The sequence below is a fragment of the Paraburkholderia sp. BL25I1N1 genome (genome assembly GCF_003002025.1).
GTDB lineage: Bacteria > Pseudomonadota > Gammaproteobacteria > Burkholderiales > Burkholderiaceae > Paraburkholderia.
The window spans coordinates 1-49,069 of record NZ_PVZB01000041.1; the positions used below are offsets into that span (position 1 = coordinate 1).

Here is a 49,069-nt window from a genome sequence, read left to right on the forward strand (position 1 = left end):
AAGGGCCCGCCGGCGCGTCGCGCATCAAGCGCCCACACTTATCGGCTGTTAATTTTTAAAGATCGATTACGCATTCACCACCGAACCCGCACCGCAGGTCGTCAACATCACAACCACCCGGCACCGCTTCGTTCTGCGTCGCTGCATCAGCAGCAGAGAAACGAGATTATGAAGGCTCTTTTTCGTTTCGTCAACAACATTTTTTCGCTTTCGCTTAAAACCCTGTTGACGCTACGGCCGCTGGTTTCTGCCGCAGCCCTCGTTCTGCAACGAGGAGGCGAATCTTAGGTGAACTTCGGCCATATAACAAGGGTTTGACCGAAATCTTTTTTTGGCGGCTCATTTGTGGGTTGAATTCACCACCGCGTCGATCGGAACCACGTCGGCCATCGCGGCATAGCCCGCGTCGCTTGGATGGATGTGATCGCCACTGTCGAAGTTGCGCCGCAGACGATCCGGCTGCGCCGGATCACGCAGCGCGGCGTCGAAGTCCACCACGCCGTCGAAGGCATGGCTCGTCCGAATCCACTGGTTGACGGCGAGCCGCATGCTTTCTCTCTGCGGCGGAAGCGACGCCGGCGTCAGCGTCGCACCGAACAGCTTCACGCCGGCGTGCCGGGCTGCGGTGATCAGCCGCTGGTATCCGGCAATCAGATCGGCGGCCGTCACCGACGTGTGCGGAAAATCGCAATCGAGACCATTACGCGGCGGCATGGCCGCGAAGTTGATGTCATTGATGCCGATCAGCAGAATCGCCGTCTTGACGCCCGGGCGCCCGAGCACGTCGTGCTCGAAGCGCGTCGCGAGCGCGTCGCCGTAGCAAGGGGAGTCGCTCAGCAGACGGTTGCCGCTGATCCCCAGATTGACAATCGCGGTCGACCGGTCGCCGCTAGCGGCAAACCGGCGCGCCAACGCATCCGGCCAGCGGCGATTCTGGTTCAGGCTGGAGCGCATGCCGTCTGTGATCGAATCGCCGATCGCGGCAACGGCGGCCGATGCAGGCGCCGCGTCCACCGACAACCCGGTTACCCAAACATATTGTGTGAATCGGCCGCGAAACGCTTCCGCGGAGGCATCCGCCGTGTGATTACCCGGTGCCGAAACGTAGTTCACCTGGTTCGACACACGATGCCAAGCCACGATATGCTGCTCAGCCCCCATAAATGCGCTGACGGCATAGGGCGCACCTTCGGCGATATCGATCGCGACCGGGTCACTGTCCAACTCGCCACCCGGCGGAATCGAGACCGCACTCTTGCCGCTGAACGTCACGCGCGCCTCACCATTACCAGCCGCCGCGCCACCCGCAGAACGCGCGATCCGCAGGTCTTCGATGACGAGCGGCGTTTTGCCATACCGATTGCTGAGATGAACCCGCGCGGACTTTCCGGACAGCGTCGGATAAACGATCTGACGCACAGTGCGCCCGGCTACTTCCGGTGCGCGATACAGTGGCGGCAGGTCCGCCCGCTGAGGAATAGGTTGCAGCGCAGTCGCCCATGCGGTGACCCAATGTGCCGGGGCGTCGGCTGCGAAAACGGTCTGGGAAACGGCAAATTGGGCAAACAGCGCCGCGCTGCATGCGGCGGCCAGGGTGCGAATGGTCATTCGGGTGGTCGGTTCAAGGCGAAACGTGCATTGTGCCCGATCGCTCCAGCCGTCGCGGGTCTCCGCGACGGCATTCGCGCGCGGCCGACTCAGGCCGTCTGCGCTCCGGCCATCTTCAACGCGAGCGCTTCGGCCACTTCGATACCGTCGATGGCAGCCGAGTAGATCCCGCCGGCGTAGCCCGCTCCTTCGCCGGCCGGATACAGGCCTTCGACGTTCATGCTCTGATAGTCGTCCCGCCGCCGCACCCGAATCGGCGACGACGTTCTCGTCTCGACGCCTGTCAGCACGGCGTCGTGCATCGCGAACCCGGCGATCTTCTTGTCCATCTCCGGCAAGGCTTCGCGAATGGCCTCGATCACATAGTCGGGGAGCGCCGTGCTGAGATCGGTCGGATGCACGCCGGGCTTGTAGGACGGCACCACCGAACCCAGCGACGTGGACGGCCGGCCGGCGATAAAGTCGCCGACCAGCTGGCCCGGCGCCATATAGTTGCCGCCACCCAGCTCGAAAGCCCGTTCTTCCCATTTGCGCTGAAAAGCGATTCCGGCGAGCGGGCCGCCCGGATAGTCGTCCGGCGTGATGCCAACCACGATCCCCGCGTTGGCATTCCGCTCCGCCCGCGAATACTGGCTCATGCCGTTGGTCACCACGCGGCCCGGTTCGGAGGTCGCCGCCACCACGGTGCCGCCCGGGCACATGCAGAAACTGTAGACGGCGCGCCCGTTGCTGCAGTGATGCACCACCTTATAGTCGGCGGCACCAAGCTGCTTGTGACCGGCAAACTTGCCGAAACGGCTGCGGTCGATCAAACCCTGCGGATGTTCAATGCGGAAACCGAGTGAAAACGGCTTCGCCTCAATGTAGACGCCGCGGTCGTTCAGCATCTGGAAGGTGTCGCGCGCGCTATGCCCGACCGCCAGCACCACATGCTCGCAGCGCAGCGTCTCGCCGGTCGACAGCTTCAGCGCCCGCACCTTGCCCTGATCGATCTCGATATCGTCGACGCGGGTTTCGAAACGCACCTCGCCGCCCAGCTCGTGGATGGTCGCGCGCATTTTTTCAACCATGCTCACCAGCCGGAACGTGCCGATATGCGGCCGGCTCAGAAACAGAATGTCTTCCGGCGCGCCAGCCCTCACGAATTCGTCGAGCACCTTGCGGCCGTAATGCTTCGGATCCTTGATCTGGCTGTACAGCTTGCCGTCCGAGAAAGTGCCCGCGCCGCCTTCGCCGAACTGCACATTCGATTCGGGATTGAGCACCGACTTACGCCACAAGCCGAAGGTATCCTTGGTGCGCTCGCGCACGGCCTTGCCGCGCTCGAGGATGATTGGCCGGAAACCCATTTGCGCCAGAATCAACCCGGCAAACAGGCCGCACGGCCCCATGCCGATCACGACCGGGCGCAGCGCGGTCATCTGCGCCGGCGCTTGGGCGACGAACCGGTAGGCCATATCTGGCGTCACGCCGCAATGTGGCACGTCGGCGAGCCGCTTGAGCGCCGCCGCTTCATCCGTCACCTCGGCATCGACGATGTAGGTGAGCTTGATGTCGGCGCGCTTGCGCGCATCGTGCGCGCGACGAAACACGGTGTATCGGATGAGCCCGTCCGCGGCCACGCCGAGTTCCGCGAGGCGCGCACGCACGGCGGCTTCGAGGGCGCTCTCGGGATGATCGAGCGGGAGTTTGATTTCGCTTAAACGTAACATGAGTACCGGGGGATGCAGGAAGGCCGCAAATCGCGGCCAATTCGCAATTTTATAGGTTTAGTGTGGGGGCGGGGCGCCGGCGCAGACGAAACGCCTTGCTAACGAATCTCTTCCCTGCCCATCGGCCCGATCGACTCATCTCAAAAAATTTATTAACCGACCGGTCGGTTGGCTTATACTGTGCGCACACAGACAACTTCCGCAGAGAGCGTCCCCATGTACACGCAATCCCTGGATATTCCCGGCAATGTCGCCCCGCTAGACGTGGGCGCAGACTCGTCCGAGCAGATGCGGTTCGACGCAGTCATGGCCGCCGACGGCAAGATCGAAGCTCAGGACTGGATGCCTGAGGCCTACCGCAAGACGCTAGTTCGGCAAATCTCGCAGCACGCGCATTCGGAAATCGTCGGCATGCTGCCGGAAGGCAATTGGATCACGCGCGCGCCCAGCCTGAAGCGCAAGGCGATTCTGCTTGCCAAAGTGCAGGACGAGGCCGGCCACGGCCTCTATCTATATAGCGCGGCGGAAACGCTCGGTGTGTCGCGCGATCAGCTGATCGCCGCGCTGCACTCGGGCAAAGCCAAATATTCGAGCATTTTCAATTACCCGACACCCACATGGGCGGACGTCGGCGTGATCGGCTGGCTGGTGGACGGCGCGGCGATCATGAACCAGATTCCGCTGTGCCGTTGCACGTATGGCCCGTACGCGCGCGCCATGATCCGCATCTGCAAGGAAGAGTCGTTCCACCAACGGCAGGGTTTCGACGCCCTCATGTCGATGATGGCCGGCACCGAAGCACAGCGCGAACTGGTCCAGCAGGCGGTGAACCGCTGGTGGTGGCCGGTGCTGATGATGTTCGGCCCGAGCGACAAGGATTCGATCCACAGCAACCAGTCGTCGAAATGGGGCATCAAGCGCATTTCGAACGACGATCTGCGTCAGAAATTCGTCGACGCCACCGTCGACCAGGCCAAGGTGCTCGGCGTCACGCTGCCCGATCCGGACCTGAAATGGAACGAAGCGCGCGGCCATCACGACTACGGCGACATCGACTGGGAAGAATTTTGGCGCGTGGTGAATGGCGACGGCCCGTGCAACCGCGAGCGTCTCGCCACCCGCGTCAAAGCCCACGACGACGGCGCCTGGGTCCGCGAAGCCGCCCTCGCCCACGCCGAAAAACAGCGCCAGCGCGCTCAACAGCACGCCGCTTAAAGCGCGCCGCATGCCGGACACAGAATCAGGAGATCTGCAATGAACAAGGAATGGCCGATTTGGGAAGTCTTCGTGCGCAGCAAGCAGGGACTCGACCACAAACACTGCGGCAGCCTGCACGCCGCCGACGCGCCGATGGCGCTGCGCATGGCGCGCGACGTCTACACGCGCCGCCAGGAAGGCGTGAGCATCTGGGTGGTGCCGTCGTCGGCGATTACGGCGTCCGCGCCGGAAGACAAGGCGGAGCTGTTCGAACCGGCGGGCGACAAGATCTACCGCCACCCGACGTTCTACACGCTCCCCGACGAAGTCAACCACATGTAAGCGCGGCCATGACCATCACGCCCCAACATCTTCAGTACGTGCTGCGCCTCGCGGATACCGCGCTGATCCTCGGTCAGCGCAATACCGAATGGTGCGGCCACGGCCCGATCCTCGAAGAGGACATCGCGCTGTCGAACATGAGCCTCGACCTGATCGGCCAGGCGCGGTTGCTTTACACACACGCGGCGTCGCTCGAACAGCAGCTTACCGGCAAAAACCGCACGGAAGACGACTATGCATACTTTCGCGCCGAGCGCGAGTTTGCCAACTACACGCTCGCCGAGTTGCCGCATGTCGGCCCGCTGTCGGCCACCGCGAAAACCGAAAAGGATTACGCGGTCACGATCGTGCGCAACTTCCTCTACTCGACGCTGATGGCGCATCTCTGGACGGCGCTTACGGCGTCCACCGACGAGCAACTGGCGGCGATCGCATCGAAGTCGATCAAGGAAACCAGCTATCACGTGCACCACGCACGCGAGTGGCTGATCCGTTTCGGCGACGGCACCGAGGAATCGCATCGCCGCGCGCAAGCCGCGCTGGACTATCTGGTGCCGTACACGCGGGAGTTCTTTAGCACGGACGCCGTCGAGGAAGGCATTGCGGCAGCCGGCATCGGCCCGCTGACGTCGGACCTCGAAGCAGCGTGGCTCGACGACGTGCGCGCCACGCTCGACGAAGCCACCTTGACACTGCCCGAACCGGTCAAGCACATCACGACCGGCAAGCACGGCGAGCATTCCGAGCACATGGGTTTCGTGCTGGCCGAAATGCAGAGCCTCGCGCGTCAGCATCCCGGCGCCACCTGGTAATCCAACGATGACGACTTCGACGGCCCTCCGCACGACCGACATGACCGACGCCACACTTGAACGCGCATGGGCCGTGCTCGAAACGGTGCCCGATCCGGAGATTCCGGTGGTGTCGATTCGCGAACTCGGCATTTTGCGCGACGTGCGGCGCGCCGCCGACGGCACGCTCGAAGTCGTGATCACGCCGACCTACTCCGGTTGCCCGGCCATGTCGCAGATCGCCGAGGACGTCGCGCATGCGCTCGACGTGGCGGAACTCAAGCCTTATCGGATCGCCACGGTGCTCGCGCCGGCCTGGACGACCGACTGGATGACCGCCGAGGCGCGCGAAAAATTGCGCGCCTACGGCATCGCGCCGCCCACGGGCAATTGCGGTTCGCCCGTGCCCGTGCAGGAAAAAGTGATGCGCTTCGTGCCCCGCGCACTGCCCGCGCCGTCGTGCCCGCGTTGCGGCTCGGCGCACACCGAGCGGCTCGCACAATTTGGCTCGACCGCCTGCAAAGCCTTGTACCGCTGCCTCGACTGCCGCGAGCCCTTCGACTACTTCAAACCATACTGATATGGCCACTCCGCAATTTCACCCGCTGCGTATCCGCGAAGTACGACCCGAAACCGCCGATTCGGTTTCGGTCGCCTTCGAAGTCCCCGCCGAACTGCGCGACCACTATCGCTTCACGCAAGGCCAGTTCGTCACGCTGAAGACGCATATCGACGGTGAGGAAACGCGCCGTTCGTATTCGATCTGCGTCGGCGTCACCGATTACGACCGCGACGGCGAACTGCGCATCGGCATCAAGCGCGTACGCGGCGGGCGTTTCTCGAACTTTGCCTTCGATACGCTGCAGCCCGGCCACACGATCGACGTAATGACACCAGACGGGCGCTTCTTCACCCATCTGAACGCCGACCAGGGTCAGCAATATCTGGCGTTCTCAGGCGGTTCCGGCATCACGCCGGTGCTGGCCATCATCAAGACGACGCTCGAAGTCGAACCGCGCAGCACCTTCACGCTCGTGTACGGCAACCGTAGCGTCGATCAGATCATGTTCGCGGAAGAGCTCGAGGATCTGAAGAACCGCTTCATGAACCGCTTCGTCCTCTATCACGTGCTGTCCGACGATCTGCAGGACGTCGAGCTATTCAACGGCGTGCTCGATCAGGATAAGTGCGCGGCCTTCATCGAGAATCTGCTGCCGGCCGAGGCGATCGACGAAGCCTTCATTTGCGGCCCCGCTCCGATGATGGACGCCGCCGAAGCCGCGCTGAAAGCCGCCGGCGTGCCATCGGAAAAGGTGCACGTGGAGCGCTTCGGTTCGCCGCTGCCGCAAGCGGGCGTGCCGCCGGTCGAAATCACCGAAGACACGCCTGCTGCCGATCTGGAAATTGTACTCGACGGAAAGCGCCGCAAGCTGCGCCTGCCGTATCAGGGCGTGAGCGTGCTCGACGTCGGCCTGCGCGCCGGTCTCGCGCTGCCATATGCGTGCAAGGGCGGCGTCTGCTGCACCTGCCGCGCGAAGGTGCTGGAAGGCGAAGTGAAGATGGAAAAGAACTACACGCTCGAAGAACACGAAATCCGCGACGGTTTCGTGCTGACGTGCCAATGTCATCCGATCAGCGACCGCGTGGTGGTGAGCTACGACGAACGTTGAGCCGAATGCGGCGGACAAACCTGCTGCACGTCCGCCGCGCTTTGAGCAGGTCCGCGATCCGCTTACACTAGGGGCCGCTCGCGACCGGACACCTGTTCCGGTCGATGAGCGGCCCCTAGTGTTGTTAACCGCCCCACACCACTGCCGATGAGCACGATTCACCTCACCAATGGCGATGTCGCCGCCGAGTCACTGCGCACCGCGTTGCGGGATGCGGGCCGCGACGAGCGCGTGCACGCACTGCGCGACGATCTCGCGGTCGGCCCGCTGCGCGGCGTCGACGACGCGCCCGACGTGCGCGCGGACTTCTGGGATCGCGTGAGTGCCGACACGAAGCGCGATTTCCTTCGGGAATTCCGTGAGCAGGCCGCGGCGCTGGAGAATATCGCGCGCGGCGAAGCGAATCTGGTGGTCTGGCACGGCGAAAGCGCATCGGATCAATTGATGCTGCGCCGCGTCTGCTACCACTTGCGCAACAACCCGCAGCGCCTGAACGAAGTGCGTCTGTCGATTCGCGATCTCACCGATCCGGGCGCGTGGGCGCATAGCCGCAAAGACCGCGCGACGTCGGTCGGCATGTTTGCGCCGCCCGTGCTGCAATCCCGTCTGGCGGACGCCGCGCCGATCTCGGTACTGCGCATCAGCCGGCTCGCGCTCGAATGGCAGGAAGTCAAACACGCGAACGGCGAAACGCGGCGCTGGCGCGACAATACGTTCACGAGCGGCAGCTTCGCGGAGCTGGACGCGCTGATTTTCGAGCACGTCACTGAAGACTGGCAGCCCGCCGCGCGCGTCGCCGCCGAATTGATGACGGCCGAACTCGGTTTCCTGGTGAGCGACAGCATTGCGCTGTGGCGCTTCCGGGAACTGGCCGCAACCCGGCGCATCAAGCTGCGCGGCGACGCGAGCGGCTGGCGCACGCTCGAATTGTGCGCAGCGTTCGCACCCTGTCCACACTAATAGAACAGACGACTATGGCCCGCACCCGAGCGCCCGACCACGAAACTCAGCGCGAGCAGATTCTTGAACTCGCCGCGGCGAAGTTCGCCCAGACCAGCTATCCCAGCACCTCGATGGCCGACCTCGCCGCCGCGAGCGGCACTTCGAAAGCGCGCCTCTACCACTACTACGCGAGCAAGGAAGCGATCCTGTTCGATCTGCTGGACCGCTATACCAAGCGGCTCATGCTGATCATCGCGGAAGTGGAAGGCGCGAGTCAGCGGCGCGGCTTGTCGGAGCGGGAAACCTTCGCCGAGCTGATCCGGGCATTTCTGTCGGAGTATGAGACGTCGCATAGCCGGCACGTCGCGCTGTTGAACGACGTGAAGTATCTGGTCGATACCCAGCGCGAAGTGATTCTGAATCGCCAGCGTGACGTGGTGGCGGCTTTTGCGCGGCAGTTGGCGCGCGCCTATCCGGAGCGCGCCACGCGCGACAACCAGACCGCGCTCACCATGATGGTGTTCGGCATGATCAACTGGACCTTCACCTGGCTGAAGCCGGACGGCCGGCTGGGCTACCGTGAGTTCGCCGAACAGGTGGTCGGCATGGTTGACCACGGCTTGAGTTCAAATCAGGCCTGATTCCGCACTGCAGCAATATGCAGACGAAATAACGTGCCGGTGTGATCGATGTGCGACATCGTGTCACGAACGCTCGTATCATTTATTTACTCTTTAAAATCAAAAGCATAAAAATAGGGCGCAAACTTTTTAGGCACTCCCTTCAAATATTGATACGGGTTTTCCCTAGTGCGCAGTGTGTATCTCCGCTAAAATTGCTTTTGCGGTGCACCACGCCGCTCGACCAAAAGGAGAACCCGACCATGAACTTGACTACACCCCGCGCTGCTGAGCCGATCGTTGCGCATGATCGTTTGATGCAGCCAGCCGGTCGTGCGCCTGCTCTGGTCCGCGAACTCACCGCAGTCGACCGCGAACGCCTGCTTACCCACTTCCTCGCGCTCGACGAAGACGACCGGCTCCTGCGCTTCGGCCAGATCGTGCCGGACCACGTCATCGAAAACTATGTTCGTGCGATCGACTTCAAGCGCGACACCGTCTTCGGCGTCTTCAACAATCAATTGGAGTTGACCGGCGTCGGCCACCTGGCTTATCTGCCGGCCGAAGGCGACAAGCGCACGGCCGAGTTCGGCGTGTCCGTGCTGGAAAGCGTCCGCGGCCAAGGCATCGGCTCGAAGCTGTTCGAGCGCGCCGCCATTCGCAGCCGCAATACGCACGTCGGCATGCTGTACATGCACTGCCTGTCGCGCAATTCGACCATGATGCATATCGCGAAGAAGGCAGGCATGAAGATCGAATATGCCTACGGTGAGGCAGACGCGTACCTCACGCTGTCGCCGGCGGATCAATCGAGCATCATCACGGAAATGCTGCAGGAACAGGCTGCCGTGTTCGACTACGCGCTCAAGCGGCAAGCGTGTCGCACGTCGAAGCTGTTCGAGTCGTTCATGCCGACGGCTGTCGCAGCCTGAGAACACCAAGCTTCAGCAAGAACAGAGGGCGGCCACGTGGCCGCCCTTTTTGTTTGCACTCGCCCGCCGCCTACCTCACAAGATCGGCAGCGCGGTCGTCTCCTTAAACTTTTCCAGCGAGAAGCTCGATTTCACGTCGATTACCGACGGATGGTGCAGCAAGTGGTCCTGCACGAAGCGTGAAAAGTGCGCCATGTCCTTCACCTGGACGCGCAGCAGATAATCCATGTCGCCGGTCATTGCGTGACATGCCACCACTTCAGGCCACGTCTGCACCGCCGCGCGAAACAGATCCGCATGAGTGGCGTCGCCGCGCGAACTGAGCGCCGGACCGCCGCGCTTTTCCAGTCGCACATTCACATAGGCAAGCAAATCGAGCCCGAGCTGCTGTGCGTCGAGCAGCGCCACATAGCCTCGTATCACGCCGCTTTCTTCCAGCCGGCGGATACGCCGAAGACACGGACTGGGCGAAAGATTGATGCGCTCGGCGATCTCCTGATTCGACAGCCGGCCATTCTCCTGAAGAATCGCCAGAATTCGCCTGTCGATGGCGTCTATCTCTGTATTGGCCATTTTCTGCCGTCCATTCGAACTGTTGAGCTAGAAACTAGCGTCAGCGTATCGACGCACGATTAAGTTCGCAAGTTTTCGCCGCAGACAGGCCTTTACACTTGCGTCATTCAGTCGCGCAATGGCTCATTCGGCTCGCGCTCATCAGGAGACAGACAATGCAAGTTTCAACCTGGGAAAACCCGCTCGGCACCGACGGCTTCGAGTTCATCGAATACACCGCGCCGGATCCGAAGGCGCTCGGCAAGCTCTTCGAGCAGATGGGCTTCACCGCCGTTGCGCGGCATCGCCATAAAGATGTGACGCTGTATCGCCAAGGGGACATCAACTTCATCGTCAACGGCGAGCCGGATTCGTTCGCGCAACGCTTCACGCGCTTGCACGGCCCTTCGATCTGCGCGATTGCTTTCCGGGTTCAGGACGCCGCCAAGGCGTACAAGCAAGCAGTGGAAAAAGGCGCCTGGGGCTTCGACAACAAGACCGGCCCGATGGAACTGAACATTCCGGCGATCAAAGGCATTGGCGACTCGCTGATCTACTTCGTCGACCGCTGGCGCGGCAAGAACGGCGCAGAACCGAACAGCATCGGCAACATCGACATTTACGACGTGGACTTCGAACCCATTGCGGGCGCGAACCCGAACCCGGTCGGCCACGGCCTGACCTACATCGACCACCTGACACATAACGTGCATCGCGGCCGCATGCAGGAATGGGCGGAGTTCTACGAGCGTCTGTTCAACTTCCGCGAAGTGCGTTATTTCGACATCGAAGGCAAGGTGACGGGCGTGAAGTCGAAGGCGATGACCTCGCCGTGCGGCAAGATACGCATCCCGATCAACGAAGAAGGTTCGGAAACCGCCGGCCAGATTCAGGAATATCTCGACGCGTATCACGGCGAAGGCATTCAGCACATTGCCCTCGGCAGCAACGACATTTACCGCACGGTGGACGGCTTGCGCGCATCGAACATCTCGCTGCTCGACACGATCGACACGTATTACGAGCTGGTCGATCGCCGCGTGCCGAATCATGGCGAGCCGCTCGACGAGTTGCGCAAGCGCAAGATCCTGATCGACGGCGCGCCCGAAGATCTGCTGCTGCAGATTTTCACCGAAAATCAGATCGGCCCGATCTTCTTCGAGATCATTCAACGCAAGGGGAATCAGGGTTTCGGCGAGGGCAACTTCAAGGCACTCTTCGAATCGATCGAACTGGATCAGATTCGCCGTGGTGTGGTGCAAGACAAAGTCTGACAGCGTGCGCCGCTTTACTAGAGCGGATGCGTGATGCGTAGACCCAAATGAAAAGGGCGAAGATCTCACGATCTTCGCCCTTTTCGTTGGCGCCGTTGTCTCAAGCAAAACCTTTATGGCTTGACGCAACAACGGCGGGTTACTCAACCGACACACCGCATGCGCGGCGTATCACGAATTCTTGTCTTCCCCGTCGGACTCGATGGATCGCGTGACGCTGCTCATGGCAATACGTGCGGGCGCGACCTGCGCCGTACGGGTTACCGCGTTCGACAGCGCCCCTGCACTGCCCGAATTCGAGCGCACCGGCGCGCTCATGGCAAAAAATGCTGCCGAAACCATCAGGAAGGTCTGGATGTTTCTCGTGTTCATGCGTACTCCTTTTCTGACTGCCCTGTTGTCGTGAAGCTCCACCGAATGCGGAGCGTTGCGCGGACATTGCTCACAGGTGGGGGTTAGACAGGCATTTCGCGCACGGTTCCGCAGATTTGTAGTTTTTACAGCTTGTTACAGGCAGTCGCGAGAGCGGTGCGCGAGCGAACAGCGAGCCCGCGCGCCGACACTCGCGACAAAAGCGGAAGCCTCGTTCCTCCTAGGCTGCGGCGGGTTTTCACCAGTGCTACCATCACTTAAAACACGTCAATATGACGGCCCCGGCCCTACGCATTCACAAGATGCCGCGGCCCAAAAAAGTTTTGGTGATCCCAAACTGGTTGGAGGAGTACACATAATGAACGCCCCGCTAGACGCAGGTCAGCGAGCCTCGCTCGAAGCCGCGCTATCTTCCGTCACGCTCGACGACAAATACACCCTCGAACGCGGCCGCGCGTATATGAGCGGCATCCAGGCGCTGGTGCGTCTGCCGATGCTGCAGCAGGAACGCGACCGGGCCGCCGGGCTCAACACCGCCGGCTTCATCTCCGGTTACCGTGGATCGCCACTCGGCGGACTTGACCAATCCCTGTGGAAGGCGAAACAGCATCTCGCCGCGCATCAGGTCGTGTTCCAGCCAGGCGTCAACGAAGACCTCGCGGCCACCGCCGTTTGGGGTTCACAGCAGGTCAATCTGTACCCGAGCGCCAAATACGACGGCGTGTTCTCGATGTGGTACGGCAAAGGCCCAGGCGTCGACCGTTCCGGCGACGTCTTCAAGCACGGCAACTCGGCCGGCTCGGCGCGCAACGGCGGCGTTCTCGTCCTTGCCGGCGACGACCACGCCGCAAAATCGTCCACGCTCGCGCACCAGTCCGAACACATTTTCAAGGCGTGCGGCCTGCCGGTTCTGTTCCCGTCGAACGTGCAGGAATATCTCGACTTCGGCCTGCACGGCTGGGCAATGAGCCGCTATTCCGGTCTGTGGGTCGCGATGAAATGCGTGACCGACGTGGTCGAGTCGTCGGCCTCGGTCGACATCGACCCGCATCGCACGAAGATCATCCTGCCGGAAGACTTCGCGATGCCCGAGGGCGGCTTGAATATCCGCTGGCCGGATCCGCCGCTCGTGCAGGAAGCGCGTCTGCTCGACTACAAGTGGTATGCGGCGCTCGCCTACGTGCGGGCCAACAAACTGGACCGCGTCGAAATCGATTCGCCGCATGCGCGCTTCGGCATCATGACCGGCGGCAAGGCGTATCTCGACGTGCGTCAGGCGCTGACCGACCTCGGCCTCGACGACGAGACCTGTTCGCGCATCGGCATCCGTCTGTACAAGGTCGGCTGCGTGTGGCCGCTCGAAGCGCAAGGCGCGCAGGCGTTCGCGCGCGGCCTCGACGAAATTCTGGTGGTCGAAGAAAAGCGCCAGATTCTCGAATACGCTATCAAGGAAGAACTGTACAACTGGCCCGATGCGCAGCGTCCGCGCGTGTTCGGCAAGTTCGACGAGAAAGACGGTGCGGGCGGCGAATGGTCGGTGCCGATGGGCAACTGGCTGCTGCCGGCGCACTACGAACTCTCGCCGGCAATCATCGCCAAGGCGATCGCCACGCGGCTCGACAAATTCGACCTGCCGTCGGACGTGCGCGCTCGCATCGCCACGCGTATCGCGGTGATCGAAGCCAAGGAAAAAGCGCTGGCGCGCCCGCGCGTCGAAGCCGAACGCAAGCCGTGGTTCTGCTCGGGCTGCCCGCACAACACGTCGACCAACGTGCCGGAAGGCTCGCGCGCGATGGCCGGCATCGGCTGTCATTACATGACGGTCTGGATGGACCGCAGCACCAGCACGTTCAGCCAGATGGGCGGCGAAGGCGTGGCGTGGATCGGCCAGGCGCCTTTCACCAACGACAAGCACGTGTTCGCCAATCTCGGCGACGGCACTTACTTCCACTCCGGCCTGCTGGCGATTCGTGCGGCGATCGCCTCGAAGGCCAACATCACCTACAAGATTCTCTATAACGACGCGGTCGCCATGACCGGCGGCCAGCCGGTCGACGGCGTGCTGACCGTGCCGCAGATCACGCACCAACTCGCCGCCGAAGGCGCGACGAAAATCGTGATCGTCACCGACGAGCCGGAGAAGTACTCGGCGAACGTCGGCCTCGCGCCGGGCATCGACATCCATCACCGCGACAAGCTCGACGAAGTACAGCGCCAACTGCGCGAAGTGTCCGGCACGACGATCCTGATCTACGACCAGACTTGCGCGACGGAGAAACGCCGCCGCAGGAAACGCGGCACGTATCCGGACCCGGCACGCCGCGTCGTGATCAACGAGGCCGTGTGCGAGGGCTGCGGCGATTGCTCGGTGAAGTCGAATTGCCTGTCGGTGGAGCCGCTCGATACCGAGTACGGCACGAAGCGCCAGATCAATCAGTCCACCTGCAACAAGGACTTCTCGTGCGTGAACGGTTTCTGCCCGAGCTTCGTCTCAGTTGAAGGCGGTCAGTTGCGCAAGCCGAAGGCCGCTTCCGGTGTCGCGGGCGACGCGATGCCGCCGGTGCCGGAACCCGAATTGCCGTCCATGGAGCGGCCGTACGGCGTGCTGGTGACGGGCGTCGGCGGCACGGGTGTCGTGACGATCGGCGCGCTGCTCGGCATGGCCGCGCATCTGGAGAACAAGGGCGTCACCGTGCTCGATGTCACCGGGCTCGCGCAGAAAGGCGGCGCCGTGATGAGCCACGTGCAGATCGCGAAGAATCCGGCCGACATCCACGCGACCCGTATCGCCATGGGCGAAGCGAGTCTCGTGATCGGCTGCGATGCGATCGTCACGGCCAGCGACGAATGCGTGTCGCGCATGCAGGCCGGCCGCACGCGCGTCGTGTTGAACAGCGCGCATACGCCGACCGCCGAACTCATCAAGAACCCGAACTGGCGCTTCCCGGGCAGCAGCACGGAAGCCGACGTGCGCGCCGCCGCCGGTGACGACAGTGTCGATACGGTCGACGCGAATCACTTCGCGGTCGCGCTGCTCGGCGACGCGATCTATACCAACCCGTTCGTGCTCGGCTACGCATGGCAACGCGGCTGGGTGCCGCTCACGTATCAGTCGCTGATGCGCGCTATCGAGTTGAACAACGTGCAGGTCGAGAAGAACCGCGCGGCGTTCGAATGGGGTCGCCGTGCCGCGCACGATCTGGCCGGCGTGCGCAAGCTCGCGCAATCGCAAGGACGTGGTGCGGCAGCGGAAACGACGAGCAGCAAGATCATCTCGCTGCACACGCCGAAGGCACTCGACACGCTGATCGACAAACGCGCTGAGTATCTAACCGCGTGGCAGAACAGCGCGTATGCCGACCGTTATCGCGCGCTGGTGTCGCAAGTGCGTGCAGCCGAGTCGGCGCTCGATTCGATCGACGGCCAATTGCCGTTGACCGAAGCAGTCGCGAAGAACCTGCACAAGCTCATGGCCTACAAGGACGAGTACGAAGTCGCGCGTTTGTACAGCGATCCGGCGTTCATCGAAAAGTTGAAGGCGAATTTCGAAGGCGACTGGAAGCTGCACATTCACCTCGCGCCGCCGACGTTCTCGAAGAAAGACGCCAAGGGTCATCTGGTGAAGAAGAAGTACGGCCCGTGGGTTTTCAGCGCGATGCACGTGCTGGCCCGCTTCAAGTTCCTGCGCGGCACCGCGCTTGATGTGTTCGGCAAGACGGAAGAGCGTCGTACCGAACGTGCGTTGATCGGCGAGTATGAGACGCTGGTGCGAGAACTGATCGCAGGCCTGACCACGCAGAAGCGCGAATTGGCCATCGAACTGGCGAATCTGCCGGACGGCATCCGCGGCTATGGTCACGTGAAGGAAAACAACCTGAAGGGCGTGCGCGTCAAATGGAACGAGTTGCTGGCGCGGTGGCGTTCACCTGAGGCTGGCACGACGCAACACGCGGCGTGATCAGAATGGCTTGACCGACTCGCTGGTCTGAAAACAGAAAGGCGGCTGTCCTCGCGGACAGTCGCTTTTTTTATGTGCTGTGCTGTGAAACGCGACGCGTCACGCTGGTGCAACGACAGCGCCAATAAAAAAGCCACGGACGCGACATCCGTGGCTTTCTCGCAGATTCGTCGCGCACACCTCGACGAGAGGCGCCGCTCCGATTCTCAAAGCATCCGCATTACTTCGCGTTCACCGCCTTGCGTGCGTTGGCCGAAGCCACTGCCGTCATATTGATGATCCGGCGCACGGTCGCCGCCGGCGTCAGGATGTGCACCGGCTTTTCCGCGCCCAGCAGGAACGGACCGACCGTCACGCCTTCGCCGCCGATCATCTTCAGCAGGTTGTACGTGATGTTCGCCGCTTCCACATTCGGCATGATCAACAGGTTGGCTTCGCCGGTCAGCGTCGTGCCCGGGAACGCAGCCTTGCGCACCGCTTCCGACAGTGCCGCATCGCCATGCATTTCACCGTCGATCTCGAGCGAGGGCGCACGTTCGGTAATCAGCTTGCGAGCCGCCGCCATGCGTTGCGACGACGACGACGGTGCGCTGCCGAAGTTCGAGTTCGACAGCAGCGCCACCTTCGGCGTGATACCGAACTTCTCCATCTCACCCGCGGCCAGCATCGTCATATCGGCGAGTTGCTCGGCGGTCGGCGTTTCGTTCACGTACGTATCGCAGATGAACAGATTGCGGCCCGGCAGCATCAGCAGATTCATCGCGGCGAAGTTCTGCACGTTGTCCGCCTTGCCCAGCACTTGCTCGATGAACTTCAGATGCGCGTGGTATTGGCCGATCATGCCGCAGATCATGCCGTCCGCTTCGCCAAGGCGCACGAGGATCGCGCCGATCAGCGTGTTGAACTTGCGCATCGCGGCCTTCGCCACGTCCGGCGTCACGCCTTCGCGCGCGCCAAGTTCGTGATAAGCCTGCCAGGATTTCTGATAGCGCGGATCGTCTTCCGGGTCGACGATTTCGAAGTCGTCGCCGCACTTGAGCTTCGAGCCCATCTTCTTCAGACGCATCTCGATCACCGACGGACGGCCGACCAGAATCGGCTTGGCGATCTTTTCCAGCAGCACGAATTGCGCGGCGCGCAGCACGCGCTCGTCTTCACCTTCGGCGAACACGATACGCGCCGGTTCCGACTTGGCGGCCGCGAACACCGGGCGCATCACCATGCCCGTGCGATACACCGTCGTGCCGAGTTCTTCGCGATACGCGTCCATGTCCTTGATCGGACGAGTCGCTACGCCCGAATCCATCGCCGCTTGCGCGACGGCCGGCGCGATCTTGATGATCAGGCGCGGGTCGAACGGCTTCGGAATCAGGTACTCCGGGCCGAATTCCAGCGAGTGGCCTTCGTATGCCTTCGCGACTTCATCGCCCTGATCGGTTTCTTCGGCCAGTTCGGCGATCGCGCGCACGCAGGCGAGCTTCATTTCTTCCGTGATCGTGGTGGCGCCGACATCCAGCGCGCCGCGGAAGATGAACGGGAAGCACAACACGTTGTTGACCTGGTTCGGATAGTCCGAACGGCCGGTCGCGATGATGCAGTCCGGGCGAACCTTCTTGGCGTCTTCCGGACGGATTTCCGGTTCCGGATTGGCCAGCGCCAGAATGAGCGGTTGCGTGCCCATTTCGGCGACCATCTCCGGCTTCAGCACACCGGCGCTCGAGCAGCCGAGGAACACATCGGCGCCGCGAATCGCGTCGGCCAGCGTGCGCGCCTCGGTGTTCGCCGCGTAACGTTCCTTCGAGGGATCGAGGTTGCCGCGGCCTTCGTAGATCACGCCCTTGGAGTCGGTGACGAGAACGTTCTTCTTCGACAGGCCCAGGTTCACCAGCAGGTCCAGACACGCAATCGCGGCCGCACCCGCACCCGAACACACCAGCTTCACTTCGTCGAGCTTCTTGCCCACCACCTTCAGGCCGTTCAGGATCGCCGCCGAAGCGATGATCGCGGTGCCGTGCTGATCGTCGTGGAAGACCGGAATCTTCATACGCTCACGCAGCTTCTTCTCGATGTAGAAGCATTCGGGCGCCTTGATGTCTTCGAGGTTGATGCCGCCGAGCGTGGGCTCCAGCATCGCGATGGCTTCGACCAGCTTGTCCGGATCGGACTCGGCGAGTTCGATGTCGAACACGTCGATGCCCGCGAACTTCTTGAAGAGACAGCCCTTGCCTTCCATCACCGGCTTCGCGGCGAGCGGGCCGATGTTGCCGAGGCCGAGCACGGCCGTGCCATTCGTGATCACGCCGACCAGGTTGCCGCGCGAGGTGTACTTCTGCGCGTCGAGCGGCTCGTCGTAGATCGCCATACAGGCCGCGGCGACGCCCGGCGAGTACGCCAGCGACAAATCGAGCTGGTTCGACAACGGCTTGGTGGGGGTGACCGAAATTTTGCCGGGCTTCGGATTCTGGTGGTATGCGAGAGCGCTTTGCTTAAGTTGTTCGTCCATTTTTTGGCCTGCGAGACGTAAGTAATTGGGCCCGGCACACCGCACCGTCAGCGTCGCGTGCATCTATCGAATGGATAATCGATTGAGGCGGTTTTCGCTTGCGCCGGTTGGGCGCCGCGTCGAACCTCACCGGAGGACAGGACGATGCGGAGTGCTTCGCGGGTCGGTTAGTGTACACCCCGAACGAGACGATGCACCGACCGGTTAACCATGCTCACCATCGGCGAAACAGCACGTGCGCATTGCTGCGGCGCCGCATTCGACGGCCTCGTTGCGGCTTGTCATTCGCAGGTCATGGACCGGCCGTTCGCACTCACTCGAGCTCGGCGCCGCGTCGTTCGGGAATCAGGAAAAGTGTCGCGAAGATGTCGAGCAGGTAAATCGAAGCGAGCAAAGCGAGCGCCGCGCCGAACGAATAGCGCGCGGCCAAGGCGCCCACCACCACTGGTCCGAAACCGCCCACCGCGCGGCCGGCATTGAACAGCACGTTCTGCGCAGTGGCGCGCGCATCGGTCGGATAAAGCTCGGAGATCAGCGCACCGTAACCGCCGATCATGCCGTTGACGAAGACGCCCATCGCCGCCCCGCCTATCAGTAACGCCATCGGCGTGCTCAGGTGAGCGTAGACGAACACCATCACCATCGCGCCCGCCTGATAGAACAGAAATGCCGGCTTGCGGCCGAAGCGGTCGGCGGCGATGCCGAACAGCCAGATGCCGCACGCCATGCCGAGAATCGTCGCGGCGGTCCACAGTCCGGATTTGGTCAGCGAATAGCCGAAGGTTTTGGACAGATAGCTCGGCAGCCAGATCATCAGACCGTAGTAGCCAAAGTTCTGGACCGAACAGAGAATTGCCACGCCAATGCTCGCGCGCGTGGTACGGCCGTCCGTCACCAGCAATTTCAGCGGCAGCTTGCGCATGCCGCGCGCCACGCGCTCGGTAAACAGCGCCGGTTCTTCGACGCGGCGCCGCACGAAGAACGACACCACCGCCGGCAACAGGCCGAGCGCGAACATGCCGCGCCAGCCGATCACCGGCAACAGCATCGGCGTGAGCAATGCCGCCGCCAACACGCCGAGTTGCCACCCCAAGCCGACATACGACGACACGCGCGCCCGCTGCGACGCCGGCCACGCTTCGGCCACCAGCGTCATACCGATGCCGAACTCGCCGCCGAGCCCGATTCCGGCAATGGTCCGGTAGGCCAGCAGATCGGCATAGCCTTGCGCCAGCGCGCACAAGCCGGTGAACACGGCGAAGATCAGAATCGTCCAAGTCAGCATGCGCACACGGCCGAAATAGTCGCTCAGCACGCCGAAGATCAACCCGCCCGCCACCGCGCCGATCAGCGTCCAGGTGACGAGCAAGCCGGCCTGCGCCGAGCTCAGATGCAGATCGGCGGCAATCACCGGCAGCATGAAGCCGAGGATCAGCAGATCGAACCCGTCCATCGCGTAGCCGAGCACCGAGGCGATCAACGCCCGGCCGGCATAGCCACTTCTCACGGATGCGCGGGGTTCGGTCGCGAAGGGAGCGAGGTTCATTGAAAGCATTCCGTAGGTCGAATGGGCGGCAACGGCGGCAAGCGCCCAAGAAATTCGCGTGAGTGTAAAGGCGCCCCCAACGGCCCACAAGCGAACCAAAAAGCACTCGTCGAGGCGAGCGCCCAGCGCGGCCCTTCGGTCCCCGGTAAGCTCGCTGGAGGCGTCCGTTATGACCGTCATTCGCCGTCGCCACGCACGAGAGGCTCCTCGGAAGGGCCTGTTTCGGGTAAAATGTCGGCCTACGCGCGCAGCAAAAACCGGCCTGCACTCCACTGACCGGCCGCGTATTCCGCCCAGCATGGCGCGGAATACCACGCTTGCTGCGCCACCGGGCCCCGCGCCCGCTTCTCCCCGCTCACACCCAAGGATCCGCCCATGACAGGCTTCGATCGCCAGACGATCTCCGACACGACCGCCAAAATGCTGCTCGAAGTGCAAGCCGTGCACTTCAACGCGGAGAAACCGTACATTTTCACGTCCGGCTGGGCGAGCCCGGTTTATATCGATTGCCGCAAGCTGATCTCGTATCCGCGCGTGCGCCGCGGCCTGATGGAAATGGCCGAGACCACGATCCTGCGCGACGTCGGCTATGAGCAGATCGACGCGGTCGCCGGCGGCGAAACCGCCGGCATCCCGTTCGCCGCATGGCTGTCCGATCGCCTGATGGTGCCCATGCAATACGTGCGCAAGAAGCCGAAGGGTTTCGGCCGTAACGCGCAGATCGAAGGCCTGCTGACCGAAGGTCAACGCGTGCTGCTGGTCGAAGACCTGACCACGGACAGCCGCAGCAAGATCAACTTCATCAACGCGCTGCGCACCGCCGGCGCCACGGTGAACCACTGCTTCGTGCTGTTCCACTACAACATCTTCAAGGAAAGCGTGTCGGTGCTGAAAGACATCGACGTCGATCTGCACGCGCTTGCCACGTGGTGGGACGTGTTGCGCGTCGCGAAGGAAAACAAGTACTTCGACACCAAGACGCTCGACGAAGTGGAAAAATTCCTGCACGCGCCGGCCGAGTGGTCGGCTGCGCACGGCGGCGCAACCTCGACGCCGCAGTAAGCTTCGCCGCCTCGCGCGGATCGAATAAAAAGGGCGCCTGTCTTATCGACAGGCGCCCTTTTCTATTTTTGCCTTAGGCCTCGCGTGCGACCTTAAGACGCTCCGCTGTTGTCTTCGGTGGAATGCGACGACAGGTTCAGCAAGCCATTACTCTGCGCGTACTGGAACAGTTCGGAATCCCGTTCGATGCCGAGCTTGCGCATGGCCGTGTTCTTCTGCGTGCTGATGGTCTTGATGCTGCGGTTAAGGTGCTCCGATATCTCCTTGATCGTCATGCCCGACACGAACAGGCGCACCACTTCCAACTCTCGTTTCGACAACATCACTTCGTCGTTCTTGCCACCCGCATTCATGCGCAATGTATCGAGCGAGGCTTTCACCGACGGGCTCATATATTCCAGGTTGCGGCTGACGTGCTGCACCGCGAGCCCGATGTGGCTGAGATCGTCCGACTTGTTGACGACGGATGTGACACCGAGTTCGCTCAGCCGCTTGAGCAACGCAGCGTTCTCGAGCATCGTCAGGACGACGATGGGAAGCTTGGGAAAATTGCGGCGCAGATAGCCGATCAGCGGCAAACCGTCGCCGTATTGACCGCCAGGCATTGCCAGATCCGTGACGAGCACGTCACAGGCAATGGTCTGCAGCACCTTGATCAACTCGGTTGACTGCCGCGCACGCGCGACGACCTGTAGACCGGGAAACTTGAGCAAAGCCTGTTCGGCGCCGAACAAAATAACCGGATGGTCGTCAGCGACCACAACCCTGACTGGATCTTGCATTGCCCTCCCCTCGACAGATGAACCACTCTGCAAAACTTCCGACATGTCTTACGTATTCTAGATGCTGAAACGGGTAAGGGCGCGGGCTGCCTCCGCGCGGAAAATTCCTCCGACTATAGCCGATTCTGGTCTGCAAATCCCACCAGGCGGCAACAATGATGCGTCGTAGAGCTAATGTTAGACTTGGATCGACCTTGAGGCACAAAATAGGGACAATAACCATCGCGAGGATAACCGCCTCGCGCCCTCACAGGAGAACCGGCACATGCGCTCGCGTTGCCTGGTTGTTTCGATTGCTTCGCCGTTCCGCCGTCTGCCGTCGTTCCCTTGCGCCATGCTGGGCCTCGCGCTTCTGGCCGCGCATGGGCCTTATGCTCTTGCCGAAGGCGCGTTTGCGCTGACCAGCGCGAGCTTCCGCGCGGGCGGCACCGTGGCGGACGCTCAAGTTTTCAATCAGGACGACTGCAAAGGCGGCAACCGCTCACCGCAGCTTTCGTGGCACGACGCGCCGCCCGGCACGCGCGGCTTCGCGGTCACCATGTTCGATCAGGATGCGCCGGGCCGCGGCTGGTGGCACTGGTCGGTGGCGGGCATTCCCGCCACGGTCAACAGCTTGCCGGAAAACGCTAGTTCTTCCGGCTTCCTCAGCAAACTAGGCGCGGTCGAAGCACGCAACGACTTCGATACCGACGGCTATGGCGGCCCGTGTCCGCCGCCGGGCAAGCCGCATCGCTACATCATCACCGTTTATGCACTCAGCACCGTCGACCTGCGCCTTGCCCAAGGCCGTCCCGCGCTGATGTTCGATCATGAGATCGGCACCGCCACGCTCGGCTTTGCGCGGATGGTGGTCAATTACGGGCGCTGATCGCGCGCATTGCGGTACAGCCGGTCGCATGAAAACCGCGCCGCTGCGGCTGGCGTACGGCTTGCGTCGTATTGCCGCCCGCGCGGGAATTCTGTCATCGGCGCACGTAAGGTGCGGCCTGGCAGGTTGCGGCGTGCTCACCGCCGCGGGTGCGCACCACTGCCGTGCTCGACCCATCCTCTTTCACTTTGCTGGAGCGTCTCATGTCGAAGATCGTCATCGTTTATCACAGCGGCTACGGCCACACGAAGAAAGCCGCCGAGTCCGTGCTGGCTGGCGCCCTCGAAGCCGGCGCGGACGCGAGACTGTTGCCGGTCGGCGAGATCGACGATGCAGCGTGGGCCGAACTGGCCGCGGCAGACGCCATCATTTTCGGTGCGCCGACCTACATGGGCGGCCCTTCCGCCGACTTCAAAAAATTCGCCGATGCAAGCTCGAAGCCGTGGCTCGAGCAGGCGTGGAAGGACAAGATCGCGGCCGGCTTCACCAACTCCGCGACCATGAACGGCGACAAGTTCGCGACGATCCAGTACTTCGTCACGCTGGCCATGCAGCACGGCATGATCTGGGCAGGCACCGGCATGATGCCGTCCAACACCAAGGCGGCGACTCGCGACGACCTGAACTATGTGGGCGGCTCGACCGGCCTGCTCACCCAGTCACCGGCCGACGCTTCGCCAGAAGAAGCGCCGCCAGCCGGCGATCTCGAAACAGCACGGATGTTCGGCGCACGCGTGGCCGCGGTCACGGCGCGCTGGATCGCCGCGGCCCACTGACGCGCCGACTGCCGCGATCCGGCCGGCATCGGCTGGCATCTACCGCGTAACAGGTCACGCCGATGTCATGTTCGGCGTGCATCGTCGTTTTTTTCACCCCTTTTGCGCGTCCGGCGCCATCACGTCATAAAATGACGTTCCGGCGCGGTGTCGCGCCCCGTTTCCAGCAAGCCAGTGAGAGCGAGATGAGCACGAAAGTTTTTGTCGACGGACAGGAAGGCACGACCGGACTGAAGATTTTTGAATACCTGTCGCAACGCGCCGACGTAGAGATCCTGCGTATCGAAGAAGCGAAGCGCAAGGACCTCGAAGAGCGCCGTCGTCTCATCAACGCGTCGGACGTCACGTTCCTGTGCCTGCCGGATGTCGCCTCGCGTGAATCCGCTTCGCTGGTCGAGAACGATCGCACGGTGCTGATCGATGCTAGCACCGCGTTCCGCACGTCCGCCGACTGGGCTTACGGCTTGCCCGAACTGGCCCGCTCGCAACGCGAGCGTCTGCGCACGGCGAAACGCATTGCCGTGCCGGGCTGCCACGCTTCGGCCTTCGTGCTCGCCATGCGTCCGCTGGTCGAGGCCGGCGTGGTGGCGCCCGAGTTCGCTGCGCACGCTTACTCGATCACCGGCTACAGCGGCGGCGGCAAGAAAATGATTGCCGACTACGAAGCCGGCGGCAACGACAAGCTCAAAAGCCCGCGTCCGTACGCGCTCGGTCTCACGCACAAGCATCTGCCGGAAATGGCCGCGCATACCGGCCTGAAGTCGGCGCCGATCTTTACGCCGATCGTGGGCGATTTCTATAAGGGTCTCGCGGTCACCACGTTCTTCTCGCCGAACCAGTTGGCCAAGAAAGCCACGCCGCAAGACGTGCAGGCGCTGTTCGCCGAGTACTACGCGGGTGAGGCGTTTGTGCACGTCGCACCGTTCGACGCGGAAGCGAACCTCGACAGCGGCTTCTTCGACGTGCAGGCGAACAACGACACAAACCGGGTCGACCTGTTCGTATTCGGCAACGAAGAACGCTTCGTGACCGTCGCGCGTCTGGACAATCTGGGCAAGGGCGCGTCGGGCGCGGCGATTCAGTGCATGAACCTCGCGATCGGCGCCGCTGAGGAAAGCGGCTTGAAACGCTAATCAGTTTGCAATCGCGGACGGTAATTCGCCGTCAATCAATTGAAAGGCCGGTCTGCAAAAGACCGGCCTTTTTGTTTTAAATACGCACCATTCAAAATTCCCTTTCCGTGATTTATCAGTAGTAGCCCGTATTTCTTAAAAAATAAAAATCGGACTATCCAACAATCCGCCGGTAATTCATTCCGGATATCGACGCAGGGCGCATAGTTTTCCGCCTAGGGAAACTCCGGATTTTTTCGCGAACGGTCGTTCGCAGATGATAGAGCCATTTTGCCCGAAGCCTTACCTGGAAAGGGAGTGCGACGAAACAACGTTGCCGCCATTCAGGCCAAAAATCCTTTTTCGTTTAAAAGACCCGCAGACGTCCACGCGGTGCGCGTGCGCCAAAAATTGCGCTGTTTGAATCGGTCTTTTTAGACGGCTCATTCAATTGACAGCCATTATCCGCGCAGCGAAATTAGTTCGCACAATTACATGAAGGGAGACAGCTGCATGTCGCATGCCATTACTCGAGGCCTCGCGCTGGCCATTGCCACGGCCCCATTCCTGATCGCTTGCGGCGGCGGCAAGGCCGACAATCCAGGTCCGATCAACGCACCGCAATGTTCGGGCGCGAGTTGCGGCGTGCAAGGTCCGCCCGCCTCGGGCGCCGGCGCGGCGGCGTTGTGCCCGGCAACCGCCGACATCGTCAAAAGCACCTTCCTGGGTGGCGCGGGCAGCGGCGAAGTGGTGCAGCTGAACATCGATGCGACGGCGATGACGTACACGCTGAAGTGGCTCAAGTCGCCGATCCCGCTAACCAGCGCCGATGTCACGATCACGCGCGAAGGCACTCAGATTACCGGCGCGGTAATTCATCCGCCAACGGGCATGCTGCCGACCGCGGAGCAAACGCGTTGCGCATTCATTCTCGGCAAAGGCACCGGCACCGCGCCTGCCAACGGCACGACCTACACGACGCCCGACTTCGTCAACAACCCGAACCCGCCGATGATCCTGGTGGGCCAGGGCGTGGCCGGCGGCGGCATTCCGGGCGCGACCGTCGAGTACGACGGACTCACCATCATTCCTGGCATCATCGATCACGTCGGCGCAGTCCCGAACCGGCACTTCGATTTCTATCCGTTCCTCGGCTTCGCCAACACGACGAACGACGTCACCAAGCTGGCCGGCACCTACAATGGTCTGCTGTATCACCTGGTGCCGTCGGGCTCGTACGCGGCGACGGCCACCAACACGGTCGAGACCTTCGACGCGGCCGGCAACTGCACGGGATCGAATCCGGCGAACGCAGCCTTTACGCCGAGTTCGAGCGGCTGCCTGACGACCGGCACGGCGTGGACCGCCAATAGCAGCGGTTACTTCGACAGCCAGAATGCACCGCAGATCGGCACGCAGCTCAAGCTGCCGCCGCTGAATCAGCCGAGCGGCGTGTCCGCGTCGGCGCACATGATTCTCGGCCAGGTGAACGGCGCCACGGTGCCGCTCGTGATCCGCACGGGCTCCGTGAATCTCGGCACCGCCCCGCTGCACCTTGACGCCAAGGTCGACGACGAATCCGGCATCGCGATGCTCGCCGCCGCCACACCGCTTGCCTCCGGCGGCTTCGACGGCGGCTACGTCGGTGCGGACTCCAACTTCAAATACACCGCGGCGTTGATCCAGGGCGGCGTCGGCACCTTCATCAATCCGTCGACTTCCGCTGGTGAAGACGGCTTCGGCCTCGGCTACGGTTTGCCGAGTCCGGGACTGGTCGGTGTCCAGCAGGCCAACGGTCAAAAGGGCCTCGCGATCTCGTCCGGCGGCCTGTATGCGATCGAGATCCAGGGAACCGTCAATGGCGGCGTAGCGCCGACGTCGCAACTCAGCAGCACGGCTTCGAGCGCGCCTTACTTCGGCATCGGAGCGCAAATCAGCAAGTGAATCACGCGAGTGAGCCACGCAGGTAAGCCACAGCGGACCGGCAGTGGGCGGCATGAGAGACAAATAGCAAAAAGGTGGCGGGACTGGGAGCCGGCCACACACAACGAAAAAATTCTGGAGGCGGTATGAATTGGAGAATCCTTTCGGTGCTCGCTCTTGCAGCACCGTTGTTGGGGGCGTGCGGCGGCGGCGGCGGAGGCGACGGCCCGGTGACGGAAGTCCGTCTGTGTCCGGCGTCGCTGGACTACGGCACGGTGTTCACGGGCGGCGGCGGTGACGGCGAACTGGTCAAGCTGCAGCTCGATACGACCAAGATGACCTGGCAAGTCAACTACATCGAGTCGCCGATCCCGGCGACCACCGGTACGGTCGTCCCGACGCGCGCGGGCCAGACCGCCAGCGGCACACTGACTCAGGAAACCCTGCTGCCGACCAACAAGCTCAACCAGTGCGCGTTCCGCCTGAACGGCGCGAGTCTCGATCCGAATCGTCCGGCGCGGATTTTCGTCGGCGAAGGCGTGGCGGGCGGCACGATCCCGGGCGCGGAGATTTCGTTCGGCGGGATTCTTGGCGTGGGCGCCGTGCCTGATACCAAGTTCCCGTACTACCCGTTCATCGGCTTCTCGTCGATTGAAACGAATCTCGCGAACGTGGCCGGCACGTACAACCAGCTCGGCTATCACCAGGTGCCGTCGCAAAACTTCGCGCCGGTCGCGGTCGATTCGAAGATCACGATCAACGCGGACGGCACGTGGACCGAGTGCGACAACTCCGGCGTCAACGCGGGCAAGTGTCAGCAGCCGGGGAGCAACTTCGCGCCGGCGGCGGACGGCAGCGGCGCGTTCCAGACCAACAACTTCCTCGGCCAGGCTAAACCGACCCTCGCGGCGACCCCGAAAGCACGTGGCTACATGATCGTCGGCAAGCTGCGCAACCAGCTTGTGCCGATCCTGGTGCGAGCGGGCGCGGCGAACTCATCGGTGACGGTGCCGCAAAACGGCGCGCTCGGCCCGTACGCCGACGACGAATCAGGCATCTCGATTCTGTCGCCGCAAAGCGCGATCACGGTGAACTCGCAGAACGGGGAGTACATCGGCGTGGATAGCCAGTTCGACTACCGCACCACCGCGCTCGAAGGCACCGAGGCCACGCTGCTCGATCCGTTCAACGCCTCGCAGGCATCGCTCGCGACAGCGCTGAATCTGGACTTCACACAAGCCGTGCCCGGCGTGGTGACGACGACGCGAGTGGGCGCTTCCACCGGCACCACGCCGACCGGAAAGATGATCTTCACAGGTGGTGTGTTCGGCTACCTGGATCTGACCAACGCGGCCTCGCCGTACTTCACGATCGGCGCCTTCGTCCAGTAACGGACGCAGCACGCGCCGCCAATCCGCAACGTGGCGTTCGCGTCCCGGCTGCCGCGCAGTGTGACCGCTCGGCAGCCGGTGCCCAACGAATATGCAGCGCGCCGGCGTGGTTGCGAACCCGTCGCCGCTTGCCGCGCGCGATGAGCTTGAGCCGCGCCTCAGGAGGAACAAGATGAAAAAAATCTATTTCGCGTTACTGGCCGCCTGCCTGTCCGCCAGCGCGCACGCCCAGCATGCGGGCGACAACGTCGCCGTGCTCGGCTGGTTTCACGTGATGCCACAGGATTCGAGCTCGCCGCTCACCACCACCGTCGCGCCGACGCCGATCAACACGCCGCTGCGTCTGCCGAGTTCTTTCACGTCGCCCGGCACGAGTTTGTCGACCAACAGCGCCGACACCGTCGGCCTGGTGTTCAGCCACTACCTTACCGATCACATCGCCGTGACGACGGTGGCGGGCGTGCCGCCGGTCTTCAAGATCTACGGGCACGGCACCATCAAACCGCCGGGACCGGCCGGTGCGCTCGGCCAGCAGGATCTGGGCGATCCGCAGGCCAACCCGATCGTCAAGAGCGTGCGCCAGTGGAGCCCGGCGCTGCTGTTCCAGTACTACTTCAATGCCCCGACGGCGCATTTTCGGCCATTTGTCGGCATCGGCGTGTCCTATAACTGGTTCTCCGACGTTCAGCTGAGCGAGAACTTTGTCCAGTCGACGCAGAACAACCTCGGCGCGGTGCTGGCTGCCGGCGCGGGCAAGCCGGGGCAGACGCAGGTGTCGGCGAAAGCGTCGTCGTCATGGGCGCCGGTGTTCAACGCGGGCCTCGCGTACAACATCACCGATCACTGGGGTCTCGTGGCATCGGTCACCTATATTCCGCTGAAGACGACCTCGTCGGTCATCATCAAGGCGGCGGACGGCACGGAACTGGGCGTGTCGAAAGCGGAATTGAAGGCCGACCCGATCATTTCGTTCCTCGCCGTCTCGTACAAGTTCTAAGTTCGGTCCTGACGCAAGAAAGCCGGCGGCCCTGCGCAAGGGTCAGCCGGCTTTGTCCTTTCTGGGAACGGGAAATTCGAGGCAAAAAAAAGCCCGCCTAAGTTGGCGGGCTGAATCCATATCAGAGGAGACATGGAGGAGACAAGACAAACTATAGCAAACGGCTTGGTGCGGCGCAACATGCTAATTAGGGTAGACCCTCGACGTTGCAAATACACAACAGCTCGCCAAAATGTCCCGTCGTCTCCGCGGCGCCGCGCCTCGCGCTCAGTGGCGCACCAGCGCCATCATCGCGCCGAAGCCGACGAACACGCCGCCCGTCAGCCGATTGAACAGGCGGGCGACGCTGCGGCTCTTCAATTTCGCGCCGATGCGAGTGCCGAATCCCGCGTACACCAGATACCAGCTCACCTCGATCACGGCGAACGTGGCGACGAGTACGCCAAACTGCGGCAGCTTCGGCTGCGCGGCGTCGATGAATTGCGGCAGCAGCGCCGCAGCGAACAAAATCGCCTTGGGATTGCTGCCTGCGACCAGAAAGCCGTTGCGAAACAGCGCGAAGCGCGAGCGCGCGGGCTTCGCGGCGAGTTCGTCGGCAGTGCCGGCGGTGGCTTCGTCGGCCGGCGCGCGCCACGCCTTGATGCCGAGATACACGAGGTAAGCGGCGCCGATCATCCGCAGCGCGTTGAACATGGCTGGCCATGCTGCGAGGAAAACACCGAGACCCGCCGCCGACACCGCCAGCATCGACACCAGCGCCGACAGGCAACCGGCCATGGTCGCGCTGGAACGGCGCAAGCCGTGCTGGGCGCCGTGCGTCATCACGAGCAACATGTTCGGACCGGGAATCGCTGAAACGACGAAGACAGTGGCGACGAATAGCCACCAGGTATGCAGACTCATGGGAAGCACGGCGGATAAGGGAACGGGCGGCTATTATGCCCGCCCGCGTCCGTCACTGCCGCCTGTCAGTTGCTTTTAGCTTTTAGCGCCCGGCTCGCCGCGCGGCGACCTGCCCCAGCACCGCGAAATCCTTCTCGCCGTCGCCGTGAGCCACGGCTTCGATCAAGCTATCGCGCACCACGCTGGCGATCGGCAGCGGCGTCGTCACGGCGTCGGCAGCGGCCAGCGCGAGACGAATGTCCTTCAGACCGAGACGCGCCTTGAACAGCGCCGGCTCGTAGCGCTGCTCCGCGATCAGTTTGCCGTAGCCGGAATAGACCGGTCCCGGAAACAGGCCGCCCGTGATGACGTCGAGGAAATCCTGCATAGCGACGCCGTGCCCGGTCACCAGCGTAGCCGCTTCGCCGAGTGTCTCGACCGCCGCGCCGAGCATGAAGTTGGCGGCGAGCTTCATGACGTTCGCCTGCTGCGGCAACGAACCGATGCGCCAGGTCTTCTGGCCGATCACATCGAAAATCGGCTGAACACGATCGATCGATTCGGCCGGTCCGCCCGCCACGATGGTCAGCTTGCCCGCCGCCGCGACATCGGGCCGGCCTAACACCGGCGCGGCGACGTAGTTGACGCCGCGCGACGCGTGCGCCGTCGCCAGTTCCTCGGCCAGCGCCACCGAGATCGTCGCCATGTTCACGTGGATCAGCCCGCGCGGAGCGTGTTCCAGCAACGAAGCGGTGATGACCTCGCGCAAGGCGCTATCGTCGGCGAGCATGGAGAACACGGCGTCGCCCGCAAACGCTTCGGCCGGCGTCGCAACGACGCGCGCGCCTGCGTCGGCGAGCGGCTGCGCGCGCTCCGGTGAGCGGTTCCACACGCGCACCTGATGCCCGGCTTTCAACATGTTTGCAACCATCGCGGCGCCCATCTCGCCGAGACCGATAAAACCGATGTCCATCTGTCGCTCCGTCTTCTAAAGAACTGGAAGTAAAACACACCCATGCGACACGTGCAGGACAGCGCGCAAAGAAACGCGGTGCGATACTGCGGTGATGGTGACCGCGACATTCCGCTTCTACGAGGAGCTGAACGATTTTCTCGCCCGGCCGTTGCGCCGGCGCGCGTTCAGCTACGCCTGCGCGCCGGGCGCCACCGCAAAGCACATGATCGAAGCGCTCGGCGTGCCGCACACGGAGGTCGAACTGATTCTGGTCAACGGCGAGTCGGTCGGTTTCAATCATCCGCTCGCGGACGGCGATCGCATAGCCGTTTATCCGAAGTTTGAAGCGCTCGATATCCAGCCGCTCCTGCGCGTGCGCGAACGTCCGTTGCGCGTGGTGCGTTTCATCGCCGACGCGCATCTGGGTGGCCTCGCGCCGCTTCTGCGACTCGCCGGCTTCGACACGCTGTACGACAACCACTATCCCGACGCCGACATCGAGGCGCTCGCCGCCGCGCAGCAGCGCATCGTCCTGACACGCGACCGCGAGTTATTGAAACGCCGCAGCATCACGCATGGCTGCTATGTCCGCACGCTCAGGCCGCGCGAACAACTGCGCGAAGTGTTTGAACGGCTCGATCTGGCCGGTAGCGCGCAGCCGTTCCGCCTATGCCTGATGTGCAATGTGCCGCTGCGGCGCATCCCCAAGGAAGAAGTCGGCACGCGTGCGCCCGACGGTGTGCTGGAACGGCATGCGCAATTCGTTACCTGCGACGTGTGCCGTCGAGTGTTCTGGGAAGGCACGCATTGGCAAAGAATGCGCGCGCTGATGGACAGCGTGGCTGCCGCGCCGGGCCAGTCCGTTTGAACCTGCAACGAGGTTCATGCCGGTTCCGAACAGGCGTGCCAAGCCGTGCGCGCGGAACCCGAACGCCGCGCGCTCGCCCGAGGTCCGGCGCGGTGCGTACAATGCGGGATTACTTATCTGGCAGAGGCCTTCCGAATGGCGATGAAAAAAACCGACCTTGAAAAGAACAAGGCGCTCAAGCTGAACAACGCACTGAAACTGTCGACCGCCGACCGTTTCGGCAAGGCCGCCGCAGCCGAACCGAAGCTCGATCGCCGCGAACAGCGCAAGCTCGATCAGGCGCAGGGCCTCGTCGCGTTTGCGTGCAAGCTGAACGGCGATCTGGTGACCGAGCTGAAAGAGCGCGCCGCGACCCACCCCGAAGGCATGACCGGTTTGCTGAACGAAGTCATCAAACGCGGCCTTGCCGGCTAATCGCCGCAACAAAAGCTGCCCCAAATGCAAAAAGGCCAGAGCTTGTGCTCTGGCCTTTTTGCTTGCGACACCTGCATCCGGTCGTGCTGCACTCGCCAGCATGCGGCGCCGTGCGATCGACCGGCGAAGCTGGCCCGAAGAATCGGGCAGCAGCTTAGTTTTGCGTGCCCTTGTCGTTCGTGCCAGCTGCCGAAGCGGCTGCCGAAACCGGAGCGCGCTTGCCGTGCGTGTTCAGCTTCTTGACGTGATGCTTCTTCGGCGCGCTTGCTGCAGCAGCCGGTGCTGCGTCCGACGCTTGTGCGAAAGCTTGAACAGAAACCAGCGCGATCGAAGCGGCTGCGAGCGAGACGATAACTTTTTTCATGTGTTGTTCCCCAAACCTGGACGACTGAGTCAATGTGAATGAATAAGCTGCACGGTGAAGCAGACAGGGCTTGAGGCGCCTTCCCGCTCCCCGCGGGAGAGTATTACCCAGTGTAGGCGGTTTGTCATGCCCAAAACTCGATATGTATTTTCCGGGAGACAGCTTGCTTTCGACCTGCTTTCACTCATTAAGCGACCCGTACCAGGGGATTCACCTAGACCGACTGGAGCGAGGTTACGCGGCAAGCTGGCGTTCTCCAAAAAGGTCGGCAAACACATGATGTAGCGGTGTGCGCCCATATCGGGCTTTTCCGCGCAGGTGGATAAAATCGACGCCTGCCCGTCACGACAACCGAATTACAAAGACCACCGTTGAAAGCCGAAACCCGCCAACACCTGCGTGCCAATGTCCTGATGCTGATCGCCGCGATAATCTGGGGTTCCGCGTTCGTCGCGCAACGCCTGAGTCTCGATGCGATCGGCCCGTTTCTCTTCACCGGACTGCGCTTCCTGCTCGGCGCGCTCGTCGTGCTCACGCTGATCGTTTGCGTGCGGCGCCCGGCACTCACCGAACTGTGGAAGCGCGAGCCCGGTGGCGCACGTGAGCTATTCGGCGCGGGCGTGCTGCTCGGCGCAGTGCTGGCCGCCTCGATTTCATTGCAGCAGATCGGCCTGCAATACACGAAGGTCGCCAACGCGGGTTTTATCAGTTCGCTGTACGTAGTGATCGTGCCGCTTCTCGGCGTGCTGTTCAGGCATCGCACGGGAATCGGCACGTGGCTCGGTGCGGCGCTCGCGGCCGCGGGCATGTATTTTGTGAGCGTCAACGAACATTTCTCGATGCTGTACGGCGACTGGTATCAGCTCGCGGGCGCGCTCGTGATCTCCATTCAGATGATGCTGGTCGGACGTTTCGCGCTGCGCCACGACACGCTGATGCTTGCGCTCGTTCAGTTCGTGACGTGCGGGCTCGCGTGTCTCATAGTCGGTCTCGCCATTGAACCCATCAGCCTCGCGGTGATCGTTCGCGCCGCGCCGACCATCCTATACGGCGGGGCGCTGTCGGTCGGCATCGCCTATACGATTCAGGTCGTCGCGCAAAAGCATGCGGCGCCGTCGCACGCGGCGGTGATTTTCAGCATGGAGGGCGTATTCGCCGCGCTCGCGGCGTGGGTCGTGCTCGGCGAAACACTGTCGGCACGCGCGCTGTTCGGATGCGCGCTGATGCTCGCGGGTTTGATCGTGTGTCAGGTGATGCCGGCGTGGCAACGCGGGCGAGAACGCGTGCCTGGCGCGTCGTCTTGAGGATGCAGCCAGTCGCCGCATTGGAAAGGGACGCGCACAAGGTATTTGCGCAGGCGGCCGCTGTCGCCGGCTTGCTCGCCGTCCTCAGGCCGCCCGCGGATGCGCAAGCAAAGCCGGCGTATCGGCGGTCGGCGGAAATACACACCAGCAGCCGTCGTCGTGACGAAAGAAGAACAGCCCGCGCGAGCCCGCCTGAAGCGAAGTCGCGACGCGCACATAACGTCGGCCTCCCAGGCGGGTGCGGCTGAATTCGGTGACATGAACGGGCGCCGAAGGCTCCGGCGCAAGCCATTTCTCGACCAGGAACCGCAGCGATCGTTCGCTCGCCGTTCTCATGACCTGCTCCGGGCGGGCTTGTCCTGATGCGGGTCGCGCGTGGCGTCAGTGCTGTCGTCGGTGTCGGCGACCTCAGCTTCGTGTTCAGAGGAGGCGAGCGCGATGGCCCGGTTGGTGGCTGCCGCCCGCAACGTGCTGCAATGGGTGGCATGTCGGATATCCGACAGAAGACGGACAAGCTGTCGTGCTGTTCTGCGTTTCATTACACACCCCCGCACTGCACCAATAACCTCAGAAAACACTTTAACTCTATGCCTGGATCGGGCGTTGCCGAAATGGTTTTGACTAAATAGCAACAGTTGCGCTTGCAAAAAGAGAGACGCAATCTTTGTACCGTCCGTCTTCAATGTGCGCGTGCGGCGGGGGGCGGTCTGTACGCTGGCGAGCGCTTGGACAGGTTGAAAAACTTGCCCGGCATCTATTGGAAAAACGACTTCAAACGCGAGTTATCCACATTTCCCTCTGAATAACTTCGGGATAGCGCATGGAACAGCCTGTGTGCGGAATCTTGATAAGACGGCTCGCGAGGCAAGCTCCATCAGAGTTATCCCGGTTTGGTAGTTTTTCTACAGGCGTGATCCGCAGGGTTATGGAGTTCGCATGACATTGATGCGACGGAACAAATAGGAGTTATCCACAGAAGGGGTTAACCCTTGTTAACTATTACTACATATGTATACGTATGAAGTAAAAGACATAGGATAAGTGATGGATCGCGATGTGATCGAAGGCTGATCGGATCTTGACCAGCCTCGACACCGCGAACTTCCGCAGATGAATCAGGGCACTACACCGGCTCCGCTCGCCGGTTGCAGAGACGCCGCCTTGCCGATTGCATCGGGCATCTCGGGAACGGGCAACGGCGCAGTTGTCTCGACCGGCACCGGCAGGAGACGGGTCTCGATGCGATTACTGACGACCGGCTGGGTGCGCACCACCGTTTGCAAATAGTGGTCGACGAGTCCAAAGAAACGGTCGTAGAACTTGCCCGACGGAATTGTCTCGCTGGAAATCTTGACCATCGCATCGCTGTTCGAGCGGATCGGCAGCGACAGGGAACCCAGCACGCTCAGCCCGACGCTCGCCGATGTATCGCTTTTCTTCAGCGCAAAGCCGTTTTGCACGGCATTGACGTAGACGATGCTGGTGTCGCTCGCCTCTTCGCCCGGCGTGCAGACCACATGAAATTCGACGACCACGTGGGTGTCGCCCGTCGGCTGGAAGTTCTTGGTGCCGTCGACGGTGTCGTTGCGCGTCATCGTCGTCAGATAGCCTTGGCTCAGGAGCGCCCGGCGCGCCGCCTCGCAGCTATCCGTCGTGCTCGAATTGAAATTGCGCGCATACGGGCTCGCGCCTGTTTCGAACAATTCCTGCTGGAATTTAGGCTGCGGCGTGCTGCTACAGGCGGCAAGGGTCAGCAGGCCGAAACACGCGGCGGCTGTGATTCTGGAAAGCGAGGTCAACATGGTCGATCGGAAGAGGCGCTGCGTCAGCGCGAATGGGAATGCATTGTAGAGCGGTTCCGAAGTGTGCGTAAAAAGCGCGCAACGGGTGTCTTTCCGGACGTGACAGAGCATCGCGGCAGCTGTGACGCCGCGGCATGAAAAGAGACCGAATGTCGCTTAGTGCGACGTCGTATGAAGTCCAGTCGCCGACGTCGCCGTGCCGTTCAACCCGGCGGCATTGACGGCCGGAACCGTAAACGCGTTGGCCCAGTTGCCCGGCTCCGCGCAACGGTCAGACGTGGGTCGCGCCGCGCACATTCCGGCCTGCGCGTCCGATTGCTGCGCACCGTCTTGCGACGGGGCGACCGCCGCAAAGTCTTCGACGCGCAAGCTCACTTTCTGCGCGTACGCTTGCGATCCGCCGTAGCTCTTGAGCGCGGCGTTCATGTCGCCGTTGGCCGAGCGCATGTAGCCGTACAGAATCGCCGAGCCCACTTCGATGTTCGCGGTCGGCTCGGTGAGGTCCTTGACGTTCCTCAACAGTCCGCGATGCGCGCCAGGCACGACCTGCATGAGCCCGGTTGCGCCATTGGCGCCCTTGGCCTTTTCCTTGAAGCGGGATTCGATCGATATGATCGCCAGCAGGAGCGCCGGCGGGAGGGAATATTTCGAGGCGGCGGCTTGCACCGCGTCGGAAATCTTTTGAGCCTTTTCCTTTGCCAGACCGAATTTTTGCGTCAGATACGCGGACATGCGGTCTGTGTTTTCGTCGGCCGTCGCGGTCCGCATCAGGCCGAGCGAAAGCACGATCAGGCAAAGTAACCGGCTCATAACGGTGGATGGGGAAAAAGGGGACCCGGCCATTATAGCTCTGCCCCTAAATCAGCCCTAGAAAGAACCAAAATTCGTCTTAGGAATTGCGGGCGGCTCTTCATGGTTCGGGTTCAGTGCGAGAGCTTGGGCTTCAGCACGTAGCCGTCGTTCAGCGTCGCCAGGAAAGCGGCGACGTCGTCGATATCGTGCTCTGACCAGACAGGGCGCTCGCCGGCTTTGCGTGTGAGCGGTTCGTCGGTCGTATCGACGTTCACGCGTAGCGCGACGGGCAAGTCGTTGAACTTGTCGATCTTGCCGTGCACGTCTTTTGGATACCACTTCGCCGGACTGGTATCGCGCTGCACGTAGAAGCGCAATGCGTCCTTCAGCGAGTGGAAGCGGCCGTTGTGGAAGAACACCTGACGCGTCGCCGTATTGCGCAGCGACACCGATTTGAAGAGCCCGCAATTGCTGCTGTCGCTCGACTGATCAGTTCGCAGCGGACCGCACAAGCCCATGTCGAAGTACTTCGGATCGGCATTCGCTCGCAACTCGGGATTGCGCGGCACGCCGAGCGCCTGGAAATTGAAGTCGGTGAACAGCGGATGAGAACCGTCGGCGCCCATCTGATCGATATGGCAGGAAGCGCAATTGCCGCCCGCCGGATTGTCGAACAGCTTCTTGCCTCTCAACTCCTGTGCTGTTAGTTGCAATTTACCGTCCAGATAATAGTCGAACTTGCTGCTGTACGGATGAAAACTCGGGTCCTCGAGTTCGAAGCGCTCGATCGCAGACAGGGCTTGGGCGAACGCCTTGGCGCGGTCGACGAAGATGTTCTGGCCGAACACTTCCTTGAAGCGCGCCGCGTACGGCGCCTGCTCCAGTTTCGCGAGCACGGCCGCGGGATCCTTGTTGGCCATCTCGTTCGGATTGAACAGGGGGAAACTCGCCTGATCGTGCAGATGGTTGAAGCGCCCATCCCAACCGAAACCGCCCACCGGCGCATTGTCCGTTTCGCTCAGACGCTCGGAGAGGCTCGCAGCCTGCGCGTGGCTCCACATCGGCGTGCGGTTCAACACGTAGCGCAGGCTCGGCACGGCGCGCGTGCCCTGCGAGTGCATATCCGCCCCACCCAACTGCGCCGCGAGCCCGTTGGGCGGCCCATACGCATGCGACGGGCTATGGCAGCTCGCGCACGACATCTTGCCCGAGGCGGACAACGTGGCATCGAAGAAGATCAGCTTGCCGAGCGCGGCGGCATCGCTATAGACCGGCTCCGTGTCGGCTGCGGCGGCAGCCACCGCGGCAGCGGGCAGCACCGTGAACGCACTCGCATTGTTGCCGTAAGCCGGCCATCTCGCGCGCCGTATGACGCGCGTGCGAAGGATGCCGTCACGCCGTCATTGCGCGTAACGGCGATGCAGCGCCGCCGCAACTTCCGACATCTGCGCGCGCAACTCGGGCGGCGCCAGCACCTCTGCCTCGGTGCCGAAGCGCAGCAACTCTGCGCACGCCTGCCTCACCGAACCGACGGGCAGCGTCACGGTGCGCCAACCATCGGTGGGATCCGGCTCGCCGACGATCGCCGCCGAACGCGCGAACGGCGAGATGAAAACGTCGAGCATCCGCATGCCCCAAGGCGACAGACGCAGCGTCGCTTCGCTCGCGTGCATTTCTTCGGAGAGACGCTGCGTGCTGTCCTGCCAGTAGGCGGCAAGATCGAACGTGAGCGGCCGCTCGAACGTCTCGTCCAGCAGGTTCAATTCGAGAATGCGCGAAATGCGGTAGATGCGCACATCCTGCCCGACGCGCCCGACCACATACCACGCGCCGCTTTTCAGCACGATGCCGAGCGGTTCGATCCGGCGAAACTTCTCGGCTTTCCAGCTTTGATAGCGAATCTCCAGCGGATGCTGCTCCCACACCGCACGCGCGATCGACGGCAGATGGGCGGGCTCGTCCGCGTCCGAAAACCACGCCGGGGCGTCGAGATGAAAACGCGAACGCATGCGCTCCGCGGTCGAGCGCAATTCGACGGGCAGAGCGGCCAGCAACTTGGTCTGCGCACCGGCCATCACCGCACCCAGGCCGAGCGCCTGCATTGGGCCGGGCAGGCCGCCGAGAAACAGCGACTCCGCTTCCTGCGAGGACAGGCCGTTCAGCCGCGTGCGGTAGCCGTCGAGCAGGCGGTAGCCGCCTTCCGCTCCGCGCTCGCTATGCACGGGGACGCCCGCGGCGCTAAGGGCGTCGATGTCGCGATAGATGGTGCGCAACGACACCGCGCATTCATCGGCGAGGAACTGCGCGGTGACCCGGCCACGCGCCTGCAGCGTCATCAGGATGGAAAGAAGGCGGCTCGCTCTCATGCGGACAAGTGTAGCCATACCTGACACAAACTGACAGGTATGGACGCTTAGGATGAACACATCTCCGGCGCCTCGTCGGCGCCTCAAGCCCGGTTTTTTCGTCCACCACGCTCATTCGGGAAAGCTCAAACCATGACCACGGATCGCACGATCACACTGTTCCACTCGCCGCAATGCCGCTCCGTCAGCGCGCTCACGCTGCTCGAAGAGCTTGGTGCGCCTTACCAGTTGAAGGTACTGAACATGAAAGCCGGCGAGCAGCGTCAAGCGCCCTATCTCGCCATCAATCCGCTCGGTAAAGTGCCGGCGATTCTTCACGGCGACGCGCTGATCACCGAACAGGTCGCCATCTTCATCTATCTGGCCGATCTGTTTCCTGAAGCCGGACTCGCGCCGGCGCTCGACGATCCGTCGCGCGGGCCGTATCTGCGCTGGCTGGTGTACTACGCGGCGTGCTACGAACCAGCGCTAGTCGACAAGGCGATGAAGCGCGACCCGGCCCCGCCCGCCACGTCGCCCTACGGCGATTTCGATTCGATGATCGGAACGGTGACGAGCCAGTTGCAAGCCGCGCCCTATCTGCTCGGAGACACGATGTCGGCAGCGGATATCTTGTGGGGCATCGCCTTGCATTGGGGGATGATGTTCAAGCTGGTGCCCGAAACGCCAGTCCTGCTCGAGTATGTCGAGCGCATCTGCTCGCGGCCGAGCTTTGTGCGCGTGAGCGAGCAGGACGTGGCGCTGGCGGCCGAGCATGCGGCGGCAGTCAAAGACGCCTGACTAGACTCGCGGGCGGGCTCGCCGCCAGCCGTCGCCCGGTGCGCTAGCCGGCTCGCCGGTTGAATCCGCCCGGCTTTGAGACAATGAAGGCCGCCGGCGAATGTCCTCCCCGGACAACCGGGTGTAGGCTTGGCGTTTCGTGCCGCTGCCGGCCCATCGAACAAGAGATGTTTTCAGGTATGAGCAAGACCGCATTCATTCCCAGCGTCCCCGCAACGTCGGAAGACGACTTTGAAATTTCAGCCACGTCGAAGCTGGCCGGCTACCGGCGTTTCTTCGGCGTGTTGAAAGTGGTTCGAACCACCGACGGACGCGTGCTGTTTCCGTTCGACGGCGCGCCCGAACTCGGGCCGTACGCGACCAAGCTCGAAGCCGTCGCGGCGGCGCAGGTGTATGGCGAACATATTGTCACCAGCGATCTGGCGCGGCCGGAGTTGTAGGCGCGAGTGGGTGACCGGTGTCGGGTTGGCCGTTGGCGGTGATCACTTCGGGAGCAGCAAATGATCTGTGCGCGCAAAGTCGGATCATCGGCCGCAGTCGTGTGGCGGGCGGCCTCTCTCGTGAGCGTGCTCGCCGCCGTGCTCTGTCAATCCAGTTTCGCGCAGGACGCGGGCGTTCCCGCCGGACAGCAGGCGCTCGGACGCGCCGAGGTGATTCACGCACAGGTTCGCGTCGTTGCCATCAATACCGCCACGAATAGCGTCACGCTGCGTGGTCCGCGCGGCAATCTCGCCGACGTCGACGTCAATCCTTCCCTGGCCGATGTCGGCCGGCTTAAGGTCGGCGACAAGCTCAACGTTGCTTATCAGCAAGCGCTGCTGCTGAACATCGACAGGCTCGCGACCCAAGGTGTGCGCGAGCGCGTGGAGACGACCGCGGCAATACCGGCGTCGGCAGGTTATGCGTCGTCGGCGCATAGCGTGACCGTTGTCGCGACGGTGATGAAGATCGATCGCAAGAGCCGCATGGTGACGCTGCGTGGCCCGAAGCATCAGCAGGTGCTCAGGGCCTCGAAGGGTCTTTCGCTCGATGGGTTGAAAGTCGGCGATAGCGTGCGCGCGGAATTCGTTTCGGCGGCGGCGGTGGAACTGGTGAGGGAGTAGCGACTATCGCTGCCGTTGCCGATGCGTAACGTGGTCGGCAAGCAGCCGATGCATCGTGGCCAATAAAATTGGCCCTTCTACCGGCTTACGAAGGAACCCGTCGTAGCTGACGAAAGCAGGTGGACTAGGCTCTCCGGAAACCAGAATGAAAGCGAAGTCCGCTAATCCGGGAAGTGTTCGCAACCGATGGCAGAACTCGCTGCCCGACATGACCGGCATCCGCCAATCCGCGACCACGATATCGACTGGGGCTTCAATGAACATGGCCAAGGCCGACTGGCCGTCGCCGGCGCACCTTACTTCAAATCCATCACCGGCACAAATGGCGCTCCATGCGGCCAATGCCTCCTCGTCATCGTCTACCAGCAGTACGCTTGCCATACCCATTCGTCCGAGTCGCCATATTCGTTTGGCAACTCGATGACGGCCAAAGTTCACACGGCCGTTCAGGCTCATCTCAATCATCTGGAATGCAGTAAAAGATACTGAGTGAGACAGCAGCGCTAAGATCGATCGACGAAGTGGATGCGGCGCTTTGCGCGTTGACCGCTCATTTCCTGCAAGAAGGGAATGTCGTGACGTATGGCGATGAACTCGGCGAATTCATCGTCGTACCGGCTCAAATTGACCGCGGCAGAAGGACCTAAGTCGGGCTCCTTGAGCGATTGAACTTATATTCGTGGGCTCAAAGGCGGTCTGCAACGAATAAGATGCCGTAAAGCGCGAAGCGCTTCTAGCCGTGAGGTAGAAGCGCTTCGATTACATGCTAACAACCGTCAACGACCCAGCCCCGCAATCACTCCACCGTCACCGACTTCGCCAGGTTCCGCGGCTTGTCCACATCCGTGCCCCGCGCGCATGCCGTGTGATACGCCAGCAACTGCAGCGGCACCACATGCAAAATCGGCGACAACAAACCATAGTGCTCCGGCATCCGGATCACATGCAGACCTTCGTCATTGACGATCTTCGTATCCGCATCCGCGAACACATACAGCTCGCCGCCGCGCGCGCGCACTTCCTGAATATTCGACTTCAGCTTTTCCAGCAGCGCGTCGTTCGGCGCCACCGTCACCACCGGCATCGCTTCCGTCACGAGCGCGAGGGGCCCATGCTTCAACTCACCGGCCGGATAAGCCTCGGCGTGAATATACGAGATCTCCTTGAGCTTCAGCGCGCCTTCGAGTGCGATCGGATAATGCAGGCCACGCCCGAGGAACAGCGCATGTTCCTTGCGCGAAAACTCCTCCGACCACGCGATGATCTGCGGCTCCAGCGCCAGCACGCTATTCAACGCCGCAGGCAAGTGGCGCAGCTGCTTCAGGTATTCCGCTTCCTGCTCTTCATTCACGCGACCGCGCATCTTGCCCAGCGTCGCCGCCAGCACGAATAGCGCAACCAGTTGCGTGGTGAACGCCTTGGTCGACGCCACGCCGATTTCGCGGCCCGCGTGCGTCAGGAACGAGAATTCCGTCTGGCGCACCATCGCGCTCGCACCGACGTTGCAGACCGCCAGCGTATGCTTGTGACCGAGTCCCTGCGCATGCTTGAGCGCGGCGAGCGTGTCCGCCGTTTCGCCCGATTGGGAGATCACCACCACCAGTTGCTTCGGGTTCGCCACCGACTCACGGTAGCGGTACTCGCTGGCAATTTCCACCTGAGTCGGAATCTTCGCGATCGATTCGAGCCAGTACTTCGCCGTCAGCCCCGAGTAGTAGCTCGTGCCGCACGCCAGGATCAACAGGCTGTCGATCTCCGCGAACACTTTGCCCGCGCCCTCGCCGAACAGCGATGCATCGAACGAATCGGCTTGCGGAATCGTGTCCGTGATCGCGCGCGGTTGCTCGAAAATTTCCTTCTGCATGAAGTGACGATACGGACCGAGTTCGACCGCGCCGCCATATGCCGCTACCTCACGCACTTCGCGCGGCGTTTCATTGCCGTCGCGATCGGCGATTCGCACGCCCTCTAGCGACAGTTCGCACACGTCGCCTTCTTCGAGGAAGATGAACCGTTCGGTGCTGCCCGCAAGCGCCAACGCGTCCGAGGCGAGGAAGTTCTCGCCCTGGCCGAGCCCGACCACCAGCGGCGAACCCTGACGCGCGCCGACCACGGTATGCGGCTGGTCCTTATGCAACACAGCGATCGCATAAGCGCCGTGCAATTGCCCGACGGTTTCACGCACCGCCGCGAACAGATCGCCGCGATACAGGCTGTGAATCAGGTGAGCGATAACCTCGGTGTCGGTCTGCGAGACAAACGTATAGCCCTTGCCACGCAGCATTTCACGCAGCGATTCGTAGTTCTCGATGATGCCGTTGTGTACCAACGCCAGAGTATCTTTCGAGAAGATCGGGTGTGCGTTGTCCGTGACCGGTGCGCCGTGCGTCGCCCAGCGCGTGTGAGCGATGCCCGTGATGCCTTCGAGGTAGCTCTCGCGCACCTGCTCGTCGAGATCGGCCACGCGCGCCACGCTGCGCGCGCGACGCGGACCGTCTTCGCCGAGCACGGCCACGCCGCACGAATCGTAGCCGCGATATTCGAGGCGACGCAGTCCTTCGATCAGGACGGGAACGATGTTACGTTGCGCTACCGCGCCGACAATGCCACACATGGCTCATTCCTTTTGAGTGCTCTAGGTGCTGGATTTCAGTGAGCGCGCCTGTTACGCGCACCATGCCTATCAGCTCTTCTTTTTGGTCGGACGCACGTAGCCCGTTTTGCTCGTTTGCGTCTTATCGTTCAGGGCCAGCGCGTCGGCTTCGACGTCCTTCCAGACCGTGGTGCCCGCCGCGATCGTCGCGCCGCGCTTCACGCGCACCGGCGCAACCAGTTGCGTATCCGAACCGACGAACACGTCGTCTTCAATGATCGTGCGGGATTTGTTCGCGCCGTCGTAATTGCAGGTGATGGTGCCCGCGCCGATGTTCACGCGCGCGCCGATATCCGCGTCGCCGATATACGTGAGGTGGTTCGCTTTCGAACCGCGGCCGAGCACCGCGTTCTTCACCTCGACGAAGTTGCCGACATGCGACTCGTCGTGCAGCGACGCGCCGGGGCGCAAGCGCGCATACGGTCCGAGCACGGCATTCGCGCCGACTTCGGCGCCCTCGATGTGCGTGAATGCGTCGACGCGCGTACCGGCGCCGATGCTCGCATCGCGGATCACGCAGTTCGGTCCGATGGTGACGTTGTCAGCCAGCGTCACGCGGCCTTCGAACACGCAGTTCACGTCGATCGAGACATCGCGGCCGCATTCGAGCGTGCCGCGCACATCAAGCCGCGCCGGATCGGCGAGCGTTACCCCCGCGACCAGCAGCGCGTCCGCCACGTTGTGCTGATGAATGCGCTCGAGTTCGGCAAGCTGCTGCTTGCTGTTCACGCCGAGCGTTTCCCACTCGTCTTCCGGCTGCGTGGTCACGACTTCGAGCCCGGCTTCGATTGCCATCTCGACCGCGTCGGTCAGATAGAACTCGCCTTGCGCATTGTCGTTCTTCAGCGCGGCAAGCCAGCCGCCCAAACGCTGCGTCGGCGCGACGATGATGCCGGTGTTGATCTCGGCAATCTCGAGCTGCTCGGGCGTGGCGTCTTTCTGCTCGACGATGCGCGCTACCTTGCCTTGCGCGTCACGCACGATGCGGCCGTAGCCGCTCGGGTCCGCGAGCGTGACGGTGAGCACGCCGTAACCGCCTTGCCCCGCCTGCTCAGTCAGCGCCTGCAGCGTGCCGGCGCGCGTGAGCGGCACGTCGCCGTAAAGCACCAGCGTGGGCGCGGACGGATCGAGCAGCGGCAACGCCTGCTGCACCGCGTGCCCCGTGCCGAGTTGCTGTTCCTGCACGGCAAACTGCACGTCAGGAGCGGCAACCGCTTTGCGCACGGCTTCGGCGCCATGGCCGATCACCACGACGAGATGCGTGGGCTTGAGCGTGCGAGCCGTGTCGATGACGTGAGCGAGGAGCGGCCGGCCAGCCAGGGGATGAAGCACCTTGGGAAGCGCGGACCGCATGCGCTTGCCGGTGCCTGCCGCCAAAATCACAATGTTCATGGCACGGCAAATAGACGAGTTTGGAGGCGACGATTCTAACACGCACCCTCTAGCGAAAAGGGCCGCTGTGGCGGCCTCGATGCCTACTGCAATGTGCGGAAACGCCCATACCACGGGCGTTTTTTGTCAAAGATCGTCGAACTGGACGATGGAAATCGACTTTGTTGCGCCGGGCATTGCGCTTTCTCCGGCATCGGTCGAACACGGCTCTTCGTCGAAGGCGATATCGCCTTGCGGATCGGCGTCGCCGGTCGCTCGCAGGCCCGCGAACGGGAACAGCTTGTGGTCCATCAAATGCGAGGGCACGACGTTGGACAAGGCATTGAACATATTTTCGATGCGCCCCGGGAAGCGCTTCTCCCAATCGCGCACGAGCGCCTTCATTTCCGCGCGCTTCAGATTCGGCTGACTGCCGCACAGGTTGCACGGAATGATCGGGAATTCACGCAGCTCGGCGTACTTCTCCAGATCGGTTTCCTTCACGTAGGCGAGAGGGCGAATCACGATATTCTTGCCGTCGTCCGATTGCAGCTTGGGCGGCATGCCCTTCAGCTTGCCGCCGTAAAACATGTTCAGCAGCAGCGTTTGCAGAATGTCGTCGCGATGATGACCGAGCGCGATCTTGGTCGCGCCGAGTTCGCCGGCCACGCGGTAAAGAATGCCGCGCCGCAGCCGCGAGCAGAGCGAGCAGGTAGTCTTACCCTCCGGCACGAGCCGCTTGACGATGCTGTACGTGTCCTGATTCTCGATATGAAACGGAATGTCGAGCTGCTTCAGGTACTCGGGCAGCACGTGCTCGGGAAAGCCTGGCTGCTTCTGGTCGAGGTTCACCGCGACGATATCGAAGTTGATCGGCGCGCGCTCGCGCAGCCGCATCAGAATTTCGAGCATCGCGTAGCTGTCCTTGCCGCCCGACAGGCACACCATGACCTTGTCGCCGTTCTCGATCATGTTGAAGTCGACGATTGCCTCGCCGACCTGGCGCGCGAGCCGCTTGAAGAGCTTGTTGTTCTCGTACGCTTCCTTCTGCTCACGGCGCGTGAGCGGCGTCTTGGCGCGCGCGGCGGCTTGCCCGGCCTCGCTTGCATCGGCAGTCGGAGCGGTGGCCACGGTCGCGGCGCCGTTCGGGATTTCCGGAGCATTCATGGCTCAATCCTCTTTGATACGGAAGACTTCGACGCCCACCGCGTCGCAATCAGGATAAACGTCTGGCTTTTCCGTCGACACGCGCGCGGCCCGCACTTGCGGATGCTCGAGCATGGTCTTGACGAGGTCGTCGCAGAGTGTTTCCTGCAAGTGGATGTGACCTTGCTCGACCCGGCGTGAGATGGTGGAGCGCATGAAGTCGTAGTCGACGACTTCGTTCAGCTTGTCCTGAACCGGCGTGGACAGCGCGAGCGGCACGAACAGTTCGACGTTGATCACGACGCGCTGTTCGCCGCGCTTTTCGAAGTCGTGCACGCCGATGTTGATATGCACTTCGTAATTGCGCAGAAAAAGCCGGCGGCAATCGGCGAGCCGGGGATGCGAAAGAGCGGCAAACATGTTCGTTCCAGTCGAAAAAGGCGTGCGGAGCACGCAAAGGGACGCTTCGCAGCGCGGCGGCCGCCGCTAATACGGCCGGCCGCGCGCGCTTCAGGCGCCCGTCAAAAACATAACGTCGCGCGGCAGAGGCACGAGGTGCTGCCCGCCGTCGACCACCAGCGTCGTTCCGGTGACGCCGGCTGCATCCGCGAGATACAGCGCGGCGGCGACAATATCCTCGGCCCGCGACGCGCGGCCCAAAGGCGTAGTACGGTGTGCGGCGGCGAAACCGTCCGGCGTTTGATCGCCGGATTGCATCGTCAGACCGGGCGCCAGCCCGACCACGCGCACTTTCGGCGCCAACGCCTGCGCCAGCGCGACCGTGGCCGTCTGCAACGCCGCCTTGGTCAGCGTGTACGACAGATAGTCCGGGTTCATGTTGTACAGCTTCTGATCCAGCACATTGATGACGACGCCGCGCAGGCTTTCGTCGGTGCGCGCGGCATCCGGCGTCGCCTCGAACAGCCTGCGCGCCAGCACCAGCGGCGCGGCGACGTTCATCGCTGTCAGCTTCAGCAGCAGGTCGTAACCGACGGTCTGCGCCGTGTCCTCTTCGAAGCGCGACGCATTGTTGACGATACACGACGGCCGGCCCAAGGCGTCGATACAAGCCGGCAAAAGGCGCTCGACCTGCGCCTCATCGCCCAATTCGGCCTGCAAGGCGACAGCCCGGCGGCCCAAGGCGGTGATTTCAGCGACCAGTTCGCCCGCTTCCTCGCTCGAAGCGCCGTAATGGACGGCCACGTCCCAGCCACGCGCGGCAAAGCCGAGCGCGAGAGCGCGCCCGATACGGCGGGCGGCGCCGGTAATCAGCACGACGCGCGGCGTGTCGGGCGCGCGGGGGGGGGCGGTGTCCAGAGAGGCCGTCATTTACAATGCGGGGATGAATCCGAAAGCTCACCAACCCGATAGTTTACCTGCTCCCGGCCCGAGCGCGCTTGCGCAGTCCGAAGCGCTGGTCGCGCAGATCCGTACGGAGCTCGACGCCGCCGGCGGCTGGTTGCCGTTCGACCGCTACATGGAACGTGCGCTGTACGCGCCGGGACTCGGCTATTACAGCGGCGGCGCCCGCAAATTCGGGCTGCGCGGCGACGACGGCAGCGACTTCGTTACCGCCCCGGAACTGTCGCCGCTGTTCGCCGCGACGCTGGCGCGCCCGGTGGCCGAGGCCTTGCAAGCGAGCGGCACGCGCGACGTGATGGAATTCGGCGCCGGCACGGGCAAGCTCGCCGCCGGCGTGCTGAACGCGCTCGACGCATTGGGTGCGGAATTCGACAGCTACTCGATCGTGGATCTGTCCGGCGAGCTTCGCGAACGCCAACGGGAAACGATCGAAGCCGCCGCGCCCACGCTTGCTGCCAAAGTGCGCTGGCTGGATGCTTTGCCGGAGCGGTTCGAGGGCGTGGTGATCGGCAACGAGGTGTTGGACGCGATGCCGGTGCGGCTGTTCGCGTTCAACGGCGGGGCGTGGCTCGAGCGCGGCGTGGTATGGCGCAACGAGGCGTTCGCATTCGACGACCGGCCTGTGTCCGCCGTGGCGGACCTCGCGCTGCTGTCGGAAATCGAAACCGTCGGCGAAGACTACGTGACCGAGACGCACGACGCGGCGAGCGCATTCACACGCACCATCTGCACGATGCTTGCGCGGGGCGCGGCCTTCTTCATCGACTATGGTTTTCCGCGTCACGAGTATTACCATGCGCAGCGCGCACAGGGCACGTTGATGTGTCACTACCGGCATCGGGCGCATGGCGATCCGTTCCTCTATCCGGGTTTGCAGGACATCACGGCGCATGTGGAATTTACCGGCATCGCCGAAGCGGGCGTCGAGACGGGCGCGGATTTGCTGGGCTTTACGTCGCAAGCGCGGTTTCTGCTGAATGCCGGGATTACCGATGTGTTATCTGAAATCGATCCTGCGGATACGGCGAGATATTTGCCTGCGGCGAATGCGGTGCAGAAGTTGTTGTCGGAGGCGGAGATGGGCGAACTGTTCAAGGTGATCGCGTTTTCGCGCGGACTGGATGACACGCTGCAAGCGTTTTCCAGCGGCGACCGGTCGCATACGTTGTGAATTTTTGCTTCAGGAGGCGGCCATGATTCGCTGGCTGTTGACTACGTTTATTGCGGTGGCGGTGTTGTCGTCCTGCTGGCCGTGGCTTAGGAAGATTGGCATTGGGCGTTTGCCCGGTGATGTGACATTGCGGATTTTTGGGCGGGAGTATCCGTTTCCGTTTATGTCGACGTTGGTGCTTTCTATGGTGTTGTCGATTGTTGCCAGGGTTTTGTAGGGTGGCGTTTTTTGCCTTTGGCGGTGAGAGTGCTTTCTTTTTTCTGATTGCCTTGGGGTGTTGGCCTTTTCTTGAATTTTTAGTGGTCTATTAGCGTTGCCCCTGTGCGGGGCGGCACTTACTTCTCTTTGCCGGCCGCAAAGAGAAGTAAGCAAGAGAAAGCGGCTCAAACCGCTAATTCTTAAGCGGGTCCCCCGAACCTGTCCGCATTTTTGTGTGCGAGGCGGTTAGCGGAGTTACCCGCGTGCGTTGGTAAAACGCTCTCCAAACAGAATAGCGAACTGGTTCATGGCGGAGGACCAGTCGAATGCCGCCCGTACAGACTTCGCCAGCACGTTGCGCAATGCCAGCCACAGTAGCTTGATGGCGGCCTCGTCGTTGGGGAAGTGGCCGCGGGTCTTGATGATCTTGCGTAGTTGCATGTTCAGACTCTCAATGGCATTCGTGGTGTAGACGACACGGCGTATGTCGGGCGGAAACACGAAGAACGGTGTGACGTTCTCCCACGCCCGTCGCCACGACTGCACGATGGTCGGATACTTCGCACCCCATGGCCCTTCGGCAAAGGCCTCCAGGGCCTGCTGCGCGG

The 49,069-nt window shown here is 62.5% G+C and carries 48 protein-coding genes; 26 read left to right on the plus strand and 22 right to left on the minus strand.

The window, feature by feature from the left end; translation table 11 throughout:
- Nucleotides 1–288 (plus strand): hypothetical protein (locus B0G73_RS41000; protein WP_219907326.1); only part of this gene is annotated, 288 nt, incomplete at its 5' end.
- Between the two features lie 51 nt (nucleotides 289–339).
- On the opposite strand, the gene B0G73_RS37195 is transcribed toward B0G73_RS41000, so the two are convergent.
- Both B0G73_RS37195 and B0G73_RS37200 read right to left on the minus strand, forming a co-directional pair.
- Entirely contained in the window at nucleotides 340–1,608 is a 1,269-nt protein-coding gene (locus B0G73_RS37195; RefSeq protein WP_106286035.1) for an SGNH/GDSL hydrolase family protein, read from the minus strand.
- A gap of 89 nt (nucleotides 1,609–1,697) precedes the next feature.
- The gene (locus B0G73_RS37200) at nucleotides 1,698–3,320 is read right to left on the minus strand and encodes an NAD(P)/FAD-dependent oxidoreductase (RefSeq protein WP_106286036.1); all 1,623 of its coding nucleotides are present in this window, start codon (nucleotides 3,318–3,320) and stop codon (nucleotides 1,698–1,700) included.
- A gap of 216 nt (nucleotides 3,321–3,536) precedes the next feature.
- On the opposite strand from B0G73_RS37200, the gene paaA reads away from it, so the two are divergent.
- The 8 genes from paaA (at nucleotide 3,537) to B0G73_RS37240 (ending at nucleotide 9,814) form a co-directional block, all read left to right on the plus strand.
- Nucleotides 3,537–4,535 carry a 1,2-phenylacetyl-CoA epoxidase subunit PaaA gene (paaA, locus tag B0G73_RS37205; protein WP_106286037.1) on the plus strand — a complete coding sequence of 333 codons (999 nt, stop codon included), beginning with the start codon at nucleotides 3,537–3,539 and terminating at the stop codon, nucleotides 4,533–4,535.
- A 39-nt stretch (nucleotides 4,536–4,574) separates the two neighbouring features.
- The gene (paaB, locus tag B0G73_RS37210; RefSeq protein WP_007179854.1) at nucleotides 4,575–4,859 is read left to right on the plus strand and encodes a 1,2-phenylacetyl-CoA epoxidase subunit PaaB; all 285 of its coding nucleotides are present in this window, start codon (nucleotides 4,575–4,577) and stop codon (nucleotides 4,857–4,859) included.
- An 8-nt stretch (nucleotides 4,860–4,867) separates the two neighbouring features.
- Nucleotides 4,868–5,671, plus strand: coding sequence for a 1,2-phenylacetyl-CoA epoxidase subunit PaaC (gene paaC, locus B0G73_RS37215; RefSeq protein WP_106286038.1), 804 nt, complete (start codon nucleotides 4,868–4,870; stop codon nucleotides 5,669–5,671).
- A gap of 7 nt (nucleotides 5,672–5,678) precedes the next feature.
- Nucleotides 5,679–6,230 (plus strand): 1,2-phenylacetyl-CoA epoxidase subunit PaaD, encoded by a 552-nt coding sequence (gene paaD / locus B0G73_RS37220; RefSeq protein ID WP_106286039.1) that lies wholly within the window; start codon nucleotides 5,679–5,681, stop codon nucleotides 6,228–6,230.
- 1 nt (nucleotide 6,231) lies between these two features.
- Nucleotides 6,232–7,320, plus strand: coding sequence for a 1,2-phenylacetyl-CoA epoxidase subunit PaaE (gene paaE, locus B0G73_RS37225; RefSeq protein WP_106286040.1), 1,089 nt, complete (start codon nucleotides 6,232–6,234; stop codon nucleotides 7,318–7,320).
- 147 nt (nucleotides 7,321–7,467) lie between these two features.
- Nucleotides 7,468–8,280 carry a DUF1835 domain-containing protein gene (locus B0G73_RS37230; RefSeq protein WP_106286041.1) on the plus strand — a complete coding sequence of 271 codons (813 nt, stop codon included), beginning with the start codon at nucleotides 7,468–7,470 and terminating at the stop codon, nucleotides 8,278–8,280.
- Nucleotides 8,281–8,294: 14 nt separating this feature from the next.
- Complete coding sequence (locus tag B0G73_RS37235) at nucleotides 8,295–8,903, plus strand: TetR/AcrR family transcriptional regulator (RefSeq protein WP_106286042.1); 609 nt, start codon at nucleotides 8,295–8,297, stop codon at nucleotides 8,901–8,903.
- 242 nt (nucleotides 8,904–9,145) lie between these two features.
- The gene (locus tag B0G73_RS37240; RefSeq protein ID WP_106286043.1) at nucleotides 9,146–9,814 is read left to right on the plus strand and encodes a GNAT family N-acetyltransferase; all 669 of its coding nucleotides are present in this window, start codon (nucleotides 9,146–9,148) and stop codon (nucleotides 9,812–9,814) included.
- 75 nt (nucleotides 9,815–9,889) lie between these two features.
- Here B0G73_RS37240 and B0G73_RS37245 read toward each other — a convergent pair whose 3' ends face one another.
- Nucleotides 9,890–10,387 (minus strand): Lrp/AsnC family transcriptional regulator, encoded by a 498-nt coding sequence (locus B0G73_RS37245; RefSeq protein WP_106286044.1) that lies wholly within the window; start codon nucleotides 10,385–10,387, stop codon nucleotides 9,890–9,892.
- Nucleotides 10,388–10,542: 155 nt separating this feature from the next.
- On the opposite strand from B0G73_RS37245, the gene hppD reads away from it, so the two are divergent.
- Nucleotides 10,543–11,640 carry a 4-hydroxyphenylpyruvate dioxygenase gene (gene hppD, locus B0G73_RS37250; protein ID WP_106286045.1) on the plus strand — a complete coding sequence of 366 codons (1,098 nt, stop codon included), beginning with the start codon at nucleotides 10,543–10,545 and terminating at the stop codon, nucleotides 11,638–11,640.
- 171 nt (nucleotides 11,641–11,811) lie between these two features.
- On the opposite strand, the gene B0G73_RS37255 is transcribed toward hppD, so the two are convergent.
- Complete coding sequence (locus B0G73_RS37255; protein ID WP_106286046.1) at nucleotides 11,812–12,012, minus strand: hypothetical protein; 201 nt, start codon at nucleotides 12,010–12,012, stop codon at nucleotides 11,812–11,814.
- A gap of 358 nt (nucleotides 12,013–12,370) precedes the next feature.
- Here B0G73_RS37255 and B0G73_RS37260 point away from each other — a divergent pair, with 358 nt between their 5' ends.
- Nucleotides 12,371–15,970, plus strand: a complete 3,600-nt coding sequence (locus B0G73_RS37260; protein WP_106286047.1) for an indolepyruvate ferredoxin oxidoreductase family protein — start codon at nucleotides 12,371–12,373, stop codon at nucleotides 15,968–15,970.
- A gap of 220 nt (nucleotides 15,971–16,190) precedes the next feature.
- Here B0G73_RS37260 and B0G73_RS37265 read toward each other — a convergent pair whose 3' ends face one another.
- The gene (locus tag B0G73_RS37265) at nucleotides 16,191–18,473 is read right to left on the minus strand and encodes an NADP-dependent malic enzyme (RefSeq protein ID WP_106286048.1); all 2,283 of its coding nucleotides are present in this window, start codon (nucleotides 18,471–18,473) and stop codon (nucleotides 16,191–16,193) included.
- 313 nt (nucleotides 18,474–18,786) lie between these two features.
- Nucleotides 18,787–20,019: an MFS transporter gene (locus tag B0G73_RS37270; protein WP_106286049.1), complete on the minus strand. Its 1,233-nt coding sequence runs from the start codon at nucleotides 20,017–20,019 to the stop codon at nucleotides 18,787–18,789.
- Between the two features lie 375 nt (nucleotides 20,020–20,394).
- On the opposite strand from B0G73_RS37270, the gene B0G73_RS37275 reads away from it, so the two are divergent.
- Complete coding sequence (locus tag B0G73_RS37275) at nucleotides 20,395–21,081, plus strand: orotate phosphoribosyltransferase (RefSeq protein ID WP_007179868.1); 687 nt, start codon at nucleotides 20,395–20,397, stop codon at nucleotides 21,079–21,081.
- 92 nt (nucleotides 21,082–21,173) lie between these two features.
- Here B0G73_RS37275 and B0G73_RS37280 read toward each other — a convergent pair whose 3' ends face one another.
- Entirely contained in the window at nucleotides 21,174–21,863 is a 690-nt protein-coding gene (locus tag B0G73_RS37280; RefSeq protein ID WP_106286050.1) for a response regulator, read from the minus strand.
- A gap of 265 nt (nucleotides 21,864–22,128) precedes the next feature.
- On the opposite strand from B0G73_RS37280, the gene B0G73_RS37285 reads away from it, so the two are divergent.
- The 6 genes from B0G73_RS37285 to B0G73_RS37310 all read left to right on the plus strand — a co-directional run bounded on the left by B0G73_RS37285 (nucleotide 22,129) and on the right by B0G73_RS37310 (nucleotide 28,930).
- Nucleotides 22,129–22,731 carry a YbhB/YbcL family Raf kinase inhibitor-like protein gene (locus B0G73_RS37285; RefSeq protein WP_106286051.1) on the plus strand — a complete coding sequence of 201 codons (603 nt, stop codon included), beginning with the start codon at nucleotides 22,129–22,131 and terminating at the stop codon, nucleotides 22,729–22,731.
- 203 nt (nucleotides 22,732–22,934) lie between these two features.
- Nucleotides 22,935–23,507, plus strand: a complete 573-nt coding sequence (locus B0G73_RS37290; protein WP_106286052.1) for a flavodoxin family protein — start codon at nucleotides 22,935–22,937, stop codon at nucleotides 23,505–23,507.
- 185 nt (nucleotides 23,508–23,692) lie between these two features.
- Nucleotides 23,693–24,640 carry an N-acetyl-gamma-glutamyl-phosphate reductase gene (gene argC, locus B0G73_RS37295; RefSeq protein ID WP_106286073.1) on the plus strand — a complete coding sequence of 316 codons (948 nt, stop codon included), beginning with the start codon at nucleotides 23,693–23,695 and terminating at the stop codon, nucleotides 24,638–24,640.
- A 492-nt stretch (nucleotides 24,641–25,132) separates the two neighbouring features.
- Nucleotides 25,133–26,563 (plus strand): DUF2957 domain-containing protein, encoded by a 1,431-nt coding sequence (locus B0G73_RS37300; protein WP_106286053.1) that lies wholly within the window; start codon nucleotides 25,133–25,135, stop codon nucleotides 26,561–26,563.
- Nucleotides 26,564–26,688: 125 nt separating this feature from the next.
- On the plus strand, nucleotides 26,689–27,933 hold the full coding sequence (locus tag B0G73_RS37305; protein WP_106286054.1) for a DUF2957 domain-containing protein: 1,245 nt from the start codon (nucleotides 26,689–26,691) through the stop codon (nucleotides 27,931–27,933).
- A gap of 172 nt (nucleotides 27,934–28,105) precedes the next feature.
- Complete coding sequence (locus B0G73_RS37310) at nucleotides 28,106–28,930, plus strand: OmpW family protein (protein WP_106286074.1); 825 nt, start codon at nucleotides 28,106–28,108, stop codon at nucleotides 28,928–28,930.
- A 267-nt stretch (nucleotides 28,931–29,197) separates the two neighbouring features.
- On the opposite strand, the gene B0G73_RS37315 is transcribed toward B0G73_RS37310, so the two are convergent.
- Nucleotides 29,198–29,833: a LysE family translocator gene (locus tag B0G73_RS37315; protein ID WP_106286055.1), complete on the minus strand. Its 636-nt coding sequence runs from the start codon at nucleotides 29,831–29,833 to the stop codon at nucleotides 29,198–29,200.
- Nucleotides 29,834–29,915: 82 nt separating this feature from the next.
- Complete coding sequence (locus tag B0G73_RS37320; RefSeq protein WP_106286056.1) at nucleotides 29,916–30,785, minus strand: NAD(P)-dependent oxidoreductase; 870 nt, start codon at nucleotides 30,783–30,785, stop codon at nucleotides 29,916–29,918.
- A gap of 94 nt (nucleotides 30,786–30,879) precedes the next feature.
- On the opposite strand from B0G73_RS37320, the gene B0G73_RS37325 reads away from it, so the two are divergent.
- Nucleotides 30,880–31,635 (plus strand): Mut7-C RNAse domain-containing protein, encoded by a 756-nt coding sequence (locus B0G73_RS37325; RefSeq protein ID WP_106286057.1) that lies wholly within the window; start codon nucleotides 30,880–30,882, stop codon nucleotides 31,633–31,635.
- A 135-nt stretch (nucleotides 31,636–31,770) separates the two neighbouring features.
- The gene (locus B0G73_RS37330) at nucleotides 31,771–32,049 is read left to right on the plus strand and encodes a hypothetical protein (RefSeq protein ID WP_106286058.1); all 279 of its coding nucleotides are present in this window, start codon (nucleotides 31,771–31,773) and stop codon (nucleotides 32,047–32,049) included.
- Nucleotides 32,050–32,203: 154 nt separating this feature from the next.
- On the opposite strand, the gene B0G73_RS37335 is transcribed toward B0G73_RS37330, so the two are convergent.
- Entirely contained in the window at nucleotides 32,204–32,413 is a 210-nt protein-coding gene (locus B0G73_RS37335) for a hypothetical protein (protein ID WP_106286059.1), read from the minus strand.
- Nucleotides 32,414–32,784: 371 nt separating this feature from the next.
- Here B0G73_RS37335 and B0G73_RS37340 point away from each other — a divergent pair, with 371 nt between their 5' ends.
- Nucleotides 32,785–33,717: a DMT family transporter gene (locus tag B0G73_RS37340; protein ID WP_106286060.1), complete on the plus strand. Its 933-nt coding sequence runs from the start codon at nucleotides 32,785–32,787 to the stop codon at nucleotides 33,715–33,717.
- Between the two features lie 84 nt (nucleotides 33,718–33,801).
- Here the strand turns inward: B0G73_RS37340 and B0G73_RS37345 are convergent, their stop codons facing one another.
- The 5 genes from B0G73_RS37345 to B0G73_RS37370 all read right to left on the minus strand — a co-directional run bounded on the left by B0G73_RS37345 (nucleotide 33,802) and on the right by B0G73_RS37370 (nucleotide 38,695).
- Nucleotides 33,802–34,053 carry a hypothetical protein gene (locus B0G73_RS37345; protein ID WP_106286061.1) on the minus strand — a complete coding sequence of 84 codons (252 nt, stop codon included), beginning with the start codon at nucleotides 34,051–34,053 and terminating at the stop codon, nucleotides 33,802–33,804.
- 779 nt (nucleotides 34,054–34,832) lie between these two features.
- Nucleotides 34,833–35,519 (minus strand): DUF2242 domain-containing protein, encoded by a 687-nt coding sequence (locus B0G73_RS37355; protein WP_106286075.1) that lies wholly within the window; start codon nucleotides 35,517–35,519, stop codon nucleotides 34,833–34,835.
- 156 nt (nucleotides 35,520–35,675) lie between these two features.
- Nucleotides 35,676–36,329, minus strand: coding sequence for a lytic transglycosylase domain-containing protein (locus B0G73_RS37360; protein ID WP_106286063.1), 654 nt, complete (start codon nucleotides 36,327–36,329; stop codon nucleotides 35,676–35,678).
- 113 nt (nucleotides 36,330–36,442) lie between these two features.
- On the minus strand, nucleotides 36,443–37,681 hold the full coding sequence (locus B0G73_RS37365) for a cytochrome-c peroxidase (protein WP_374957055.1): 1,239 nt from the start codon (nucleotides 37,679–37,681) through the stop codon (nucleotides 36,443–36,445).
- 30 nt (nucleotides 37,682–37,711) lie between these two features.
- The gene (locus tag B0G73_RS37370) at nucleotides 37,712–38,695 is read right to left on the minus strand and encodes a YafY family protein (RefSeq protein ID WP_258194153.1); all 984 of its coding nucleotides are present in this window, start codon (nucleotides 38,693–38,695) and stop codon (nucleotides 37,712–37,714) included.
- Between the two features lie 114 nt (nucleotides 38,696–38,809).
- Here B0G73_RS37370 and B0G73_RS37375 point away from each other — a divergent pair, with 114 nt between their 5' ends.
- From B0G73_RS37375 to B0G73_RS37385, 3 genes are all read left to right on the plus strand, one after another.
- Complete coding sequence (locus B0G73_RS37375; RefSeq protein ID WP_106286066.1) at nucleotides 38,810–39,457, plus strand: glutathione S-transferase family protein; 648 nt, start codon at nucleotides 38,810–38,812, stop codon at nucleotides 39,455–39,457.
- Nucleotides 39,458–39,636: 179 nt separating this feature from the next.
- Nucleotides 39,637–39,897 (plus strand): DUF6723 family protein, encoded by a 261-nt coding sequence (locus B0G73_RS37380; RefSeq protein ID WP_106286076.1) that lies wholly within the window; start codon nucleotides 39,637–39,639, stop codon nucleotides 39,895–39,897.
- Nucleotides 39,898–39,957: 60 nt separating this feature from the next.
- On the plus strand, nucleotides 39,958–40,560 hold the full coding sequence (locus tag B0G73_RS37385) for a hypothetical protein (RefSeq protein WP_106286067.1): 603 nt from the start codon (nucleotides 39,958–39,960) through the stop codon (nucleotides 40,558–40,560).
- 3 nt (nucleotides 40,561–40,563) lie between these two features.
- Here B0G73_RS37385 and B0G73_RS37390 read toward each other — a convergent pair whose 3' ends face one another.
- The 6 genes from B0G73_RS37390 to B0G73_RS37420 all read right to left on the minus strand — a co-directional run bounded on the left by B0G73_RS37390 (nucleotide 40,564) and on the right by B0G73_RS37420 (nucleotide 47,059).
- Nucleotides 40,564–40,941, minus strand: coding sequence for a two-component system response regulator (locus B0G73_RS37390; protein ID WP_106286077.1), 378 nt, complete (start codon nucleotides 40,939–40,941; stop codon nucleotides 40,564–40,566).
- 415 nt (nucleotides 40,942–41,356) lie between these two features.
- The gene (gene glmS / locus B0G73_RS37400) at nucleotides 41,357–43,174 is read right to left on the minus strand and encodes a glutamine--fructose-6-phosphate transaminase (isomerizing) (RefSeq protein WP_106286068.1); all 1,818 of its coding nucleotides are present in this window, start codon (nucleotides 43,172–43,174) and stop codon (nucleotides 41,357–41,359) included.
- Nucleotides 43,175–43,243: 69 nt separating this feature from the next.
- Entirely contained in the window at nucleotides 43,244–44,605 is a 1,362-nt protein-coding gene (gene glmU, locus B0G73_RS37405) for a bifunctional UDP-N-acetylglucosamine diphosphorylase/glucosamine-1-phosphate N-acetyltransferase GlmU (RefSeq protein WP_106286069.1), read from the minus strand.
- Nucleotides 44,606–44,731: 126 nt separating this feature from the next.
- Nucleotides 44,732–45,751, minus strand: a complete 1,020-nt coding sequence (ttcA, locus tag B0G73_RS37410) for a tRNA 2-thiocytidine(32) synthetase TtcA (protein ID WP_106286070.1) — start codon at nucleotides 45,749–45,751, stop codon at nucleotides 44,732–44,734.
- A gap of 3 nt (nucleotides 45,752–45,754) precedes the next feature.
- Entirely contained in the window at nucleotides 45,755–46,150 is a 396-nt protein-coding gene (locus B0G73_RS37415; RefSeq protein WP_012434647.1) for a dihydroneopterin aldolase, read from the minus strand.
- Between the two features lie 90 nt (nucleotides 46,151–46,240).
- Nucleotides 46,241–47,059, minus strand: a complete 819-nt coding sequence (locus B0G73_RS37420) for an SDR family oxidoreductase (RefSeq protein ID WP_106286071.1) — start codon at nucleotides 47,057–47,059, stop codon at nucleotides 46,241–46,243.
- A gap of 13 nt (nucleotides 47,060–47,072) precedes the next feature.
- On the opposite strand from B0G73_RS37420, the gene B0G73_RS37425 reads away from it, so the two are divergent.
- Both B0G73_RS37425 and B0G73_RS37430 read left to right on the plus strand, forming a co-directional pair.
- Nucleotides 47,073–48,263, plus strand: a complete 1,191-nt coding sequence (locus tag B0G73_RS37425) for a class I SAM-dependent methyltransferase (protein WP_106286072.1) — start codon at nucleotides 47,073–47,075, stop codon at nucleotides 48,261–48,263.
- A gap of 22 nt (nucleotides 48,264–48,285) precedes the next feature.
- Complete coding sequence (locus B0G73_RS37430; protein ID WP_012434650.1) at nucleotides 48,286–48,480, plus strand: DUF2905 domain-containing protein; 195 nt, start codon at nucleotides 48,286–48,288, stop codon at nucleotides 48,478–48,480.
- Nucleotides 48,481–48,716: 236 nt separating this feature from the next.
- On the opposite strand, the gene B0G73_RS37435 is transcribed toward B0G73_RS37430, so the two are convergent.
- Nucleotides 48,717–49,069: transposase (locus B0G73_RS37435; RefSeq protein WP_146144249.1), on the minus strand; the 353-nt coding region annotated here is incomplete at its 5' end.

Excerpts from the sequence above, each read along its gene's own strand:
- B0G73_RS37300 (WP_106286053.1), top strand. The coding sequence starts at position 25,133 with ATGTCGCATGCCATTACTCGAGGCCTCGCGCTGGCCATTGCCACGGCC.
- B0G73_RS37245 (WP_106286044.1), bottom strand. The coding sequence starts at position 10,387 with ATGGCCAATACAGAGATAGACGCCATCGACAGGCGAATTCTGGCGATT.
- B0G73_RS37335 (WP_106286059.1), bottom strand. The coding sequence starts at position 32,413 with ATGAAAAAAGTTATCGTCTCGCTCGCAGCCGCTTCGATCGCGCTGGTT.
- B0G73_RS37425 (WP_106286072.1), top strand. The coding sequence starts at position 47,073 with ATGAATCCGAAAGCTCACCAACCCGATAGTTTACCTGCTCCCGGCCCG.
- B0G73_RS37375 (WP_106286066.1), top strand. The coding sequence starts at position 38,810 with ATGACCACGGATCGCACGATCACACTGTTCCACTCGCCGCAATGCCGC.
- B0G73_RS37255 (WP_106286046.1), bottom strand. The coding sequence starts at position 12,012 with ATGAACACGAGAAACATCCAGACCTTCCTGATGGTTTCGGCAGCATTT.
- B0G73_RS37320 (WP_106286056.1), bottom strand. The coding sequence starts at position 30,785 with ATGGACATCGGTTTTATCGGTCTCGGCGAGATGGGCGCCGCGATGGTT.
- B0G73_RS37310 (WP_106286074.1), top strand. The coding sequence starts at position 28,106 with ATGAAAAAAATCTATTTCGCGTTACTGGCCGCCTGCCTGTCCGCCAGC.
- glmS (WP_106286068.1), bottom strand. The coding sequence starts at position 43,174 with ATGTGTGGCATTGTCGGCGCGGTAGCGCAACGTAACATCGTTCCCGTC.
- B0G73_RS37415 (WP_012434647.1), bottom strand. The coding sequence starts at position 46,150 with ATGTTTGCCGCTCTTTCGCATCCCCGGCTCGCCGATTGCCGCCGGCTT.
- B0G73_RS37330 (WP_106286058.1), top strand. The coding sequence starts at position 31,771 with ATGGCGATGAAAAAAACCGACCTTGAAAAGAACAAGGCGCTCAAGCTG.
- B0G73_RS37260 (WP_106286047.1), top strand. The coding sequence starts at position 12,371 with ATGAACGCCCCGCTAGACGCAGGTCAGCGAGCCTCGCTCGAAGCCGCG.
- B0G73_RS37380 (WP_106286076.1), top strand. The coding sequence starts at position 39,637 with ATGAGCAAGACCGCATTCATTCCCAGCGTCCCCGCAACGTCGGAAGAC.
- B0G73_RS37265 (WP_106286048.1), bottom strand. The coding sequence starts at position 18,473 with ATGGACGAACAACTTAAGCAAAGCGCTCTCGCATACCACCAGAATCCG.
- B0G73_RS37280 (WP_106286050.1), bottom strand. The coding sequence starts at position 21,863 with ATGCAAGATCCAGTCAGGGTTGTGGTCGCTGACGACCATCCGGTTATT.
- B0G73_RS37430 (WP_012434650.1), top strand. The coding sequence starts at position 48,286 with ATGATTCGCTGGCTGTTGACTACGTTTATTGCGGTGGCGGTGTTGTCG.
- B0G73_RS37270 (WP_106286049.1), bottom strand. The coding sequence starts at position 20,019 with ATGAACCTCGCTCCCTTCGCGACCGAACCCCGCGCATCCGTGAGAAGT.
- paaD (WP_106286039.1), top strand. The coding sequence starts at position 5,679 with ATGACGACTTCGACGGCCCTCCGCACGACCGACATGACCGACGCCACA.
- B0G73_RS37195 (WP_106286035.1), bottom strand. The coding sequence starts at position 1,608 with ATGACCATTCGCACCCTGGCCGCCGCATGCAGCGCGGCGCTGTTTGCC.
- B0G73_RS37325 (WP_106286057.1), top strand. The coding sequence starts at position 30,880 with ATGGTGACCGCGACATTCCGCTTCTACGAGGAGCTGAACGATTTTCTC.
- B0G73_RS37285 (WP_106286051.1), top strand. The coding sequence starts at position 22,129 with ATGCGCTCGCGTTGCCTGGTTGTTTCGATTGCTTCGCCGTTCCGCCGT.
- paaE (WP_106286040.1), top strand. The coding sequence starts at position 6,232 with ATGGCCACTCCGCAATTTCACCCGCTGCGTATCCGCGAAGTACGACCC.
- B0G73_RS37240 (WP_106286043.1), top strand. The coding sequence starts at position 9,146 with ATGAACTTGACTACACCCCGCGCTGCTGAGCCGATCGTTGCGCATGAT.
- ttcA (WP_106286070.1), bottom strand. The coding sequence starts at position 45,751 with ATGAATGCTCCGGAAATCCCGAACGGCGCCGCGACCGTGGCCACCGCT.
- B0G73_RS37305 (WP_106286054.1), top strand. The coding sequence starts at position 26,689 with ATGAATTGGAGAATCCTTTCGGTGCTCGCTCTTGCAGCACCGTTGTTG.
- B0G73_RS37275 (WP_007179868.1), top strand. The coding sequence starts at position 20,395 with ATGACAGGCTTCGATCGCCAGACGATCTCCGACACGACCGCCAAAATG.
- B0G73_RS37420 (WP_106286071.1), bottom strand. The coding sequence starts at position 47,059 with ATGACGGCCTCTCTGGACACCGCCCCCCCCCGCGCGCCCGACACGCCG.
- B0G73_RS37385 (WP_106286067.1), top strand. The coding sequence starts at position 39,958 with ATGATCTGTGCGCGCAAAGTCGGATCATCGGCCGCAGTCGTGTGGCGG.
- hppD (WP_106286045.1), top strand. The coding sequence starts at position 10,543 with ATGCAAGTTTCAACCTGGGAAAACCCGCTCGGCACCGACGGCTTCGAG.
- B0G73_RS37230 (WP_106286041.1), top strand. The coding sequence starts at position 7,468 with ATGAGCACGATTCACCTCACCAATGGCGATGTCGCCGCCGAGTCACTG.
- B0G73_RS37345 (WP_106286061.1), bottom strand. The coding sequence starts at position 34,053 with ATGAGAACGGCGAGCGAACGATCGCTGCGGTTCCTGGTCGAGAAATGG.
- B0G73_RS37360 (WP_106286063.1), bottom strand. The coding sequence starts at position 36,329 with ATGAGCCGGTTACTTTGCCTGATCGTGCTTTCGCTCGGCCTGATGCGG.
- B0G73_RS37200 (WP_106286036.1), bottom strand. The coding sequence starts at position 3,320 with ATGTTACGTTTAAGCGAAATCAAACTCCCGCTCGATCATCCCGAGAGC.
- paaC (WP_106286038.1), top strand. The coding sequence starts at position 4,868 with ATGACCATCACGCCCCAACATCTTCAGTACGTGCTGCGCCTCGCGGAT.
- B0G73_RS37315 (WP_106286055.1), bottom strand. The coding sequence starts at position 29,833 with ATGAGTCTGCATACCTGGTGGCTATTCGTCGCCACTGTCTTCGTCGTT.
- B0G73_RS37235 (WP_106286042.1), top strand. The coding sequence starts at position 8,295 with ATGGCCCGCACCCGAGCGCCCGACCACGAAACTCAGCGCGAGCAGATT.
- B0G73_RS37370 (WP_258194153.1), bottom strand. The coding sequence starts at position 38,695 with ATGGCTACACTTGTCCGCATGAGAGCGAGCCGCCTTCTTTCCATCCTG.
- paaB (WP_007179854.1), top strand. The coding sequence starts at position 4,575 with ATGAACAAGGAATGGCCGATTTGGGAAGTCTTCGTGCGCAGCAAGCAG.
- B0G73_RS37355 (WP_106286075.1), bottom strand. The coding sequence starts at position 35,519 with ATGTTGACCTCGCTTTCCAGAATCACAGCCGCCGCGTGTTTCGGCCTG.
- glmU (WP_106286069.1), bottom strand. The coding sequence starts at position 44,605 with ATGAACATTGTGATTTTGGCGGCAGGCACCGGCAAGCGCATGCGGTCC.
- B0G73_RS37390 (WP_106286077.1), bottom strand. The coding sequence starts at position 40,941 with ATGGCAAGCGTACTGCTGGTAGACGATGACGAGGAGGCATTGGCCGCA.
- B0G73_RS37290 (WP_106286052.1), top strand. The coding sequence starts at position 22,935 with ATGTCGAAGATCGTCATCGTTTATCACAGCGGCTACGGCCACACGAAG.
- paaA (WP_106286037.1), top strand. The coding sequence starts at position 3,537 with ATGTACACGCAATCCCTGGATATTCCCGGCAATGTCGCCCCGCTAGAC.
- argC (WP_106286073.1), top strand. The coding sequence starts at position 23,693 with ATGAGCACGAAAGTTTTTGTCGACGGACAGGAAGGCACGACCGGACTG.